This window comes from Sporolactobacillus shoreae (assembly GCF_004684935.1).
Taxonomy (GTDB): Bacteria; Bacillota; Bacilli; order Bacillales; family Sporolactobacillaceae; genus Sporolactobacillus; species Sporolactobacillus shoreae.
Genome location: NZ_SRJD01000001.1, coordinates 57672 through 115342 on the forward strand (window position 1 = coordinate 57672; position 57671 = coordinate 115342).

Annotated in this window: 60 protein-coding genes (2 of these 60 cut by a window edge); 49 read left to right on the forward strand and 11 right to left on the reverse strand. The window is 44.8% G+C overall.

Annotated elements, in window-relative coordinates:
• The 13 genes from E4665_RS00240 to E4665_RS00300 all read left to right on the forward strand — a co-directional run.
• Nucleotides 1–385: the 3' portion of a hypothetical protein gene (locus E4665_RS00240; protein WP_135346788.1), read on the forward strand. It extends 275 nt beyond the left edge of the window; only the last 385 of its 660 coding nucleotides appear in the window; its start codon lies beyond the left edge, outside the window; it ends in the stop codon at nt 383–385.
• A 10-nt stretch (nt 386–395) separates the two neighbouring features.
• A complete protein-coding gene (locus E4665_RS00245; RefSeq protein ID WP_135346789.1) occupies nt 396–1109 on the forward strand; it encodes an ATP-binding cassette domain-containing protein in 714 nt (237 codons plus the stop codon).
• Between the two features lie 350 nt (nt 1110–1459).
• The gene (locus E4665_RS00250; RefSeq protein ID WP_135346790.1) at nt 1460–2554 is read left to right on the forward strand and encodes a sensor histidine kinase; all 1095 of its coding nucleotides are present in this window, start codon (nt 1460–1462) and stop codon (nt 2552–2554) included.
• 16 nt (nt 2555–2570) lie between these two features.
• On the forward strand, nt 2571–3173 hold the full coding sequence (locus tag E4665_RS00255) for a response regulator transcription factor (protein ID WP_135346791.1): 603 nt from the start codon (nt 2571–2573) through the stop codon (nt 3171–3173).
• Nucleotides 3174–3289: 116 nt separating this feature from the next.
• Complete coding sequence (locus tag E4665_RS00260; protein WP_241654599.1) at nt 3290–4291, forward strand: nuclease-related domain-containing protein; 1002 nt, start codon at nt 3290–3292, stop codon at nt 4289–4291.
• Nucleotides 4292–4852: 561 nt separating this feature from the next.
• Nucleotides 4853–4939 carry a YjcZ family sporulation protein gene (locus E4665_RS18765; RefSeq protein WP_422067236.1) on the forward strand — a complete coding sequence of 29 codons (87 nt, stop codon included), beginning with the start codon at nt 4853–4855 and terminating at the stop codon, nt 4937–4939.
• A 274-nt stretch (nt 4940–5213) separates the two neighbouring features.
• Nucleotides 5214–5480 (forward strand): hypothetical protein, encoded by a 267-nt coding sequence (locus E4665_RS00270; RefSeq protein ID WP_135346793.1) that lies wholly within the window; start codon nt 5214–5216, stop codon nt 5478–5480.
• Nucleotides 5481–5602: 122 nt separating this feature from the next.
• Entirely contained in the window at nt 5603–6736 is a 1134-nt protein-coding gene (gene yfkAB, locus E4665_RS00275; protein ID WP_135346794.1) for a radical SAM/CxCxxxxC motif protein YfkAB, read from the forward strand.
• Between the two features lie 124 nt (nt 6737–6860).
• A complete protein-coding gene (locus E4665_RS00280) occupies nt 6861–7796 on the forward strand; it encodes an ABC transporter ATP-binding protein (RefSeq protein ID WP_135346795.1) in 936 nt (311 codons plus the stop codon).
• The gene (locus tag E4665_RS00285) at nt 7793–8965 is read left to right on the forward strand and encodes an ABC transporter permease (protein WP_135346796.1); all 1173 of its coding nucleotides are present in this window, start codon (nt 7793–7795) and stop codon (nt 8963–8965) included. Before E4665_RS00280 ends, E4665_RS00285 begins: the two co-directional genes overlap by 4 nt.
• Nucleotides 8946–10049 (forward strand): ABC transporter permease, encoded by a 1104-nt coding sequence (locus E4665_RS00290; protein WP_135346797.1) that lies wholly within the window; start codon nt 8946–8948, stop codon nt 10047–10049. The genes E4665_RS00285 and E4665_RS00290 overlap by 20 nt, the downstream gene beginning before the upstream one ends.
• 12 nt (nt 10050–10061) lie before the next feature.
• The gene (locus E4665_RS00295) at nt 10062–11168 is read left to right on the forward strand and encodes a sensor histidine kinase (protein ID WP_135346798.1); all 1107 of its coding nucleotides are present in this window, start codon (nt 10062–10064) and stop codon (nt 11166–11168) included.
• Nucleotides 11149–11802, forward strand: coding sequence for a response regulator transcription factor (locus E4665_RS00300; protein ID WP_135346799.1), 654 nt, complete (start codon nt 11149–11151; stop codon nt 11800–11802). The genes E4665_RS00295 and E4665_RS00300 overlap by 20 nt, the downstream gene beginning before the upstream one ends.
• A gap of 21 nt (nt 11803–11823) precedes the next feature.
• Here E4665_RS00300 and E4665_RS00305 read toward each other — a convergent pair whose 3' ends face one another.
• The gene (locus tag E4665_RS00305) at nt 11824–12429 is read right to left on the reverse strand and encodes a TetR family transcriptional regulator (protein ID WP_135346800.1); all 606 of its coding nucleotides are present in this window, start codon (nt 12427–12429) and stop codon (nt 11824–11826) included.
• Nucleotides 12430–12489: 60 nt separating this feature from the next.
• Nucleotides 12490–13743, reverse strand: coding sequence for an MFS transporter (locus tag E4665_RS00310; protein WP_135346801.1), 1254 nt, complete (start codon nt 13741–13743; stop codon nt 12490–12492).
• A gap of 261 nt (nt 13744–14004) precedes the next feature.
• Here E4665_RS00310 and E4665_RS00315 point away from each other — a divergent pair, with 261 nt between their 5' ends.
• Together E4665_RS00315 and E4665_RS00320 are read left to right on the forward strand one after the other, a co-directional pair.
• On the forward strand, nt 14005–14625 hold the full coding sequence (locus tag E4665_RS00315) for a DUF47 domain-containing protein (protein ID WP_135346802.1): 621 nt from the start codon (nt 14005–14007) through the stop codon (nt 14623–14625).
• Nucleotides 14626–14681: 56 nt separating this feature from the next.
• Nucleotides 14682–15689, forward strand: a complete 1008-nt coding sequence (locus E4665_RS00320) for an inorganic phosphate transporter (protein WP_135346803.1) — start codon at nt 14682–14684, stop codon at nt 15687–15689.
• A 101-nt stretch (nt 15690–15790) separates the two neighbouring features.
• On the opposite strand, the gene E4665_RS00325 is transcribed toward E4665_RS00320, so the two are convergent.
• Entirely contained in the window at nt 15791–15940 is a 150-nt protein-coding gene (locus tag E4665_RS00325; protein ID WP_135346804.1) for an aspartyl-phosphate phosphatase Spo0E family protein, read from the reverse strand.
• Between the two features lie 411 nt (nt 15941–16351).
• On the opposite strand from E4665_RS00325, the gene dapD reads away from it, so the two are divergent.
• The 6 genes from dapD to E4665_RS00355 all read left to right on the forward strand — a co-directional run bounded on the left by dapD (nt 16352) and on the right by E4665_RS00355 (nt 24023).
• Nucleotides 16352–17062, forward strand: coding sequence for a 2,3,4,5-tetrahydropyridine-2,6-dicarboxylate N-acetyltransferase (dapD, locus tag E4665_RS00330; RefSeq protein ID WP_135346805.1), 711 nt, complete (start codon nt 16352–16354; stop codon nt 17060–17062).
• 39 nt (nt 17063–17101) lie between these two features.
• Nucleotides 17102–18211, forward strand: a complete 1110-nt coding sequence (locus E4665_RS00335; RefSeq protein ID WP_135346806.1) for an N-acetyldiaminopimelate deacetylase — start codon at nt 17102–17104, stop codon at nt 18209–18211.
• Between the two features lie 368 nt (nt 18212–18579).
• Complete coding sequence (locus E4665_RS00340; protein WP_135346807.1) at nt 18580–19128, forward strand: peroxiredoxin; 549 nt, start codon at nt 18580–18582, stop codon at nt 19126–19128.
• A gap of 243 nt (nt 19129–19371) precedes the next feature.
• On the forward strand, nt 19372–21141 hold the full coding sequence (locus E4665_RS00345; protein WP_135346808.1) for an ABC transporter ATP-binding protein: 1770 nt from the start codon (nt 19372–19374) through the stop codon (nt 21139–21141).
• Complete coding sequence (locus tag E4665_RS00350; RefSeq protein WP_135346809.1) at nt 21141–22952, forward strand: ABC transporter ATP-binding protein; 1812 nt, start codon at nt 21141–21143, stop codon at nt 22950–22952. The genes E4665_RS00345 and E4665_RS00350 overlap by 1 nt, the downstream gene beginning before the upstream one ends.
• A gap of 45 nt (nt 22953–22997) precedes the next feature.
• Nucleotides 22998–24023, forward strand: coding sequence for a cytochrome d ubiquinol oxidase subunit II (locus E4665_RS00355; protein ID WP_135346810.1), 1026 nt, complete (start codon nt 22998–23000; stop codon nt 24021–24023).
• Nucleotides 24024–24141: 118 nt separating this feature from the next.
• On the opposite strand, the gene rnjA is transcribed toward E4665_RS00355, so the two are convergent.
• Both rnjA and E4665_RS00365 read right to left on the reverse strand, forming a co-directional pair.
• On the reverse strand, nt 24142–25848 hold the full coding sequence (gene rnjA, locus E4665_RS00360; protein ID WP_135346811.1) for a ribonuclease J1: 1707 nt from the start codon (nt 25846–25848) through the stop codon (nt 24142–24144).
• A 4-nt stretch (nt 25849–25852) separates the two neighbouring features.
• Nucleotides 25853–26062, reverse strand: a complete 210-nt coding sequence (locus E4665_RS00365; protein WP_135346812.1) for a DNA-dependent RNA polymerase subunit epsilon — start codon at nt 26060–26062, stop codon at nt 25853–25855.
• 225 nt (nt 26063–26287) lie between these two features.
• On the opposite strand from E4665_RS00365, the gene E4665_RS00370 reads away from it, so the two are divergent.
• The 5 genes from E4665_RS00370 to lpdA all read left to right on the forward strand — a co-directional run bounded on the left by E4665_RS00370 (nt 26288) and on the right by lpdA (nt 32167).
• Entirely contained in the window at nt 26288–27076 is a 789-nt protein-coding gene (locus E4665_RS00370; RefSeq protein WP_135346813.1) for a Cof-type HAD-IIB family hydrolase, read from the forward strand.
• A gap of 313 nt (nt 27077–27389) precedes the next feature.
• Nucleotides 27390–28478 carry a pyruvate dehydrogenase (acetyl-transferring) E1 component subunit alpha gene (gene pdhA / locus E4665_RS00375; protein WP_135346814.1) on the forward strand — a complete coding sequence of 363 codons (1089 nt, stop codon included), beginning with the start codon at nt 27390–27392 and terminating at the stop codon, nt 28476–28478.
• Nucleotides 28478–29455 carry an alpha-ketoacid dehydrogenase subunit beta gene (locus tag E4665_RS00380; RefSeq protein WP_135346815.1) on the forward strand — a complete coding sequence of 326 codons (978 nt, stop codon included), beginning with the start codon at nt 28478–28480 and terminating at the stop codon, nt 29453–29455. The genes pdhA and E4665_RS00380 overlap by 1 nt, the downstream gene beginning before the upstream one ends.
• 43 nt (nt 29456–29498) lie before the next feature.
• A complete protein-coding gene (locus E4665_RS00385) occupies nt 29499–30755 on the forward strand; it encodes a dihydrolipoamide acetyltransferase family protein (RefSeq protein ID WP_135346816.1) in 1257 nt (418 codons plus the stop codon).
• Nucleotides 30756–30757: 2 nt separating this feature from the next.
• Entirely contained in the window at nt 30758–32167 is a 1410-nt protein-coding gene (gene lpdA, locus E4665_RS00390; protein WP_135346817.1) for a dihydrolipoyl dehydrogenase, read from the forward strand.
• 237 nt (nt 32168–32404) lie between these two features.
• On the opposite strand, the gene E4665_RS00395 is transcribed toward lpdA, so the two are convergent.
• The gene (locus E4665_RS00395; RefSeq protein ID WP_135346818.1) at nt 32405–33049 is read right to left on the reverse strand and encodes a DUF1054 domain-containing protein; all 645 of its coding nucleotides are present in this window, start codon (nt 33047–33049) and stop codon (nt 32405–32407) included.
• A gap of 225 nt (nt 33050–33274) precedes the next feature.
• Between E4665_RS00395 and E4665_RS00400 the strand changes: the two genes are divergently transcribed.
• Both E4665_RS00400 and E4665_RS00405 read left to right on the forward strand, forming a co-directional pair.
• Nucleotides 33275–33463, forward strand: coding sequence for a hypothetical protein (locus tag E4665_RS00400; RefSeq protein WP_135346819.1), 189 nt, complete (start codon nt 33275–33277; stop codon nt 33461–33463).
• 168 nt (nt 33464–33631) lie between these two features.
• Nucleotides 33632–34462 (forward strand): inositol monophosphatase family protein, encoded by an 831-nt coding sequence (locus tag E4665_RS00405; protein ID WP_135346820.1) that lies wholly within the window; start codon nt 33632–33634, stop codon nt 34460–34462.
• Nucleotides 34463–34488: 26 nt separating this feature from the next.
• On the opposite strand, the gene E4665_RS00410 is transcribed toward E4665_RS00405, so the two are convergent.
• The gene (locus E4665_RS00410; RefSeq protein ID WP_135346821.1) at nt 34489–34668 is read right to left on the reverse strand and encodes a DUF5325 family protein; all 180 of its coding nucleotides are present in this window, start codon (nt 34666–34668) and stop codon (nt 34489–34491) included.
• 195 nt (nt 34669–34863) lie between these two features.
• On the opposite strand from E4665_RS00410, the gene typA reads away from it, so the two are divergent.
• Nucleotides 34864–36717: a translational GTPase TypA gene (gene typA / locus E4665_RS00415; RefSeq protein ID WP_135346822.1), complete on the forward strand. Its 1854-nt coding sequence runs from the start codon at nt 34864–34866 to the stop codon at nt 36715–36717.
• A 140-nt stretch (nt 36718–36857) separates the two neighbouring features.
• Here the strand turns inward: typA and E4665_RS00420 are convergent, their stop codons facing one another.
• On the reverse strand, nt 36858–37064 hold the full coding sequence (locus E4665_RS00420; RefSeq protein ID WP_135346823.1) for a YlaI family protein: 207 nt from the start codon (nt 37062–37064) through the stop codon (nt 36858–36860).
• 228 nt (nt 37065–37292) lie between these two features.
• On the opposite strand from E4665_RS00420, the gene E4665_RS00425 reads away from it, so the two are divergent.
• The 3 genes from E4665_RS00425 (at nt 37293) to pyc (ending at nt 42292) form a co-directional block, all read left to right on the forward strand.
• On the forward strand, nt 37293–37574 hold the full coding sequence (locus E4665_RS00425) for an Fpa/YlaN family protein (protein WP_174845423.1): 282 nt from the start codon (nt 37293–37295) through the stop codon (nt 37572–37574).
• Nucleotides 37575–37704: 130 nt separating this feature from the next.
• Nucleotides 37705–38868 (forward strand): FtsW/RodA/SpoVE family cell cycle protein, encoded by a 1164-nt coding sequence (locus tag E4665_RS00430; RefSeq protein ID WP_135346824.1) that lies wholly within the window; start codon nt 37705–37707, stop codon nt 38866–38868.
• Nucleotides 38849–42292, forward strand: a complete 3444-nt coding sequence (gene pyc / locus E4665_RS00435) for a pyruvate carboxylase (RefSeq protein ID WP_135346825.1) — start codon at nt 38849–38851, stop codon at nt 42290–42292. The genes E4665_RS00430 and pyc overlap by 20 nt, the downstream gene beginning before the upstream one ends.
• Nucleotides 42293–42371: 79 nt before the next feature.
• Here pyc and E4665_RS00440 read toward each other — a convergent pair whose 3' ends face one another.
• Entirely contained in the window at nt 42372–43280 is a 909-nt protein-coding gene (locus tag E4665_RS00440; RefSeq protein WP_135346826.1) for a COX15/CtaA family protein, read from the reverse strand.
• A 417-nt stretch (nt 43281–43697) separates the two neighbouring features.
• Here E4665_RS00440 and cyoE point away from each other — a divergent pair, with 417 nt between their 5' ends.
• From cyoE to coaD, 9 genes are all read left to right on the forward strand, one after another.
• A complete protein-coding gene (cyoE, locus tag E4665_RS00445) occupies nt 43698–44633 on the forward strand; it encodes a heme o synthase (protein ID WP_135346827.1) in 936 nt (311 codons plus the stop codon).
• A gap of 234 nt (nt 44634–44867) precedes the next feature.
• Nucleotides 44868–45404: a hypothetical protein gene (locus tag E4665_RS00450; RefSeq protein ID WP_135346828.1), complete on the forward strand. Its 537-nt coding sequence runs from the start codon at nt 44868–44870 to the stop codon at nt 45402–45404.
• Nucleotides 45405–45527: 123 nt separating this feature from the next.
• Nucleotides 45528–46589 (forward strand): CAP domain-containing protein, encoded by a 1062-nt coding sequence (locus tag E4665_RS00455; protein WP_135346829.1) that lies wholly within the window; start codon nt 45528–45530, stop codon nt 46587–46589.
• A 132-nt stretch (nt 46590–46721) separates the two neighbouring features.
• A complete protein-coding gene (gene ylbD, locus E4665_RS00460) occupies nt 46722–47174 on the forward strand; it encodes a spore coat protein YlbD (protein WP_135346830.1) in 453 nt (150 codons plus the stop codon).
• A gap of 5 nt (nt 47175–47179) precedes the next feature.
• Entirely contained in the window at nt 47180–47440 is a 261-nt protein-coding gene (locus E4665_RS00465) for a YlbE-like family protein (RefSeq protein ID WP_135346831.1), read from the forward strand.
• A gap of 93 nt (nt 47441–47533) precedes the next feature.
• Nucleotides 47534–47974 carry a YlbF/YmcA family competence regulator gene (locus E4665_RS00470; RefSeq protein ID WP_135346832.1) on the forward strand — a complete coding sequence of 147 codons (441 nt, stop codon included), beginning with the start codon at nt 47534–47536 and terminating at the stop codon, nt 47972–47974.
• A 46-nt stretch (nt 47975–48020) separates the two neighbouring features.
• The gene (locus E4665_RS00475) at nt 48021–48293 is read left to right on the forward strand and encodes a YlbG family protein (protein WP_135346833.1); all 273 of its coding nucleotides are present in this window, start codon (nt 48021–48023) and stop codon (nt 48291–48293) included.
• A 349-nt stretch (nt 48294–48642) separates the two neighbouring features.
• A complete protein-coding gene (rsmD, locus tag E4665_RS00480; protein WP_135346834.1) occupies nt 48643–49227 on the forward strand; it encodes a 16S rRNA (guanine(966)-N(2))-methyltransferase RsmD in 585 nt (194 codons plus the stop codon).
• Nucleotides 49224–49724: a pantetheine-phosphate adenylyltransferase gene (coaD, locus tag E4665_RS00485; RefSeq protein WP_135346835.1), complete on the forward strand. Its 501-nt coding sequence runs from the start codon at nt 49224–49226 to the stop codon at nt 49722–49724. The genes rsmD and coaD overlap by 4 nt, the downstream gene beginning before the upstream one ends.
• On the opposite strand, the gene ylbJ is transcribed toward coaD, so the two are convergent.
• On the reverse strand, nt 49719–50921 hold the full coding sequence (ylbJ, locus tag E4665_RS00490; RefSeq protein WP_135346836.1) for a sporulation integral membrane protein YlbJ: 1203 nt from the start codon (nt 50919–50921) through the stop codon (nt 49719–49721). The genes coaD and ylbJ overlap by 6 nt on opposite strands.
• 187 nt (nt 50922–51108) lie before the next feature.
• On the opposite strand from ylbJ, the gene E4665_RS00495 reads away from it, so the two are divergent.
• Nucleotides 51109–52131 carry a SepM family pheromone-processing serine protease gene (locus E4665_RS00495; RefSeq protein ID WP_135346837.1) on the forward strand — a complete coding sequence of 341 codons (1023 nt, stop codon included), beginning with the start codon at nt 51109–51111 and terminating at the stop codon, nt 52129–52131.
• 231 nt (nt 52132–52362) lie between these two features.
• Here E4665_RS00495 and E4665_RS00500 read toward each other — a convergent pair whose 3' ends face one another.
• Complete coding sequence (locus E4665_RS00500) at nt 52363–53613, reverse strand: nucleotidyltransferase (RefSeq protein ID WP_135346838.1); 1251 nt, start codon at nt 53611–53613, stop codon at nt 52363–52365.
• 187 nt (nt 53614–53800) lie between these two features.
• On the opposite strand from E4665_RS00500, the gene E4665_RS00505 reads away from it, so the two are divergent.
• The 7 genes from E4665_RS00505 to E4665_RS00535 form a co-directional block, all read left to right on the forward strand.
• Complete coding sequence (locus E4665_RS00505) at nt 53801–54316, forward strand: YceD family protein (protein WP_135346839.1); 516 nt, start codon at nt 53801–53803, stop codon at nt 54314–54316.
• A gap of 23 nt (nt 54317–54339) precedes the next feature.
• Complete coding sequence (gene rpmF / locus E4665_RS00510) at nt 54340–54513, forward strand: 50S ribosomal protein L32 (protein WP_135346840.1); 174 nt, start codon at nt 54340–54342, stop codon at nt 54511–54513.
• Nucleotides 54514–54686: 173 nt separating this feature from the next.
• Nucleotides 54687–55253, forward strand: coding sequence for a hypothetical protein (locus E4665_RS00515; protein WP_135346841.1), 567 nt, complete (start codon nt 54687–54689; stop codon nt 55251–55253).
• 185 nt (nt 55254–55438) lie between these two features.
• On the forward strand, nt 55439–55870 hold the full coding sequence (gene mraZ, locus E4665_RS00520; RefSeq protein WP_135346842.1) for a division/cell wall cluster transcriptional repressor MraZ: 432 nt from the start codon (nt 55439–55441) through the stop codon (nt 55868–55870).
• A 75-nt stretch (nt 55871–55945) separates the two neighbouring features.
• Nucleotides 55946–56899 carry a 16S rRNA (cytosine(1402)-N(4))-methyltransferase RsmH gene (gene rsmH / locus E4665_RS00525; protein ID WP_135347107.1) on the forward strand — a complete coding sequence of 318 codons (954 nt, stop codon included), beginning with the start codon at nt 55946–55948 and terminating at the stop codon, nt 56897–56899.
• Nucleotides 56896–57258 (forward strand): cell division protein FtsL, encoded by a 363-nt coding sequence (ftsL, locus tag E4665_RS00530; protein WP_135346843.1) that lies wholly within the window; start codon nt 56896–56898, stop codon nt 57256–57258. The genes rsmH and ftsL overlap by 4 nt, the downstream gene beginning before the upstream one ends.
• Nucleotides 57259–57272: 14 nt before the next feature.
• Nucleotides 57273–57671, forward strand: partial view of a penicillin-binding protein gene (locus E4665_RS00535; protein ID WP_135346844.1) — the 5' end (the start) only. The gene runs 1812 nt beyond the window's last position; 399 of the gene's 2211 nt are visible here — the first part of the coding sequence; the start codon lies at nt 57273–57275; its stop codon lies off the right edge, out of view.

Here is a 57671-nt window from a genome sequence, read left to right on the forward strand (position 1 = left end):
TTTTTTCCTGCCTTTTTTGCAACTAACGCTACTGAGTTTTTTTATGATTCTCATTTGTGATTTTCCTATCTATGCACTTTTTTTGTTTTTCTCTATGCTGAATATTCACAAGGAAACGGTTATGCCGGTGACAAACATCATTATTTTCATATTTATTGCTTTGACTTGGAACGATTTTTCGAGTGATCCTGCTGTTAATCAACTCATCACAGTGATTAATCCGATCAAGTATGCAGCAAGTGTCGGATCGCTTCTTCTGTCTCCCGGCAGTCATGGACGGGTGTTTTCAACGATACCTGTCATAGCTGTTGCGACTTTCTCCTATTTACTTATTGGTTTTGTTTCCTTGAAACGAATGAAGATATTGCCGATTTTCAGGAATTGAGGTGTTTCTTTTGAAAATCAGTCATCTGACTTATCATTATCCAAAGAGTCATAAACTTATCTTTGATGATCTGTCCTTAAACATCTTGCCTGGCTGTGTCAACATCCTTCTGGGTATGAACGGGGCGGGAAAATCGACACTTTTTGATATAATATCCGGGCTGATCCATACTGATGCGACGATTCGGGACGCAATCTCAAGGAGCGAGATACTTTATCAGATTCAGGGGGTACCGATTCTGAGCACGATCCGCGGTAAGGAGTTGGCAGAACTAATTCTTTGTTCAAGCGGACAGTACCGATTGAAAGACTTATCATTACAATTATTTCATTCTGAACTGAAGAATGATTCCGATTCAATGAAAAAAGCAGCGTACATTTGGAACACGCAATATGGGAAAATGTCTTCCGGTGAGCGCCGGTGGTTCATGATCCTGCTCTATTGTCTTTTGAACAAAAATTTCTATATTTTTGATGAACCGACAGCAGGAGTGGATCCTTATTCCGGAAGGCAGATCGTTCAGCAGATCAGCCATTTGCAGGAACAGAAGAAAAAAACTATTTTGTACGCGACACACCGCACTGAGGATCTCCGCTATTTTCAACATTTCCGGGTTCACATTCTCCAACACGGAAAGATTGTGTTAAGTGAAGATGAGAAAAACTGGATACAAGCATGTAGAAACCAGAATTCTTCTTTTCTGAAAGCACTAGCTGATGCTTGAAATCAGGAGGATGCAAAAGAGATGGGCCTTTTTAATAAAAAAAAGTGAATGGACTCAGGGTAAAAATCTGCAGGATTATACGTTCTAATTCAGAAGTGAAGGGGCGAGACTCCCCGAAAGAGGGTGCCGAGAGACGAGGTTCACGGATAAGCGTCATCATACAGAGTGCATAACAACAGGCGCCAAAAGTTTCAAAAATGGGCGATTTTTACTTGTTCCTTCTTCATCAAACTGCCGATTGACTTGCTCTATGAGCTTCAGGGATGGTGAAGAGGCTTGTTATTTACGAAAAGAATCTTAACGAGTATGCTAAACGAAAGGGTTGCCTTTGTGCGTAAGGAAGTGAAACATTGAAACTGTTCCCAAAGAGAACCGGACCTTACCCATATATATGGGCGCTGTTGGTTTTTCCGCAATATTTTTATAATGTTCTGCAAACCGGACAGCTGACGGATCGGTTGATCGGTGTAGGAGCAGGCTTGATTCTGCTTTATGTTTTTCGACAGATGTACTGGCTGGAAAACTGGAATCTGGTCTTTCACTTTTTACTTGGGATAGCCGTGCTGTGTATCGTCGCTTTGGTGAGCGATCCTTCAATGCTGTTTTACGGGTTCCTTTTTGTTTTAATGTTCGGCTATGCGGATCAGGTTGCTCAGCTGGTGGTTGGTCTTACCGGGCTAACTATTGCCTTCATGATTGTCTCCTTTTTTACAGAAGGAAGTCCCTTCGTTTTTCTCCGCCAGTTCCAGTTTGTTGTTTTTCTTGTGGAAGTGATCGCGCCGATCGCCATTTTTATTTTTGAGCGGACGAAACGTCTGCATCATCAACTGGATGACGCAAATGAACGGATTGTTGCTCTGACCAAAGAGCAGGAGCGCAACCGTTTTGCCCGTGATTTGCACGATACGCTCGGCCACACACTGACTATGATCATTATGAAAAGCGAACTGGCTGCACGGCTTATTGAGCGAGACGACAAGAAGGCCAAAAAAGAACTATCTGAAATAGAAATTGTTTCGCGTGAAGCGTTGCGACAGGCGCGTGATCTTGTTTCCTCAGTCAGGGACCGATCATTGTCGGAAGAATTTGAAGAGGCCAAACACTTTCTTGAAGAAAAAGGGGTATCTGTGACGATCGACATTCCGGATCGATGGACGATGCTTCGGAAGGCTGACGAGTCAATGGTGGCGCTTGCTTTCCGTGAAGCGGTAACGAATGTTGTCAGGCACAGTGCTGCGGAGCACTGCCACATCAGCGGAATGGAAGCGCATGGGAAAGTGGTCCTTGAAGTAAGGGATGATGGGGTTGGCATGCAAAATAAGGACACAGGCGGAAACGGGCTAAATACCATGCGGGAACGCATGAAACTGATTGGGGGACAGGCAGTTATTTTACCTGAAATAAAAGGGACGGCTGTCCGCTTTTTGCTCCCTCAGAAAAAGTAGAAGGAGGAGAAAGGTTATGAGAATGGTCATCGCAGAAGATCAGGGTATGTTGCGCGGAGCACTGGTTCAGCTTCTTGAATTGGAAGAAGATATTGAAGTGGTAGGCGAAGCGGGGGACGGGCGGCAGGCATTGACGCTTGTCGAACAATTCCATCCGGATCTATTGATTGCCGACATTGAAATGCCCGGAGTGTCCGGACTGGAGCTAGCCGAAATCTTAATGAATAAAAAAAGTTCGTGCAAGACAGTAATTGTTACAACATTTGCCCGACCCGGATATCTGGAAAGAGCCATGAAAGCCGGGGTTTGTGGGTATATTCTGAAAGACGAACCGATTAAAGAATTAATTGACCACCTTCGGCAAATTAATCTAGGAAAACGTGTCATCAGTCCGGAACTCGCACAATCATTCTTTTTCTCTGAATCAAATCCGCTGACCGAACGGGAAATCGATGTACTTCACTGCGCTGCCGGTGGGGAAGACACGAAAAAAATAGCGGAAAAGCTTTATTTATCCCATGGCACAGTGCGCAATTACCTGTCTTCAGCAATGCAGAAAATGGAGAGCCACTCCCGGCAAGAAGCGGTGATCAAAGCAAAAAATAAAGGGTGGATTTGATGCAGAAAGAGAGTTCGTTACTTATTATTGATGGTTGCACTAAAAAAATAAAGGTAAAAAGATGTTCAATCTAGAAAGAGTATCTATTAACGTAAAAAGGATGTTGCCTATTGATTGTGAAAGAACAGTTTATCCCATGGCGATTGCTTGCTGACTCAGCCGTATTACGGCATCTGTCAGCCGATTATCAGAAACGAACGATTATTGAAGAGGATTTTGGAAGACGACATGCCGGATGGTTGGGCGAAAAGAAACTCGGTTATCACCTTGCCGCTTTGCCTCAAAAAGATATCCGCATTTTTTACGATCTTCGACTGTTCCATGAAAATCAGGTTTTTCAAGTTGATGCCATGTTGATTACCCGTTTTTTTATTTTGATCCTTGAGGCAAAAAATTTGAAGGGAACGATTTACTTTGAATCAACATTTAATCAGATGATCCGATTTGTTGATGATCAACAGGAGGGTTTTTCCAATCCTGTTGTCCAAGTTATGCGCCATAAAGATTTGTTAAAACAATGGTTTGCAAAGCAGCCTTTTCCCCAAATTCCGATTGAATGCATTGTTGCTATTTCAAATGCTTCGACGATCATCAAAGCCTCTCCCAATTACCCGCAAATCGGCGAAATCGTGTTCCACGCCGAGCAGATCGAATCCAAAATCCGCCAGCTACAGGCTAAATACGAAGAAGAAATAATTAGTGCCCCACTTTCTCGACAGATTGAGTCCGCTCTTCTCCTTGAACATGAGGATCCTAAGGTTGATATTTTAAAGACTTATTCCATCAGGGAAAGTGATTTGCTGAGAGGAGTCATGTGCTCAAAATGCTTTTCGTTTGAAATGGAGCGATCCTATGGAACGTGGCTCTGTAGACAATGTGGTCACGAAGATCAAGATGCTGCCGCGCAGATGGTTCTTGACTATTTTCTTCTGAAAGGGAAAACGATGACAAATGCGCAGTGTCAAGATTTTCTGAAAATTAATGATAGATACCTCGTGCTGCGCATTTTGAAAAAGATGCGTCTTGAAATTTGTGGGACGGGACATGGAAAGGGATTATATTTTCAGGCTCCCTCTCAAAAATTCTATAACCTTCACTACCATCTTTGGAAAAAATGATTTAAGTCGCCCAGTGGCAATCTCTGCTTCCGAATCTTAGCAATTGCTTGGAACAATGCCACTCGCTCCTAACAGGTCCAAATGTGCTCCTAACAGCGGTAGAGTCACTCCTAATCGGGAGGAACTTGCTCCTAACGAACGAAAAGCTGCTCCAAAGAGTGCCACTCGCTCCTAACAGGGCCCAATGTGCTCCTAACGGCGAAAAAGTCGCTCCTAATCAGGAGGAACTCACTCCTAACGAACGAAAAGCTGCACCAAAGAGTGCCACTCGCTCCCAACAGGTCCAAATGCGCTCCTAACGGCGGTAGAGTCGCTCCTAATCGGGGGGAACTCGCTCCTAACGAACGAAAAGCTGCACCAAAGAGTGCCACTCGCTCCCAACAGGTCCAAATGCGCTCCTAAAAGCGATAGAGTCGCTCCTAATCGGGAGGCACTTGCTCCTAACGAACGAAATGCTGCTCCGAACAATGCTATTCGTCCTAAACAATCTATGAATAAGGCAATTTTTTTTATTGAATGGTGCATGTGTCCCCCTCAGGCGGCTTAGTCCTCGCATAAGATATAGAAAAACAGAGGGAGGATACAAGTATGTTCATTCTCATTGTTGTCATGTTTATTCTCCTTGTGATTGTCGGCCTGTTCTTTTGAAGGTGACATTAATGAGGGGTACGGCAATGCATAGACGCATCGGATGCCAAGTCTGTCGAAGGATGAGATTTGGCTTTTTATTATATTTGTAGCATTGTGAAGGAGCAACTTAAAACATCAGAATGTTCAGCAGATCATCTTAAAAGTCAACATATTTTTTGTGAAATACTTCTGCCAAACTAGTGCTGCATCGACAAAAAAAACCCGTTCAGCATTTGCCCGAAATGTGTGACAATAAAGATACATCAATCACGCGAAAGGAAGTGCGGCAATCATGCGGAACATAATCTCATTTAAATTTAACCCTTCGAAACTGAAATTGAACAAGTTCATTGATTTTTACGGGTACTGCGCGCAGTGGGACCAGAATATCTATATCTATGGACAAACTGAGGCTCATAAAGTTCATCGACTGTCTGAACTTCTTTCGTTCATTTTATTTAATCATGATGAAGAATGCCTGATTGTTATTGAAGGGAGCGGCATTCCAGAAACCAAGGAATACATTTCTAAACATCTCTCTGGAGTAATGTCCGCATGACCGCCGCAATCAAATGTATATGCCGCCTCATAAAAAAACGTTATTCAAATATTGATAACCTGTCATTTCTTCCAATATGATATAGTTATGTAAGTAAGTATCCTATTGAAAGGACAGGGAGCATGTTAACACAAGAGAGTATGAGATCGGACCCGATCAGTCCGCTTAATGATCCGTGGGAGGCTTACCACGATATGGAAGCGTACGGTCATCTTGAACTGACTAATGTCGAATTTACAACGACTACGCTGTGCAATATGCGATGTGAGCATTGTGCCGTCGGTTACACCCTTCAGAAACGCGATCCGGAGGCATTGCCACTGGACTTGATGCTGAAGCGTCTTGATGAAGCAAAGAATCTTCACGCGTTAAGCATTACTGGAGGAGAGCCGATGCTCTCATTAAAATCTGTGAAAGAGTACGTCGTTCCGATATTAAAGTATGCGCACGAACGTGGCCTGAGAACGCAGATCAATTCGAATCTGACGCTTGATCTTGCGCGGTACGAGCTGATCATTCCTTATCTTGATGTACTGCACATATCCTTTAATTACGGCAGCTTTCAGGATTATTCAGATATTGGTTTTGCAGTTATGGAGAAAAAACCGAAGCTGCAGCAGCAGGAACTATTTTTTAATCGAATGATTGAAAATGCGAAAGTACTGTCTTCAAAGGGTGTCTTGGTTTCAGCTGAGACCATGATCAATAAACGGACTCTGCCGCACCTTGAGAAAATTCATCAACAGGTTGTGGCGATGGGTTGCAGGCGTCATGAGATTCACCCAATGTATCCAAGCGATTTTGCAAGCAGCCTTCAAGTGGCGTCGCTTGATGAAATTCGTTCTGGGATCCGTAGGCTTCTTGACGCCCGGGATGAGCGTGTCTGGATGCTGTTCGGCACATTGCCTTTTTATCCATGCAACCCAGATGCGCGAGATCTTGAACTGCTTAAGAGTTTGTATGAAGCAAAAAATGTAACGGTCCGTAATGATCCGGACGGCCGGTCACGGCTGAACATCAATATTTTTAACGGGGACATTATTGTTACGGATTTTGGGGACACACCGGCTCTTGGCAATATTAAAACCACGGGTCTTGAAGAGGCTTATCAAAACTGGATGCGAACGCCGCTTGCCAAGTCATTAAACTGCCATTGCCCAGCAGTAAAATGTCTCGGCCCAAATGTACTTGTGAAAAACACGTATTACAAAGAAACAGATTTTTCCACACGTAAAGCTCGAATTTCAATCGGCTGAACCAAATACGTACAGACTTCTGAAAGTAGTGACTTTTGTCATCTGAACAATGGCAATAGGTCACTATTTTTTTATTTGGCCTCCTGTTATTCTTTGACTATAGGAGTAACAGGAGGCGAAAAAATTGATTATTGAAGTGAAGGATCTCGTCAAACGGTACAAAGACTTTCTTGCAATCGACCACCTCAGCCTGACGATAAAAGAAGGGGAGATATTCGGACTGCTTGGTCCGAACGGGGCCGGGAAAACAACATTGACCAACACGATTCTGGGATTGACAGCCATTGACCAGGGAACAATTACTGTTTTTGGGAAAGAATTAAGAAAACATGAACGGGAAATTAAAGAGGATATTGGCCTTGTTCCACAGGATATTGCTGTGTATGACGAACTGACGGCTTATGAAAACATTCGGCTTTTTGGGAAACTTTTTGGGCTTCGTGGTGAAGCACTAAAAAATGGGATCGATGATGCGCTTGAATTTACGGGACTGACACATTTGAAAAACAAGAAGCCATCCCAATTCTCAGGAGGTATGAAACGCCGATTGAACATCGCCTGCGCGATCGTCCACAAACCGAAGCTGATTATCATGGATGAGCCGACTGTCGGTATTGATCCACAGTCGCGCAACTACATTCTTGAATCTGTTAAAAAGCTGAATCAATTGGATTGCACCGTCATTTACATTTCACATTATATGGAGGAAGTGGCAGCAATCTGTTCACAGATTGCGATCGTCGACAAAGGGCGAATTATTGCGAAGGGGACGAAAGAGGAACTGAGTCGCCTGATTGTTGATGATCAGGTCATTTCAGTTGATGTTGAGGCACCTGATTATACTATTATTGAGCGGTTAAAAAACCTGCACGGAGTTAAAGACGCATCCATTGACGGGCAGACGGTCCGGATTGTCTTAAATGAGTTAAAATTGAATACCGTGCTTTCTACGTTTCTTGAGGAAGGTTCAACCATTACCAAAGTTGCGACAAACACACCGACTCTGGAAGATGTGTTCCTGACTCTGACTGGAAGGGCGCTTCGGGAGGGATCCCGTTGAGAGAGATCGTTGATGTTTTTCTGAATACAGTAAAATTAAATCTGCGCAATCGACGGGCATTGATCTTTATGATTTTGTTTCCCATTTGCCTGACATTGATTCTGGGAACGGCATTGAGCAATGTCGGCGGCAACAATATGAATGAGTCATTGCATATGAAAGCAGCTGTGGTGAATCAGGACCATGGGATCATGGCCGGTCAAATGGAGAAGTTTTTTCAAAGTAAGGAAATTAAAAAGATCGTCGAAATGAAAACCTATCAGACTCTGAGGGCTGCCGAATCTGATTTAAAAAGCCAGAAACTTGATGCGATTATTATTATTAATAGGGGATTTTCTCAGGCAGCGCAGCAAGGCAGCCACCATCAACTGAATTTTATAACGAGCGGTGATCTGGAAAGCTCTGTAATCAAGAGCATTGCCGAGAGCTATTTGAAACGGATTAACGCTGTTCAGGCAGCAGCGTCTGTCGGGGCTCTCCCGGAGCATACCGGTAATCAAGTGCAGTCGGGTTCATTGATATCGGATCATACACTAAGTATTAATGGAAAGGTACCGAAATCCAGCGACTATTATGCGGTGACCATGCTTATTATGATCATTCTGTATGCCTCAAATTATGGCCTGGATGTGGTCAGGGAATCAAAAAAATCTCCGATTGGCTACAGAATACGTTCACTCCCTGTTCGTCAGATGAATTACCTGATCGGCAAAACTCTGGGACAGCTGGCAACCGTGTTCCTACAAATTGTGATATTAGTGACATTTTTCAAATTCATCTATCACGCGAATTTTGGCAATCAGCTCGGATTTATATTTCTGATGTGTTTCCTGCTCGGTTTGATTGTGATTTTATTCAGTATGGCACTGTCTTTGTTCTTTACCTGTGAACTAGCTGACACACTTCTGAACTTTATCGTTCCGATCGCCACTTTTCTGGCGGGGGGCTATATTAAGCTCAGCTTTCTTGAAACAAATTCGATTACGTCGACACTGCGCAACTGGCTGCCCAACTCATTGGCGCAGAACCTGATTTTCCAGAATATCTACGGAGGATCCGGAGTTTCGACTTCCGAGGGAATATTGAAACTGATTTTTATAGCGGGCTGCATGTTATTGCTGACAGCCATTGCAGTGAGGAGGAGCAAAAATGGTGATCTTTCAAAATAATATTAAGCGGTTCCTGATGCATAAACTAAACTTCGTCCTGCTGATGGTCATCCCACTAATCTTTATCGTTCTCTCTTTCTCTGGTTCATGGGCTCAAAAGGCGAAAGTGGGGATTATTGATCATGACCACACACTGCTTTCGCAAAAGCTGGAACAGTCGATAAAAACACAGGCCGACGTGGTTACGGTGACAGACAGGAACAAGCAGGATCAGCTCATTAACAGCAAAGTTGACAGTGTCATTGTCATTCCCCAAAAATTCACCCAGTTCATGCTTGAAGGCAGACCCATTAAACTGCAGAGTTATCATGTTCAGGCAAGCAATGTGTCGAGTGGCATTCAGACGTTCGTCTCCGGTTATCTTCAGGACATGAAGATAATGGCGGTAAGTACCCATGGAGATAAGAACATGTTTTATAAAGCACTGGATCACTATCAGGCTAACCATTTTACACTTCATGTAACGAGCACGGATACTTCCGGCGCACAGAAGGAAAAGACGATGAACGCTCTGGGGTTCGTTATTTTCGGCCTGTTCATGATCGTCAGTGTCTCTTCACGCTTCATTATGGAAGATATAAAACTGAAACTTTATAACCGCTTCTTTACGACACCCTTGTCGATCGGAAGTTACAACGTGCAAAATATATTAAGTTACCTGACGCTTGCGACGGTAACAATTCTCACGCTGATGGCTATTCTGGTTTTGGGATTCCATGCGGCTCTGGGTCCGTCACCGATCAGCGTATTTCTCGTACTGTTCACTTTTTCAATTGTTTCTGTTTCGATTGGCATTTTGATCAGTTCACTGGTCAAGAGCACAGGTCAGGCGACGGCCCTGAGCCAGCTGATCATCACACCTTTTGCGATGCTTGGTGGTTGTTTCTGGCCGATCAGTATCACGCCGGTATTTATGCAAAAAATATCTGATTTCGTACCGACTACGTGGGGCATGCGGGCGTTAACAAAGCTGGTATACGGAAACACGCTAAACGATGTTATAATTGATCTGCTCATTCTGATTGCTTTCGCCGCCGTTTTTTTCCTGCTGGCTTCCTGGAGGAGATCGGAGATTGCATCTTAATCGGAGGCACCCATGTTCTTTATTTATCGGATTCTAATCTTTGGTTTGATCGGATACGAACTGACGACCAGCAAGAGCGCATTGACTTCTTTGGAAGTCATGTGCTTTTTGTCGCTCGTCATCTTTGATGTTTTAAAGACTAAGTATATAAAGACGAGAATTATGGCGCATGCTGAGTGGCTGCTAATAGTGATCTTATGTTTTATCCATACTGCTTTCTTCGCGGCTGGGGGATTTCTTCTTCCCGATATCCTGAAAGAAAAACGTTATAAAATTCCTTACATTGCTATTCTCGTAGCTCCGACACTGTTTTTTCTTAGTTTACGGCAAATCTTCCTTTATCTGCTCTATCTTTCAGTCTGCTTCTATCTGACTGTTTTAATGAACCGGCTTGAGGAGATGGAGGGTCATTTCAAAAAAGTGACGGATGAAGAAAGACGCTCGATCTATGAACTTGAAAAATCAAAACAACTGCTTCAGTTACAGAAAGAGGAAGGCATTCATCTCGCAGAATTTAAGGAAAGAAACCGGATTGCGAGGGAATTGCATGACACGGTTGGTCACAGGATTGCCGGATTGTACATCCAGCTTCAGGCCGCCTATAAGATCAGAATGAAAAATGCAGAAAAGTTTGAGGCTTTGGTTGAAAAAACAATTACAGAGCTTTCCAGCACACTCAGCCTGATTCATGATACAGCCCATGATCTTGTTCCAAAAAGAAAAACAGGTTTGGATACGGTCAGGGATATGGTTGATTCTTTCAATTATTGTGAGACTTCATTTGCTTTTCCGGAAAATGTTGAAGGTATTACAGCCAGCCATTGGAGGGTGCTTGAGGCCAACGTAAGAGAAGCACTGACGAATGTCTTCAAGCATTCCGAAGCAACGAAAGTGACCATTGAGTTAACTGCTAACCAACATTTTATTAGGATGTTTATCCATGATAATGGCAGAGGAGCACCTGTACCGAATCATCATCTGGGTTTATCGGGGATGAGTGAGAGAGTAAATGAAATGGGGGGCAGCCTGACGATCGACGGACGTTCCGGTTTCACCATTGTTTGCCTGCTGCCCAGGACTAAGAAGGAGGGTGGACTATTTGCGGCTTCTAATCGTTGATGACGATGCTTTAATTCGTGACAGTCTGAAAATGATGATTGAGTTGGAAGAGGATATGGAAGTGGCCGGAACTTGCGGTAATGGGCGTGAAGCAGTTCAATTTTGCGAGGTGCATGATCGTCTTGATCTCGTATTGATGGATATCCGGATGCCGGTCATGGATGGCGTCCGATGTTCTGCCGAACTTAAGAAGAGATGGCCAGATTTGAAAATTATTATGCTGACGACTTTCAAAGATGATGCCTATATCAAACAGGCCATGAAAAATGGTGCCGCCGGCTATCTGCTCAAGAGCCAGCCTGCCGATGCAATCATTGCTACACTGCGGACAGCGGAAAAAGGGAGTGTCGTTATGAGTGGCGAGGTTGCGGAGAAACTGTCAACGATGCTTGGGAAGTCAGTTGAAGAAAAAGGTCACCTGTCCGAAATAGACGAAGCATTGACCAAGCGTGAAAAGGATGTTCTTACTCTGATCGCCAAGGGCCGATCGAACAAAGAAATTGCGGAAGTGTTGTTTCTGAGCGAGGGGACGGTAAGAAATAATGTCACCCGCATGCTAGAAAAGCTGGAACTCAGGACACGAACACAGCTGGCAATCTATTATCTGGAATGTTTGCATAATAAAAATGGCTGAACAAAAAACATTCAGCCATTCTCAATCTTTAATGCTGAGAACTTCTTTCAGGTAAAATTTTAACGATTGAATCTGTTCGGCAACGCCGATTTGCTTTCCGTTCAGCAATGTTGCTTCCAGGGCAATGCCGTCATTCACATTGATAAAAAAACGAGTGATTGCTTCGAGAGACTGCCTGGGAACAAATTCTCCGCGTCGTACCCCTTCTTCAAATAATCGGAGAAAAATTTTCTGCCCGTTTCCATAGCGCCAGCTCATATAGTTTTGTCGCTCTTCTGTTCGCCAGCCGGTGACAAAATACTCATAGGCCGCCATCGAAAACGGATCTTCTGCTTCCGACTCAACTTCATGCAGATAGCTTTGAAGTGCATCCCATATTTTTTCATTTGTTTTTATGAGTGACTCGACGTACTCTTCAAATTTCGATGTATTCTCTTCCATAAGTGCGCGCATCATTTCTTCGGTACTGGAAAAATACTGATAGACACCGCCGCGGCTCATGCCGGATTCTTCTACAATATCCTGCATCGTCACAGGCTCATAACCTTTACGGGAAAAGACTTTTTTTGCAGCCTCAAGAATTTGCGCTCTTCTTCGAATGAAATGTTCTTCGGAAACTTTAGGCACAAACTTCACCTCGCTCAATCCCAAGTATAACATTTCAAAGAGAAAAAGGTGTTTCGTACTTTATTCAGAGTGGGAATCCGTATAGACCATGTAGATACCGCTTCCCAGCTTGTCAACTGCAGGCATCTGCCGAAGAATCTTCTGTGACAGCCAATAAATAGAGATGAACAGAAATGATAGACCAACACTGATAAAAATAGGAACGATGCCCCAGAGCTGAGCAATCTGGCCGCCGGCTAATGAGCCAAGAGGCATGCCAAAGCCTCCAAAACTGGTCATTATTGTAAAGAATTGTGCAAGATCTTCTTTTGGAACGGCTTTCTGCAAGCCGGATACAAATAGAATATTTGTGACTCCGATAAAGAGGAGGCTCACGGTATAAAAGAGAACAGACCAATAGTTGTTGACTGAAAAAAAAGATAGCAACCAGCACACGCTGCCGACTATTCCTCCGTAGATTGTGATTTTCCCCAAAGGAAATTTCTGGATGATTGGGGCAAGCGAGGCCCCCATAAGGATACCAAGAGTTTCAGCGGACTGGTAGATGCCAAACCATTGACTGCCCCCCCGCATCATGGCGTATGCCGGCAGAACGGCGCTGAGCATGCCAAAAACACAATTGGCAATGATGGTGGCCGGCAAGAACTTCAAAATAAAGGATCTATGGAAGTTGCGGATACCACCTGTCAATGAATGGACGTATTCAGCTATTAATGGGCGAATAGCCCTGCGGACGGGATCATCAGCTACTTTCCTGTTTTTAGATAGATGCATGAAAAAGAATGGAAGAATGGCTGCGGCATTAAAAACTATAGAAGTGACATATAGAGTCAGAGGATTAACGTAAATAAGCAGCACACCGACAAGACTTGTAAAAATTATGGTCAGCGTCTGGTAAGTCACGTTCATTAGTGAATTGGCTGTTGCGTATTTTCCTTCTTCAACGAATTCGGGAATGAGTGTCATTTCCGCGGGATTGCTGAACATGGACAGGATTGCAACAACGGGGGTGAGAAAAATCAGTGCCCAGACACTGTGCCATACTGTGCTGTAGAGTGTGAATGCGATGACTACGGTGAAGATTTGTCCGGCTTCCGTTGCGATCAGAAGCTTTTTCTTTTCAAATTTTTCAATAAGCGGACCAACCAGGAATTGCAGTATCATCGGCATGAGTACCAGAAATCCGGTGAGACCAGTATAAAATGTATTGCGGGTGATATGGTAAATCAACCAGACCAGTGAAACATTATAGAAACATTGCCCGATATTACTTGCAACGCGGCCCGAAAGCAGTTTCCAAAAATTCAAAGTCATTACGAACATCTCCTAATTTAAAATGACATCAATGTCGTTATTATAATCGACACTCATGTCATTTTCAAGTGGATATTGAAATATTCAATTCGCTTTTTTTCGACAATAATTGTAAAGGGAATGAAAAGAAAATTGAAATAGATTGTAAATCATTTTTGTTCTGTTAAAATGAAAATTGGGTTTTGTTTCACAGATGTTAGTAATTTATCACCGGTTATTTTAGAAATTTATTTTCAAAATTTGATGAAGAGGTGGACCTTTGTGCATTTTTTGTCTAAAAATGACAAATTTTTAAATATGCTTTCGATGATATCGTTAAACCTTGAGGAGGCTTCCAGATATTTTGTGGAGTCGAAAATCAAGAGTGAGGCCGATCTCCACGATTTTTCTGCTAAAATGAAGGGCTATGAACGTAAGGGTGATTCTTATGTCCATGAATTGATTATTGCCCTTAACAAAACCTTCGTCACACCTCTACAGCGCGAAGATATTCTGGAACTTGCGATGAAGATGGATGATGTTCTTGACGGCTTTGAGGAATGGTCGATGAGGCTTGAAATATATGGATTAACGCATGCCGATGAATACATGGTTGAATTTGTCGGCTATCTTTATGAGTCGGCAAAGGAAATTGCTCAGGCGATAACAATGTTGAGCAAGAAGAAACTGACCAGCATCAGAAATAATGTTATTAAAATTAACGACTATGAGACTGAGTGTGACGATCTGCTTGTAAAATGTATTACCACCCTTTTCAAAAATGAGAAGGATGCAATAAAAATTATTAAATATAAAGAACTTTATGAGATGCTGGAAAGTGTGGCAGACAGCTGTGAGGATGTGGCGGATACTTTGGAAACCATAATCATGAGGAATGCCTGATTCCAGCATCTGTATTTTTTTAACAATAGTTTCGATTCAGAAAGGATTTTTTTATAATGGAAAGCCTGTTCGCCTTAACACTGATCATCGTACTTTTCGCATTTATGTTTGATTTTATTAACGGTTTTCACGATACGGCAAACACAATTGCCACTTCGGTCTCGACACGGGCGCTACGTCCGATGGCCGCCATCATACTGGCAGGTTCGATGAATTTTCTTGGAGCGATCACTTTCACCGGAGTGGCCCAGACCATAAGCAAGGGTGTTATTGATCCCTTTACGATTCACGATGAGACAAGGGGACTGATCATTGTAATGGCGGCTCTGATCACAGCCGTGCTCTGGAATTTGGGAACTTGGATTCTCGGGATACCCAGCAGCTCGTCTCATGCGATCATCGGTTCGCTCGCTGGCGCTGGAATTTCTGGATTGGGGTTCTGGGCCCTCAACTATAAGGGGTTTATTGAAATTTTCGAGGCACTGATCTTTTCCCCCATTGCGGCAATAACGCTTGGCTTCATTGTTATGAAGCTGTTTACGGTCATATTCCATAATTTTTCACTGGCCAAAACGAACAGAAGATTTCGCGTTTTTCAGATCTTCACGGCTGCTCTGCAGTCATTCGCGCATGGAACCAACGATGCACAGAAGACAATGGGAATTATTACAATGGCACTTGTTGCGTCGAAATATCTTGATCAAGTGGAAATTCCGATGTGGGTAAGAATTACTTCCGGAATGGCCATGGCCATGGGGACCTCCGTGGGTGGCTGGCGTATTATAAAAACCGTAGGCAGCAAGATCATGAAAATTGAGCCAATTAATGGAGCCGCGGCCGACTTATCATCCGCGACGATAATTTTTGGATTTACATTCATCCACTTCCCAGTCAGTACAACGCATGTCATTACTTCTTCAATTCTGGGTGTTGGAGCGGCAGAAAGGGTGAGAGGAGTTAACTGGGGCGTAGCGATGAATATTGTCCTTACCTGGGTGATTACACTCCCGGCTACAGCTCTTTTATCCTTCATTATTTTCAAGTTTCTAAACCTGATATTGTAATGGGGTCTGCTTTAAATAGATGAAAAAAATAATTATAAACAGCTCAATATAAGCGCTTACACGATGAAAGTAAAAAGAATGTCAAGAAGCAGTAGTGGCAGTCAAGAAAAGGGAAACTCTCGGGACTGGACTTCGACAATCATATGGTCCAATTCCTGGCTGCACCGCAATGTTTCCTCCGCATACATTCCATACATTCTTGCTGTAAAAATCAGTTGCTCTCGCTTTGCTTCAATTTCTTCGATTTTCATGGACATTTTTTCCTGGGCCTTATTTACCGCCGGGCAACGGCACATATGGTTTTTTTAACCTCCAATTATTTTAGTTTATTAAACTTTAGTAAACATTATAGCATGTCCAATCTCTTTGCACTATAACTAAATTCATGGCATACGGAGGGAAATATCTCTTTCAGCATGGGAAGCTTTCCCTGTTTCTTATTTTAAAGATCTTTTCAAATCAATCAAAAAAATCAGGAGCGAACATTTGTGCAATCCATAATGAGAATTTGGTCATGGGTTTTTAGACCTTTTTTTACCTGCTTGTTTCTGCCTCATTGCATATAATTAAACGTATGATATAGGTCATATTTGTCCGTCATAGACTTTTTTCATAAAATTCGATAAGATATTTTTGGTACAATCATTGAGGAGGGTTATTTAATGGAACAAATGGATGCTCAGGAAATAATTTCGTTTCTGCAGAACAGCAATAAGAAGACACCGGTGAAGGTTTACATAAAAGGAGATCTTGACTCCGTCGACTTTGGAGAAAACAGCCATACATTCATCAACAATCATACCGGAGTGGTCTTCGGCGATTGGGAAACCATTCAGAAAGTACTCACTGAGAATAAAAATAAAATAGACGATTACGTTGTTGAAAATGACCGTCGTAATTCCGCTGTGCCGCTTCTGAACCTGAAAAATATACAGGCTCGTATCGAGCCTGGCGCGCTAATCCGTGAGAAGGTTGAAATCGGGGAAAAAGCTGTAATCATGATGGGAGCGGTCATAAACATCGGAGCTGTCGTCGGCGAAGGTACCATGATTGATATGAACGCCGTTCTAGGTGGACGTGCTACGGTCGGTAAAAACTGTCATATCGGCGCAGGCGCGGTCCTGGCAGGTGTTGTGGAGCCCCCTTCCGCGAAACCGGTAGTCGTTGAAGATAACGTGCTCATAGGTGCCAACGCAGTTGTTCTTGAAGGTGTGCATATTGGGCAGGGAGCGGTTGTCGCGGCGGGAGCAATCGTCACAAAAGATGTTCCTGCAGATACTGTCGTTGTCGGCGCACCAGCGAGAGTCATTAAGACCATTGATGCCAAGACACGTTCAAAGACTGAAATTATGCAGGCACTCCGGCAGATTTGATCGTTAATCGGGAAAGCGATGGACAGAGGGGAAAGAAAAATGGATTATATTGCGGTCAGACGTGCGTTGCATAAAATTCCTGAAGTAGGTTTTGAGGAAGTTGAAACACAGGCATTTCTCCTCGAGCAGATAAAAAAAATGCCTCAGGAACATCTTCAGATTAAAAAATGGAGGACGGGGCTGTTCGTTAAAGTGTCCGGCACGGCTCCTTCGAAAACAGTTGGATTCCGGACAGATATTGATGCGCTCCCTGTTCAGGAAAAAACAGGCTATTCGTTTGCTTCCAAACATGATGGAAAGATGCATGCCTGCGGCCATGATTTCCACATGACAGTCGCACTCGGCGTTCTTGAGAAGGTGGCATCCCACCCGATCAAAGATAATGTGGTTTTTATCTTTCAGCCTGCTGAAGAAGGACCCGGTGGCGCGATTCCGATGATGGAGAGTTCAGAATTTAAAGAGTGGAAACCGGATTTTGTTTATGCGTTGCATGTGTCACCGGAATTTCCTGCGGGTACTGTTGCAACAAAGGAAGGCATCCTTTTCGCAAATACATCTGAACTTTTTATTGATTTTACAGGAAAGGGAGGACACGCGGCCTATCCGCATCTGACTTACGATACGATTGTTGCCGCCTGTAGCTTTGTCACCGGCATTCAGAGCATTGTGGCCAGACGTGTGAGCCCATTGAATTCAGCAGTGCTGACGATCGGTAAAATGAGCGGTGGAACAAAGCAAAATATTATTGCGGAACATGCCCGGGTCGAGGGGACGATCCGGACGCTGGATCAAAAAACGATGGCACTGATCAAAGAAGATATCGAAAGGCATGTCCAGGCGACTGAGATTGCCTATCATTGCACGGCAACTATTGATTATGGCGCAAATTATTATCAGGTTTATAACAAAAGGGAATATGTTGATCCGTTCATTGATTTTTGCAAAGCGCAGGCATATCCTTACGTGATTTGCGGCGATGCGATGACGGGTGAGGACTTTGGTTATTTTCTGAAAGATATTCCCGGTTTTATGTTTTGGCTCGGTGTGGGCAACACTTCGGGACTGCATTCTGCTGATTTTAAACCGGATGAATCGGCGCTGGCACAGGGTGTTCGAGTGGTCAGCGGTTACCTGATGAAAGGCTTATAATTTTGTTTGAAGTCATGGAATAACGAATCAAGTAAGCTGATCAACCGGATTGAAACGACTAAAGTTTCAATCCGGTTGATTTTGTTGTGAATAGATCGGATCTTTAGAACTTTCATTATGACCATGCTATGATAAGATTAAAGTAAGAGACAACAGGATCACAGAAATAGTGTTTTACTCGATAAAAGTTTAGGCTAATTGATAATGTTTCTTGAGTGGATAAAAAACATTATCTTTAATTTGCTAGTCTAATTGATTAATTAAATTAATTATTATTTAAGTTTGACTAAAAAAATATGACGTACTATAATAATTTTGTTCTCTCGTAATAATCTGAGGCATATTAAAATTCAGGAGGTTTTTTAATCATGGCAGAACGTCTCGTAAGCGCAAAAGCGCCGCTTTTTAATCTGGATTGTGTCAATGCAGATGGTTCATTTGGAAAAGCAAGCCTTGAAGAGAATATTGAGGCTGGCAAATGGACAATCTTTTTCTTTTATCCGATGGATTTTACATTTGTATGTCCTACTGAAATCACCGCGTTCAGTGACCGCAACGATGAATTTACAGCATTAAATGCGGATATCATCGGGTGCTCCTGTGACACGATCTATACACATCAAGCGTGGATGAAAACTTCAAGACGGGAAGGCGGCATCGGGAAAATCAATTTCCGTCTGGCGGCTGATCACACTCATGAAGTTGCTGAGAAATATGGTGTGCTGATTCCTGAGGAGGGGGTTGCTCTCCGAGGCCTGTTTATCATTAATCCTGAAGGGGAACTACGTTATTCTGTAGTCAATGACAATAATATCGGACGCGACGTAGATGAAACACTTCGTGTTCTTCAGGCGCTCCAGTCAGGCGGACTCTGCCCGGCAAACTGGCATCCTGGCGATGAAACACTGCACGTTTGATCTTTCAGAACGCTATTAAAGTGAAAAATAGAGATGAACCGGTGCCCTATGGGAACACCGGTTTTTTTATTGCAATTCTTCCCGAAAACGCAACCATAAAAGTTAGCTCATATATAGGCAGATCACTTGTTGTGCCTGTTTATTCTGATAGAATGGATAGTATCGGGCTTGAAAAGAAAATGAATACATAAAGGCAGGGAGAAGTAGAATTCAGAAGTATCGAAAAAAGGGAGGCCATATTCATTGGATATATTCAGAAGACTGAAGCAATTTTACTGGCCGGATCGCACATATTTGGTGGGATCTGTTCTTTTTCTGATCTTGGCGAGTGGAATTACTGTTGTTTATCCGGTGGTTTTGCAGCTGACAATCGACAGAGCCATCATTCATCATCAAGCACAACTTATCCCTTATCTTTCACTCGGGTTTATCCTGATCATGGTTTTTAAGGGTATTTCGAGCTATTTCAGCCAGTATTGGGGCGATATGTTCGGTGTTAGTTCCGTCTTCCGGCTGCGCCAGGCATTATATAAAAAACTTCAGTACCTCCCCTACCGCTATTATGATAATGCGAAGACCGGAGACCTAATGTCAAGACTGACCGCGGATGTTGAGGGATTCCGTTTTTTTCTTTCTGCCGGCATTACTCAGCTGATCAATTTTGTTATCTTGGTTGGATTCAGTCTCGTTCTTATGTTTTATTATTCATGGGAACTGGCTCTTGTGACCTTAGCGATGACCCCTTTTTTGTGTGTGAGTGTATTCCGTTTTGATAAACAGGTTCATCCAGCTTTCAGAAAGATCCGTTTATCGCTCGCGGGAATGAATACTCGAGTTCAGGAAAATATCAGCGGCATGAGCACAATAAAATCTCTGGCCAGAGAAAAATTCGAAATAGGCCGGTTTGCAGAAAGCAACGATTCATATCAGGACCGTAACCTCATAACAGCTGATATATGGGCTAGATATTTTCCATTGATGGAATTGATCGGAGACATCAGCGTCGTCATCCTGCTTGCTCTCGGCGGTTTGTTTGTCATGAGTGGCAGAATCGCTCCGGGCGAACTGGTCGCTTTTTTCAGTCTGGTTTGGTACATCATGGATCCGCTGATGAACCTGGGTTTCATTATTAATACCTTTTCACAGTCCAAAGCTTCAGGGGAACGTCTCCTGCAGGTGCTGGACGAAAAGGAAGATATCCAGTCTCCGTCTCATCCTATTCAGCCTGACCGGTTCACCGGAGATGTCATCTTTAAAGATGTTTCACTCATCTATCCGAATGAGAAGAACCCGTCCCTCCAGCGTATTTCTTTTGAAGCGAAACCGGGCAGTGTTATTGGCCTAATGGGGGCTACTGGATCAGGAAAATCAAGTATTACTCAGCTGATCGGACGCTTTTACGATGCCACATCCGGACAAGTGCTTGTGGATGGACACTCTGTAAAAGAGTACGATTTACAGTGCCTGAGAAAGAATATCGGATTCGTTCTTCAGGAGAATTTTCTTTTTTCATCAACGATACGCGACAACATTGCGTATGGAAATCCCGATGCTTCGATGGAGGAAATTATTCTTGCCGCAAAAAGGGCGGAAGCGGATGAATTTATCAGGGAACTGCCTGATGGGTACGATACAGTCCTTGGAGAGCGGGGAATGGGTCTTTCAGGAGGACAGAAACAAAGAATATCGATCGCCCGGGCATTACTCATCAATCCAAGCATTCTTATACTTGATGATGCTACAAGTGCGGTAGATATGCGTACTGAAGGGCTGATTCAGCGGGCTTTTCATGAATTAATGAAGGGCAGGACCACATTTATTATCGCCCACCGTATCTCCTCGCTTCAGCTTGCCGATGAAGTGCTTGTCCTGCAAAACGGTTTCATAAAAGAACGGGGATCGCATGATGAGCTGATTCGCACGGATGGAATCTATCGAAAAATCTATGACATACAGTATAAAGACCGGGCGGCCATTCAGAAACAAAAAGCAGAGGAAAAGGAGCGGGCGTAATGACAAAATCATCTTTAAAAGAACGTTTTTATTACCCCGAAGACCGGGTGATCGAGAAACCTTTTAATTGGGCCCAGCTTATCCGGCTGCTGACTTATCTGAAACCTTATTTAAAAACTTTGATCCCGAAAGCCGCTGCTGCAATGCTTGCTTCAACTGCGGTTCGACTGATTGTCCCGATCATTATAGGCGTTTACGCATTCGACAATGCGATTGCCAAAGAAAACTATTCACTACTTTATTGGCTGGTCGGCGTTACGGCTTTTCTGTATGCATTATCTTTTGTCAGCAATTGGTACAGGATCAAAACAACGAATCAGCTCGGCCAATACGTCATCCATGACCTTCGCGAGAGCCTGTTTAACCATGTGCAATTTCTCTCCCACAGGTTTTTTGATTCACGTTCCGCCGGGTCTATTCTGGTTCGGATTATCAACGATGTCAATTCAATGCAGGATCTGTTTACAAACGGTGTGATCAACACTTTAATGGATATGGTCACATTAGTCGGCATTTTTGTCATTCTTTTTGTGCTCAGTCCTCCTTTGGCTATTGCAGTTTTGTTGATTATCCCGCTGATGTTTTTTATATCTACCAAACTGAGACGGAAGATTCGCAGAGCATGGCAGAATGTCCGGATGAAGATGTCAAAACTGAATTCCCACTTGAATGAAAGTATACAGGGAATAAGGGTTACTCAGTCATTTACTCAGGAAAAGGGAAATATGGAATACTTTAAAGGAGTGAATGTAGAAAATTTTCTCGCCTGGAAAGAGGCTTCTCGAAAAAATGCGATGTTCCGTCCCTTTGTCGATCTTTCAAATGCAGCGGGTTCAGCCATACTGATCTGGTTTGGCGCATACTTGATCAACAGCGGTTCGATTGAGATCGGTACCTTTATTTCATTCTCCTTTTATCTTGGCATGTTCTGGGGACCGATTTCCCGACTCGGCCAGGTATATAATCAACTTCTCGTTGCTATGGCCTCCTCTGAACGGATCTTTGAATTCCTGGATGAGAAACCTTCAGTTCCTGATAAAAAGAACGCCGTCAGTATGGAAAAGATACGTGGGACAATTGATTTTGATCATGTTGAATTCAGTTATGATGAGTCCCGAAAAGCCCTGAAGGGAATTAACCTTCACGTTCCGGCGGGTGAAACGCTCGCACTGGTTGGCCATACGGGATCTGGCAAAACGACCATTGCCAGTCTCGTCAGCCGCTTTTATGATGTGACATCCGGAGCGGTGTCGTTTGATGGTGTGGATGTACGGGATATTAACCTTAGGGAACTTCGATCGAGCGTCGGGACTGTCATTCAGGAAACCTACATTTTTTCAGGAACAATTATGGAAAATATCCGATTCGGGAAACCTGATGCTACGGATCAGGAAGTAGTGAAGGCAGCTGAGGCCATTGGGGCTAACTCCTTTATTGAGGCCCTGCCTCATGGCTATCAGACAGAAGTCGAAGAAAGGGGCAATGTTCTGTCCGTTGGGGAGAGACAACTGCTTTCATTCGCCCGGGCGCTGCTTTCAGATCCTAGGACACTTATCCTTGATGAAGCGACAGCAAGCATTGATACTGAAACGGAGCTGGTTATACAGGCGGCTCTGAAAAAACTTCTCAAAGGCAGAACGTCAATAATCATTGCTCACAGGCTTTCAACCATACGTGATGCCGATCATATCGTCGTCTTGAACGAAGGGGAGATTGTGGAACAGGGAAGCCATGATCAGCTCATGAAAATGCGTGGTAAATACTTTGATCTCGTTTTGAGTCAGTATAACATGCTGGATAGCGCGTCCTGATCGAACAGTGTGAAAGAATGAAAAATCCCGGGGAGGATTTCCGCAATGCCTGAATCGCTGATCATGATTTTACTATGGATATTACTGTATAGTTATTTAATTCTGTCTTCAATTGATTTCGGGACAAGCTTTCATTACTTTTACGGTCGGACAGTATACAGGCAGGATTCAACATTTACACTGATTCACGATTATCTGTCGCCTGTTTCAGAGGTGATTAATATCTGCTTTGTCCTTCTCTTTGCGGCCGTGATCAGTTTCTCACCCGATATTTTTCTTGGGCTTCAGACACAACTCGCTTTTTCGGGAATTCTTGCCGTTCTCTTGATTCTTCTTAAAGGAACTTTCTTTGCTCTTTCGGAATTACTTCCAAAAGAGTCCAAAGTGAATAGCATCTGCATTGCTGGAAACGGGATTACGGGGCTCTTTGTTCCTGCCGCACTGAGTATCTCAATGGTTGTCAGCGAAGGAGGATTTGACAGTTCCGGAACAGACGGCATCATGGTCTTTGTCGGGAAGTTACTCTCCAGCACCTATTTTTGGTCGGTAATGATTGTCACTGTTGTCAGCATCTTTTATATCAGTTCCATGTACCTGACTTATTTTGCACATGCATCACGTAATGAAACTTTAAGTGAAAGAATGAGGGGCCAGGCTCTTTTCTGGAGTATGCCGACCGTACTCGCCAGTGGATTTGTATTTGTGGGTCTCGAAATACAGAATCCGGACCATTTTATGAACACATTAAATGAATCATGGATGTTTCTGCTCTCATTAATTTGTTTGCTTTTTTCGGTCATGCTGGTCTTTATTAAACGATGGTACCGCCTTTCATTTTATCTTGTAATGGGTCAGTATTTCTTTGCTTTAATGGGCTACGGTGTTTCGCATTTACCCTATATTATTTACCCGGACCTTCGCGTTTCTGCGTCAGCGGCCAGGTTCACTAGCGGGCCCTTGTTTTTTTTCGCAGCCCTTATTTTATCCTTTTTGGCAGTCATCCTCGTTCTGATGATTAAAAGCTCGATGGTTCGCCATAACTCAGATCTCAGACGCTCCAATGGAGAATAGGCAACAATTATAGAAATCAAAAAGCGACGGAAATGCAGCTTTGGTTCTGCATTTCCGTCGCTTAACATCGTTAAGCCGGAAGTGGGCTCTCATTAATCAAGTTCTGTCTGACACATATTTAATTGCTGCTTCCAACCCGTTTATTTGATTTTTCGTCGACTTGCATAATAATCGGGAGAATCATCGGCTTGCGCCGTGTCTTTTCATACAGGTAAGGTGCCAGTTTGTCATTAATCTCGTTTTTCATTTCCGACCACTGGAGTGACTCGCGCTGCACGACTTCCTGAAGATGCCTAGATAGCAGTTCCTGTGCCTCATTAATCAGATCGCCGGACTCGCGCATGTACACGAATCCACGTGAAATAATGTCAGGACCCGCCATGATCTTGTGTGCGTCTATATCAACGCTGACAACGACAATGACCAATCCTTCTTCAGACAGGATTCTGCGGTCCCGCAAAACGATATTTCCAATATCGCCAATTCCGCTTCCGTCAATATAAACAGATCCGGAAGGGATTTTTCCGGTGACGGCTGCGTGGTTCTGATCCAGAGCGAGGACATCTCCAATATTCATAATGAAGGAATGGTCATAAGGTATGCCACAGGCATTAGCCGTTTCAACATGCTTTTTCAGCATCCGGTATTCTCCGTGTATCGGCATAAAAAACTTTGGCTTCAAAAGACGAAGCATCAGTTTTTCTTCTTCCTGACCTCCATGGCCTGACGTGTGGATGTTGCTTAGTTTCCCGTGGATCACTTCCGCTCCGGCACGGTAAAGCTGGTTGATGGTACGGTTAATACTGACTTTATTGCCCGGGATCGGTGAAGATGAGAAAATAACGGTATCGCCAGGCTGAACCTGAATCTGCCGGTGTGTCCCATTTGCGATGCGGGATAACGCCGCCATAGGTTCTCCCTGGCTGCCCGTGCATAAAATGACTACCTTATTATCCGGGAGATGGTTGATCAACTGATGGTCGACAAATGTATCATCGGGCGCGTCGACATAACCCAAATCTTCTCCGATGGTTATGGATGCCTCCATACTCCGGCCGAAAACGGCAATTTTCCTTCCTGTGTCAACTGCAGCGTCAACAACTTGCTGAAGTCTGTGAATGTTGGAAGCAAATGTAGCAAAAATAATCCGGCCGTCCACTTTACGGAATATGTCCTTTATATTTTCACCGACTTCGCGTTCCGTCATCGTGAATCCCGGGATCTCAGCATTTGTGCTGTCCGACATCAGACAAAGCACGCCATCCTTCCCAATGTCGGCCATCTTCGTCAGATTGGCAATCTGGCCCCCCACGGGTGTGAAGTCAAATTTAAAGTCACCGGTTTCAACAATGTTACCTTGCGGAGTTTTGACAACAATCCCATAAGAATCAGGAATGCTGTGTGTCGTCCGGAAGAAACTGACGGAAGTTTTCTGAAATTTGATCACGTCATCCTCAGTGATTTCATGGATAACGGTCCGGCGGAGAAGGTTATGTTCCTCCAATTTATTTCGGATCAGTCCGGCGGCAAGCTTCCCGGCGTAAATCGGGATGTTCAGTTGTCGGAGCAGGTAAGGGACCCCGCCAATATGATCCTCATGGCCGTGAGTGATAAAAAGGCCCTTTACTTTGTCGGCATTCTTGACCAGATAACTGTAGTCGGGGATGACGTAATCAATGCCCAGTAAATCGTCTTCAGGAAATTTAATCCCGGCATCGATTACAATGATCTCATCCTGAAACTGTACAGCATAGGTATTCTTGCCGATTTCACCCAGACCACCGAGTGAAAATACAGCAGTTTGATGGTTTTTAACAAATTTCATATGATTATATCTTCTCCAATTTGAATTCTGCGGACTTCTTTTCGTAATCAAGGAACTTTCCGGTTAGTGGTTGAATAAATTCAACATTATAAGGCTTGTCAGTCAGCTTTTTCCGGACATTGCGAATATCGTCTGCTTCAAGGAATAGGGTTTCTGTATTCTCTCTGACCGGAACCTCATCCCTAGATTGTTGATAAAGTACTTTGAATATCATAACGTTTGCTCCCCTCAAAAAAGATTCTATAGACCATTATATATGAAACGGAAAGGTTTTTCATTGTTTGGGTTGGCGGCGATGGAAAAAAGGAAATTAACGATGCCGTTCCCCACTTTATTTTTTGATAAATGCAGTAAAAAAATGCAATTGACTCACTCATGGGCGGCATGCGCTGTTATAATGAAAAAGTGTGTTTGTACATGACTTGAGGGGGATAAAACGGTGTCAAACATTAAAATCGTCTTTTTTGATATTGACAGCACATTATATGATCAGAAAAAGTCCGTACCGGAATCCACAGTTGAAGCGGTAAAAACTTTACAAAGAAAGGGTATCATCACAGCAATCGCGACGGGTCGCGCGCCGTTTATGTTCAGCAAGCTGCGTGCAGATCTGGATATAAACACATTCGCCAGTTTTAATGGTTCATATGTCGTTTATCAGAATGAGGCTATCTATAAAAAACCAATTCCTGAAGCGCTGCTGGACAACCTTGAACATCAGTCGTCCGAAGCAGGAAATCGGCTTATTTTCCTCAATGAAGAGACCATGAAGATAGACGGTAAAATGGGAAGCGACATAGCCGAGGGAATGAGCAGCCTGAAGCTTGACCTCCCTTTTCCAGAAGAAGATCCGGAATTTTACCATAATCACGATATTTATCAGGCACTACTCTTTTATACCGCGCAGGATGATTCAAGCTACCTGGAAAATGAGCCGTTGAACAAACTGAGATATGTCCGTTGGCACAAAAATGCGGTGGATGTAATTCCACAGGCCGGCTCAAAAGCTTCAGGGATCAGAAAAATACTCGAAGAGCTGAACTTTTCTGCGGATGAGGCATGTGCATTCGGAGATGGAAATAACGACGTTGAAATGTTGTCCTATGTCGGGACGGGCGTAGCAATGGGCAATGCTGTGGAGAGTGCCAGACGAGCTGCAGATTTTGTAACACGGTCTGTTGATCAGGACGGTATTTATTATGGATTGAAAGATCTTGGATTAATCTGATTTAGGGTTTTGGTTTCATCGGTCCTAGCCGAAACCAGAACCATTTTTATAAAAAATAATAATGAAAACGCATTCATACATTGAAGCCTCAAGTTTGACTTCATTGAAGGTGGTATTATAAACTAAATTTGAGCATGAAGCAGTTTTTAGACAATTGGCGTCGGTAGATGGGAGATAAGCACTGATTCCTGAAGGGCAGGGGAGCTGCGGACTTAATTAGCGGTTTCTTTTCAGGACTTGAAAGCGTTTTTGTGACATTTAGTACGGTACTTTTAGAGATGAGAAAAGGATTCTGAAGGAAGAGGTGAAAAACATGCCTGCAAAGCACTTGGAACAGATAGAAGATCACTTTACAACTTTGCGCGTTTTGAATGAGCAAGGCCTTATAGTCAATGAACAGGCAATGCCCAACATTTCAGATGATCAAATGCGTGAATTGATGCATCGCATGGTTTATACAAGAATTTGGGACCAGCGTGCCCTTTCTTTAAACAGACAGGGTAGGCTGGGATTCTACGCACCGGTCGCCGGGCAGGAGGCATCCATGCTGGCGAGTGAATTTGCAATGGAAAAAGAGGATTGGCTGCTGCCTTCTTACCGTGACATTCCTCAGCTCGTCTGGCACGGGCTTCCTCTTTATAAAGCTTTCCTCTACTCAAGGGGACACTTTCAGGGAGGACAAATTCCCGAAGAGGTACACGCGGTCATGCCCCAGATTATTATTGGTGCGCAGTGCACGCAGGCCGCCGGTATTGCACTTGGGCTTAAAAAGAGAGGCAAGAAAAATGTGTCATTTACTTATTTTGGTGACGGTGCGACCTCTCAGGGGGATTTCTATGAAGCATTGAACTTTGCGGGGGTGTTTAAAGCTCCGGCAGTTTTCATCAGCCAGAATAACCGGTTTGCGATCTCCGTTCCTGTTGAAAAACAGACCGCGGCGAAAACACTGGCCCAAAAAGCTGTCGCGGCGGGGATCAGAGGCATTCAGGTGGACGGAATGGATCCGCTTGCAGTTTTTGCTGCGGCAAAAGACGCACGTGATTATGCCGTTTCAGGCAATGGACCGACCCTGATTGAGACACTGACTTACAGGTATGGACCTCATACCATGGCGGGAGATGACCCGACCAGGTATCGCACAAAGGAACTGACCGACGAATGGGAGAAGAAAGATCCTCTTGTCCGTTTCAGAAATTTTCTGGATAATCAGGGACTCTGGTCGTCAGAAGATGAAGAAAAAACAGTTGAAGAAGCGAAAAGTGATGTGGCTGCCGCACTGAAAGAGGCAGATCAAGTGCCAAAACAAAAGGTCACAGACTTGTTAAAAAATATGTATGAGAAACCAACTTCGAATATAGAGGAGCAGCTGGCGGAATACGGTGAGAAGGAGGGGAAGAAGTAATGGCGCAGATGACGATGATTCAAGCGATTACAGATGCGATGCGAACAGAACTGAAACATGATGAGAATGTGCTCGTTTTTGGGGAAGATGTAGCTAAAAACGGGGGCGTGTTCCGGGCGACGGAAGGTCTGTACGATGAATTTGGCGAAGAACGTGTTTTTGATACACCGCTCGCTGAGTCAGGCATTGGAGGACTTGCGCTTGGTCTTGCTCTCCAGAAGTTCAGACCGGTGATGGAAATTCAGTTTTTCGGTTTTGTTTTCGAGGCAATGGACAGCGTGGTTTCACAGATGGCGCGGCTTCGTTATCGTTCAGGCGGTCATTACCAGGCCCCGGTAACCATCCGTTCCCCTTTCGGCGGCGGTGTCAAAACGCCGGAACTCCATGCGGATAATCTGGAGGGACTTTTTTATGAATGTCCTGGCCTTAAAGTAGTTATTCCTTCCAACCCTTATGATGCGAAGGGACTGCTTATTTCCGCTATCAGGGATAATGATCCCGTACTGTTCCTGGAACATATGAAACTTTATCGCTCATTCAGAGATGAAGTACCGGAAGAGGAATATACTGTGGAGATTGGTAAGGCGAAGGTCGTCAGAGAAGGGAATTCAATCACCTTAATCACTTATGGCGCAATGGTCAGGACGGCGCTTAAAGCGGCTGATCAGTTGAAGAATGAAGGCATAGACGCCGAAGTCATCGATCTCAGAACAATCAGTCCGCTGGATACGGAAACAATCACAAAATCAGTGAAAAAAACAGGACGCGCTGTTGTGATTCAGGAAGCTCAGAAACAGGCGGGCATCGCAGCTCATGTCATCGCGGAAATTAATGACCGGGCGCTGCTCTATCTAGATGCTCCGGTCGGCCGGGTCACTGCTCCGGATACTGTATTTCCGTTTGCTGCGGCGGAGGATATCTGGCTTCCTAGTGAAAAAGACATCATCAAAAAATCGAAGGAAATCATTGCTTTTTAAGTAGCAAAGAGAAGAAGTTTCCGACTGAAGGAGGTAAGCGCCATTGGCCTATTTATTCAAATTGCCGGATATCGGCGAAGGAATTCATGAAGGTGAAATCTTAAAGTGGTTTGTCAAACCCGGAGATGAAGTGAAGGAAGACGATGCGCTTGCTGAAGTTCAAAACGATAAGGCAGTCGTGGAAATCCCGTCACCGGTGAACGGAAAAGTTCTGGAACTGAATGCTGAAGAAGGACAGACTGTTGAAGTCGGGACGGTTGTCGTGACACTTGAATCAGATACAGAAAATGAGCCTCATGATCAGCCAGAAGACACTGATGAGAAGGATGAAAGTTCTGCTGTCAGTCCACAGGAGATTAAGGCGATTGCCGGTCAGCCGGATGCATCAGTGCGGACAGTAATTGCCATGCCTTCTGTCCGGAAATATGCGCGTGACAAGGGCATAGACATTAATACAGTTAAGGGATCGGGAAAAAACGGACGCATCCTGAAAGATGATATAGATCAAAGTCTGTCCGGCACTTCTGAACAAAAAGATGAAAGCCCATCACTTCAGAATGTAGATGTCGCTTCTGCTGAAGAAACGGTTTCCGAGGCTTTTCCCGAGACACGGGAGAAGTTCATTGGAATCCGCAGAGCGATCGCCCGGGCAACGACTCACTCGGTACAGACTGCTCCGCATGTCACTTTGATGGACGATGTCGATGTGACCAAACTTGTGGCTCACAGGAAGCTGTTTAAGCAGGAAGCGTCTGATCAGGGGATCAAGCTGACCTACCTCCCTTATATCATTAAGGCTTTGGTCGCTGCTCTTAAAGCTTTCCCAATCATTAATGCGACGCTCGATGAAGAACATCAGGAAATTATATATAAACACTATTTTAATATAGGGATCGCGACAGATACGGATGCCGGCCTTGTTGTTCCCGTACTGAAACACGCGGAGTCCAGATCAATGTACGAGCTGGCCGGAGAAATAACCAAGCTTGCTGAAAAAGCACGGCTTGGAAAGCTGGCACCCGATGATATGAAAGGCGGAACTTGTACGATCTCGAATATCGGTTCTGAGGGCGGACAGTGGTTTACGCCTGTAATTAACCAACCGGAATCGGCAATATTAGGGATCGGCCGGATTGCTGAAAAAGCCATCATCCGCGATGGGGAAATCGTTGCTGCACCTATGCTTGCTCTGTCTATGAGCTTTGATCACCGGCTGATTGACGGTGCAACGGCCCAGAGGGCAATGAACAAAATAAAAAGGCTGTTAAACGATCCACAACGCCTTATTTTGGAGGGGTAAAGATGGTTGTTGGGGAATTTACTACAGAAGTTGACACAATTATACTTGGTGCTGGACCGGGGGGATATGTGGCAGCAATACGTGCCGCTCAGCTTGGCCAGAAGGTGACGGTCATTGAACGTGAACATGTTGGCGGCGTCTGCCTTAATGTCGGATGTATTCCGTCGAAGGCTCTGATCTCAGCGAGTCACCGTTTCGAGCAAGCTAAAAATTCCGAAGAATACGGGATAAGAGCCGAGAATGTCTCTCTTGATTTCCTGAAAGTGCAGGAATGGAAGGGACAGGTGGTTAGCCGTCTGACAGGCGGTGTAAAGGGGCTTTTTAAAGCTCACGATATTGAACTTGTGGAAGGTGAGGCACTGTTTGTCGAACCGGATGTTGTTCGAGTTAATCATGGCTATGAATCGTCGCGCTTTAAATTCAATCATTGCATTATCGCCACGGGATCAACGCCTATTGAAATTCCCGGGTTTAAATGGAGCGACCGTGTCATTTCTTCTACCGGCGCCCTCGCACTGAAGGAAGTGCCTAAGAAGCTGGTCGTGATTGGCGGAGGATACATCGGCATTGAACTGAGCTCGGCTTTCGCCGGGTTTGGCACCGAAGTAGTCATCCTGGAAGGAACCCCTTCAATTCTTCCGGCGTTTGAAAAGCGCCTGATCGCTCCTGTTAAGAAAAAACTGAAAGCGAAAGGCGTTACCGTGTTTACCGAAGCCTTGGCGAAAAGCGTTGAAGAAACTGTATCGGGAGTCAAAGTAACGGCGGAGGTCAAAGGCGTTCCTCAGGTTTTTGAGGCGGATTATGTCATGGTTACCGTCGGTCGAAAGCCGAATACAAAGGATATAGGCCTTGATCTTGCGGAGGTTGAAACAACGGATCGCGGACTGATCAAAGTTGACCAGCAGGGGAAAACGTCCAACGATAAAGTCTTTGCAATCGGGGATATCGTTCCCGGCCTGGCCCTTGCGCACAAAGCTTCCTATGAGGGCAAGGTTGCCGCTGAAGCGATCAGCGGTGAGCCTTCTGAAGTAGATTACCGTGCGATGCCGGCTGTTGTTTTCTCCGATCCTGAAATTGCCTCTGTCGGCTTGTCGGAGGAAGAGGCAACAAAAGAAGGATATGAAGTGAAAACCGGTCAATTTCCGTTTGCAGCGAATGGACGCGCACTTTCGCTTGGTGAATCCGACGGCTTTCTTAAGCTGGTTACCCGTGCATCGGATGGACTGATTCTTGGCGCACAAATCGTCGGAACTAATGCGAGCGACATGATTGCTGAGTTCGGACTCGCCATTGAATCCGGAATGACTGCTGAAGATGTTGCGCTGACAATACATGCTCATCCAACACTTGGAGAAATGGCGATGGAAGCAGCAGAAGTCGTTCTTGGAAAGCCCATTCACATCGCTAAATAATAGGCTTTGTTTATACTTGTCTGTTGTTTTTCACTCCATGTGCTCGCTTTCCGAGGGCGATCCGAGCCTCCTCGCCCGGTGCCCTCGCTGTGAGGCCAGAAGGCTCGCCGATCTCGCAGGAGTCTCGCGCCTTCCGCTCCAATCAACGGAGGGGCAAAATCAATGTTGAATTTAAACGAAACATAGCCAAATAGTAAAAAAAACAGGCGGAAGAGTTGATGCTCTTCCGCCTGTTTTTTAGAGGCCTTTTTCCATTGACTGAATACCCTTCCAGTAAAGTGGAAGCAGAATTTCAGTTTTTTGCTTTAAGTATTCAGCCAGCACTTCGCCATTCCCTGCAAGCGGGTCATCTTCAGGTACAGTAATACCGCAGAGCAGCTCAGATTTCTTGAATTGTCCAAGCCTTATAAACATTTGCCTCAGATCTTCGATGTCCATTTCACTTTGCGACATGAACGTCGGTGACATGTGATCACCGGACCATGCAAAATCCTCCGGTATCTGTTTAAATATTTCCCTGGTATGTGCCTGAAGCTCTGACGATAACTGCTTTTTGGCTGGGTACTCCTCGATGAACGCAAGCCAGAAAAAAAGATGGGTACGCCAGATACCAAACTGGAAATGCGGATACTTTTTATAACTTCTCCTGTCACAGGAGAAGGCGATCCAGGTACTGTCCGGTGGATTGACAGTCCTTCTCAAATGTCTGGCTATATGCGGATAGAAATCCTGCCCAATGATTTCAGAAAGGAAGGGTACGAAAATATCCGCAAGCGAAGAAAATTCAGGTTGAATCAACGACTGGATCGCAGACATTCTGCTGCTCAGTCCACCTTTTTCCATCGCCTCAAAGTCTGTTTTGTTAAAGCCATTAAAATGCATGAACGACACTCCTGATTCTTTTCAACTGTTTACTCAATACAGTCTACCACATGTATGCCTTAAAAATGGGTTCACGTCTAATTAAAAAACAGGTATTTTATAAGCAATAAGAGTGCCCGGACGGCATAAAATAAAGAAACAATAAAATTTATGAAACGGTCTTTGAAAATGATCTTCCATTGAGCGCCCTTTAACAGAAAATCCGGAAAGGGAGTGGCGGCAACTATGAATCAAATTAATCAGACACTTAGCAGAAGAGACGCGGAAAAAAGAATTCCGGTTGTGCGAGTGGAAATTGACGCCCAGCTTGCTTCTTTGCACGAGGCACTACTTAAGAAGGATATGAAAACGATTGAGTTATGCAAGGAAAGGCTGGAAGAGTTGAGGCGGGAAATGATTTTGCTTGAGATCTGAAGAGTGGACACTGCAGCTGCGCATTAAATGACACCGATAATCATCGCTCAGTCAGGCGGTGATTTTTCTTTTTTGGCCAAAATGCGTTACTATTTACTTGTCAGTTTTGCACAGGACAGAATTTCCGGAGTTCAAATGGTGATGAGTCCGGTCAGGAGAGTGTTATAAATGGATCAAAAAGATTGGCAAAACCTCCATGATAAAGTCATTGAGTGGATTTTTCAGGCGGGGGATCAGCTGAGACAATCACTTTCGGTGCAGCTTGAGGTAAGCGTCAAGACGGCACACAATGACTTAGTGACCAACATGGATAAAGCAATCGAAAAATTTCTGGTCGGAAAAATCAAAGAAACATATCCTGATCACAGAGTGGTTTCTGAAGAAGGATTTGGAGACGCTCCTACAGATCTCAGTGGTGTTGTGTGGTTTGTCGACCCAATAGACGGGACTTTAAATTACGTCTTGCAGAAACGTTTTTTTGCTATTTCGATCGGAATTTATGAAAATGGGAAGGGAAAAGCCGCCTTCGTTTACGATGTCATGGGCAGTGAGTTGTTCCATTGCATTAGCGGGTTTGGCGCATATAGAAATGAACACAGGCTTCCGTCTTTAAAGATGGTTAAGCTTGAGGACGCGCTGGTCGACCTCAGCATGACCTGGATCAAACCAAACAGACGGATTGATCAGGATATCATGACTGATATCATCAGAAAGTGCAGCGGGACCAGGGCCTATGGCGCAGCTTCAATTGAGCTCGCCTATGTTGCTTCGGGCTTGATCGACGCTTATTTCACCATGCGCCTTTCCCCCTGGGACTACGCGGCGGGTCTGATTCTGATCCGGGAAGTCGGAGGCACGGCGACGAAAGCCAATGGCAGTTCGATCGACCTGCTGTCCAGGACTTCAGTCCTGACGGCTGGTCCGTCTCTCCATAATGAGATTGCGGAACATATCCGTAAGCAGGTCGATGAAGGGAAGTTTCTTAAGGAGCCAAATTAAGCCCTGTTTTTGAAGCGGCTGACGATTCACTTATTTAATCGGGCTTTCTGCTGCCGGCTTTTGACAAAAAAGCCGAGCCACATAAAGAGTATGACGGCGAACACGCTAGTTAATGTGATCACCGGATTCCCATAAGCGATTCCTCCGCCAATACCAATAAGGCTCGCAATAACAAGGAGAGCGAGAAATAGAAGTAAAAGACGCATTTTGATGGACACCTCCTGCCTTTATCATAAAATGAATCTGCAAAATGTACAACGAAAGAAGATCATATTTAAAAAAGAAAAAAGTTTTCGGGCCCTGTGCGACAATTGACAAAGTGGCTTTCATTGTGAGAGAATAATTTGCATGTGTACGTTTCGGATATGGAAAGTTATTGGAAATGAGGAGAGTTAGAAGAAATGACAAATCGTAGGGAAGAAATAAGAAATATCGCAATTATTGCTCATGTCGACCACGGCAAAACAACACTGGTAGACAAGCTTTTGATGCAATCAGGAACATTTCGTGAAAATCAGCACATTCAGACCCGTGCCATGGATTCGAACGCGATTGAACGGGAACGCGGCATTACCATTTTGGCCAAGAATACCAGCCTGACATACAAGGATCACACAATCAATATTGTGGATACCCCTGGACACGCTGATTTCGGCGGTGAAGTTGAACGTATCATGAAAATGGTGGATGGCGTGCTGCTGCTTGTGGACGCTTATGAAGGCTGTATGCCTCAGACACGGTTCGTTCTGAAAAAAGCGTTGGAAGAACATCTGAAACCAATCGTTGTTGTTAATAAAATTGATAAACCAATGGCCCGACCTGCGGAAGTTGTGGATGAAGTCATTGATCTTTTTATTGATCTTGGTGCCGATGAAAGCCAGCTTGAATTTCCGGTTGTTTACACTTCCGCTGTAAACGGCGTGGCAGGTACTGATCCTGATCATGTTGATCAGGACATGAGCGTTGTTCTGGACATGATCCTGAAAGAGGTGCCGGCGCCGGTCGACAATCGCGATGAAGGCCTTCAGTTCCAGGTTACAATGCTTGATTACAATGATTATGTAGGCCGTATTGGAATCGGGCGTATTTACCGCGGTAAAATCAAAGTTGGCGAGGAAGCCGCTTTGGTGAAAAACGGTGGTAAAAGTGTTGAGAATTTCAGAATCACGAAGTTGTTCGGATATAAAGCGTTGAAGCGATATGAAATTCAGGAAGCCACCTCAGGGGATATCATTGCAATTACCGGAATTTCAGATATTGATATTGGTGATACGATTAATGATGTGGATCAAATTGATCCTTTGGCCCCTCTACGGATTGATGAACCGACCATGAAAATGACCTTTCTGCCGAATACAAGCCCATTTGCGGGACAGGAAGGGGATTTTGTCACAAGCCGGAAGATCGAAGACCGGCTGAATGCGGAAGTGGAACGCGATGTCAGCTTGGAGGTCGAGTCAGCTTCGGATTCTCACGATTCCTGGATTGTTTCCGGGCGTGGTGAGCTGCATCTTTCAATCCTGATTGAGACATTGCGCCGTGAGGGTTATGAACTGTCCGTTTCCAAACCGACCGTTATTACTAAAGAAATTGATGGAAAACTTTGCGAGCCCTTTGAATCTGTCCAGATTGACGTTCCGGAAGAGTATGTGGGATCAGTAATTGAGTCGTTTGGCCAGCGCAAAGCCGAGTTGAAAGACATGAGGCAGGAACAGCCGGGTCAGACACGTCTGGTATTTATGATCCCTTCCCGCGGACTGATCGGTTATAATCGCCAGTTCATGGCTGATACACGTGGTTATGGTATTATGAATCATACGTTTGATCACTTTGCTCCATTTATCAGGGAAGAGATCGGCGGACGCAGGTCCGGTGTGCTGATTTCAATGGATCAGGGACAGACGACAGCTTATTCGCTTGGCGCTCTCGAAGACCGTGGCGAAATGTTTGTCGGAGCCGGTGTCAACGTCTATGAAGGAATGATTGTCGGCGAACACAACCGTGAAAATGATCTGACAGTAAACGTTACCCGTGCCAAACACGCGACTAACGTCCGCTCATCAAATAAGGATTTCACCGTCACTTTGAAAGAACCAAGAAAAATGTCCTTGGAAGATTCGCTTTCTTATCTGAATGATGATGAATACTGCGAAATCACTCCGAAAAGTGTCAGAATGCGTAAGAAAATTCTGAACAAAGGTGAGCGCGAGCGATTTGAAAGACGGGGAAGTAAGATTCCTAAATATAACGGCTGATTTTTCAAAACACGAATCAAATCATAAAACATAATAAACGCCCGCGGGGTTTCTCGCGGGCGTTTATTATGTTTTATCAGAAAATTAATTTCTAAAATAGAAAGTACAAGGGGCTGACCAACGGGAATCTGGATATTTATTCACTGATTCATTTTGCGCTTGCCATCAGTCGGAAGATGAAGTGTAAATTTTCCTGTCGCCCAGCGGGCACGAGTTCGTTCGCTGATCCGGTCATAACAGGTAGTGCACATAAAAGTATGAATCGGACGGTTTTTCAGACGTTTTGCAATTAATGACTGGTCATCAAGATGACAGATCTTTCCACATAAGATACATTTAGCCTTCATGGGATACCCCCCTTAACGCAATTTAGTATAACAGGTTTCGAAGATTTAGGCGAAATTCACTGTTTTCTGATCGAACAATGAAGTTGCCTCCGATCATCTGATTGCAAGTATCATCCGTAGATTTGCTGGTAGGCGCTTGTTCTGCCAATTCGTTTATTCTTGCTTTTTGAGTTTGCAGAAGGTAAGATTAACACTAGGTAAATTGAAACTAAAAGGGGGGAAATCAAATTGTCCGTTGAAATGATAATAGGCCGACGTGAAAAGGCCTATGAACTGCTGCAGGCCGACGCACAGAAAATTCTGAAGCTGATAGGGGTGCAGATGGAGAATTTGACGATGCCCAAATGCCCTCTATATGAAGAAGTACTCGACACGCAGATGTTCGGGCTTTCACGTGAAATTGACTTTGCGGTTCGTTTAGGTCTCGTGCGTGCCGATGAGGGTAAAGAATTGCTCAGTTCTCTCGAGAGGCAAGTTTCTGCACTTCATGAGGCATCGACACGAAAATAAATCATCGCCCAGACTCCCCGTCTGCAAGGGATTAGTTTGGGCTTTTTTTCAGTAATTATTTTGCAGAGAAGGAACTTTTGATTTTGCTATTTAATGATTCTCCGTGAAATGATTGATTTGGGTGAGTGGCATGCTTAAAAAACTTTTTTTTCATTATGATTATTCTTTACTTGTAGTAATGACGATCCTGATCAGTTTTGGGTTGATTATGATATACAGTGCGGGATCAGTGTGGGCGACCCTGATTTATAAAAACGCGTCACCAGATTATTTTTTTGTCCGCCAGCTGATTTGGTTTGCCGCAGCAGCTGTATTTGGATTGATTGGCCTGTTGGTTCCTTATCAGGCTTATCGGTTCGCAGTCAAACCAATGCTGGTTTGCTCTCTTGGCTTACTGGTCGTACTCTTTGTGGCTGGCAGTACATCAAATAATGCGCAGTCGTGGCTCGATATCGGTTTTTTTAATATTCAGCCGTCTGAAATTGTCAAAATTACCATTATATTTTATCTGGCTTCCGTTTTTTCAAATAAACAAAAATCAATTTCCAACTTCATGACATCGGTTGCGCCCCCTCTGACAGTTGTTCTCGTGTTTTTTATTATTATTGCGAAACAGCCGGATCTTGGAACAGCTATGATCATTGTTACTATTGCCGCGGTAATGATCCTGTGTTCCGGATTAAGAATTAAGCATGTTATGCTGCTGATAGGGGGGACAGGAATATTTGTCTATCTATTTTTTACAAAATTTCTATCGGGTGTTCAATCAGGAAGGTTTACAGCGGCTTATGACCCTTTTGCCGTGGCGAATACAACCGGGCGCCAGCTGATTAATTCTTATATAGCCATTGCTTCCGGCGGGCTATTTGGGAAGGGACTGGGAAGGAGCATAGAAAAGACAGGTTTCCTTCCGGAACCTCAGACGGACTTTATCATAGCGATTATCGGAGAAGAACTGGGACTTATCGGAATCCTCTTTGTAGTGCTCTGTATTGCGTATCTTGTATTTCGAGGTTTTGTGATAGCAATCCGATGCAAGGATGTCTTTGGCAGCCTGCTGGCGATCGGCATCTCCAGCATGGTGGCCATTCAGACGATGGTTAACTTAGGTGCGGCTACAGGACTTTTGCCGGTCACCGGTGTTACACTTCCCTTTGTCAGTTACGGGGGATCCTCTTTGATCGTTATGGTATTTTCCATATGTGTCTTAATGAACATATCTGCATTCGTGAATATGAGAAGACCGGACAGCAAAATGGAAGGGGAGAGAGAGAATGTTGAAGCGTACTATTAAGAAACTGCTTGTGGCAAATCGAGGAGAAATCGCGATCCGGGTGTGCCGGGCGTGTAATGAACTGGGAATCCGCACGGTAGCTATTTATTCCAAAGAAGATATCGGTTCCTATCACCGCTATAAAGCGGATGAATCATACTTAGTGGGCAAAGGGAAAAAGCCAATTGATGCCTATCTTGATATTGAAAGCATTATTGAAATCGCCAAAGCGCATCAGGTAGATGCAATCCATCCCGGCTATGGATTCTTATCCGAAAATACTGAATTTGCGAGACGGTGCGGGGAAGAGGGACTTATTTTTGTAGGACCCAAGCCTGAGCATTTGTTGATTTTTGGTGACAAATCGACGGCAAGGGAAGCTGCAGTACATGCCGGAATTCCCGTCATTCCAGGATCCGGAGGACCGGTTCATTCGGTTGAAGAAGTTAAGGCATTCGGCAAGGAACATGGCTTCCCAATTATTATCAAAGCAGTTCTTGGCGGCGGCGGCCGCGGTATGCGCATTGTCCGCAGTGAGAAAAGTGTTGATGAAGCCTTTGCCCGCGCTACTTCGGAAGCAAAGCAGGCTTTTGGCAAGGAAGATGTCTATGTTGAAAAGTATCTGGACAATCCCCGGCATATCGAAGTTCAGGTTATTGCCGATGAGTCTGGTGAAATCGTTCATCTTTACGAGCGCGACTGCTCAGTACAGCGTCGCCACCAGAAGGTTGTCGAAGTAGCTCCAAGCAGAGGACTGGGCGAAAAACTGCGTCATGAAATCTGTGAGGCAGCAGTTCGGCTGATGAAGAGTGTCAATTATCTGAATGCCGGAACCGTTGAGTTTCTGGTCGGTCCCAGAGGAAACTTCTATTTTATTGAAGTCAACCCGCGTGTCCAGGTCGAGCATACAATCACTGAAATGATTACAGGCATTGATATTGTTCAGTCTCAGATTTTCATTGCCGAAGGTTACGGGCTGCATGATGATCCCATCCTGATTCCGGAGCAGAAAGAGATACACACGAATGGATACGCCATTCAGTGCCGCGTGACCACGGAAGATCCGGCCAATAATTTTATGCCGGACACAGGCAAAATTGTGGCTTATAGAAGCGGTGGCGGTTTTGGTGTTCGTTTGGATGCAGGCAATGCTTTCACAGGATCGGTAATCACACCTTATTATGATTCATTGCTGGTCAAACTCTCGACAAAAGCGATGACATTCAAGGGTGCAGCGGCAAAAATGCTCCGTAATCTTAAGGAATTCCGTATCAGAGGGATTAAAACGAATATTCCGTTTCTGATCAATGTGGTGCAGCATCCGGTCTTTTTGTCGGGAAAAGTTTCAACGACGTTTATTGATGCTACTCCGGAACTTTTCTCGTTTGAGAAAAGCCTTGACCGTGGAACAAAAATGCTGACCTATATCGGTAATATCACGATCAACGGCTATCCCGGAATTCAGAAAAACAAAAAACCCGTATTTGATGTTCCGCCTGTACCGGAGATTAAGCTTTCAGAGCCATGCCCGTCAGGAACGAAACAGATCCTGGAACAATATGGGGCGCGTGGTGTCTCAGATTGGATCAGAGAACAGTCTCATGTCCTTCTGACGGATACAACTTTCAGGGACGCACACCAGAGTCTCCTGGCCACCCGCATGCGCAGCAAGGATATAGTAAAGGTCGCGGCGCAGACTGCTCATCTGCTTCCTAACCTTTTTTCAGAAGAGGCGTGGGGCGGTGCGACGTTTGATACGGCTTATCGGTTCCTTCGTGAGGATCCGTGGGCGCGTCTCCGTGCAATCCGTGAAAAAATGCCCAATATCCTCCTTCAGATGCTGCTTCGCGGATCAAACGCCGTCGGTTATAAGAACTATCCTGACAATCTGATAAAATCTTTTGTCAGCGAAGCGGCAAAAAAAGGCGTAGATGTATTCCGTGTGTTTGATAGTCTCAACTGGCTGGACGGCATGCGTGTCTCACTGGATGCAGTAATTGAAAGCGGAAAAATTGCTGAGGGCACGATGTGCTATACAGGGGATATCCTTGACGGGGCACGGACAAAATATAATCTTGATTATTATAAGAAGCTTGCTAAAGATTTGGAGGCGGCGGGTTCCCATATTCTTGGCATTAAAGACATGGCCGGGCTACTGAAACCGGAAGCTGCATACCGGCTCGTTTCTGAGCTGAAAGATACCGTATCGATCCCGATCCATCTCCATACACATGATACAAGTGGAAATGGGGTCTACACCTATGTCCGGGCAATTGAAGCAGGCGTGGATATCGTTGACGTTGCAGTCGAGGCACTGGCTGGGACAACGTCCCAGCCGAGTGCCAACTCACTTTATTATGCTCTTGAGGGCCATGAACAGCGGCCTGACGTGGACATATCCGCTTTGGAGTCTCTGAGTCATTACTGGGAAAAGGTGCGTCAATATTACTTTCCGTTTGAAAGCGGCATGAACTCATCGAATGCTGAAATTTATAAACTGGAAATGCCTGGCGGTCAGTACAGCAATTTGCGCCAGCAGGCCATCGCTGTCGGTCTGGGTGAACGTTTTGAAGAAGTCAAGGATATGTATCGGCGCGTCAATCTGCTTTTCGGCGACATTGTCAAAGTCACACCTTCTTCCAAAGTAGTCGGAGATATGACGCTTTACATGGTTCAGAACAATCTGACTGAAGATGATATCTTCGAAAAGGGAGAAAAGCTTGATTTCCCCGATTCAGTCATTAACTTTTTCATGGGAGAACTGGGCCAACCATATCAAGGATTTCCGAGAGAATTGCAAAGTATTGTTCTGAAGGGGAAAAAACCGCTGACAGATCGGCCGGGGAAATTTATGGATCCTGTTGACTTCAATGAGATCAGAGGGACACTGGAAGAAAAATTCGACCGGAAGTTTTCAGAGTACGAGGTTCTTTCTTATGCACTTTATCCGAAAGTTTACACGGATTATCTCCACTTTTGTGAAACCTATGGCAAAATTGGTGTTCTTGGGACACCCACCTTCTTTTACGGACTGCGTCTTGGTGAAGAGGTCTCGGTCAATATTGAGGAAGGAAAGACATTGATTGTCAAGCTGATTTCTATTGGTCATGCTCAAAAGGATGGCATGCGGACGTGCTACTTTGAACTGAACGGGCAGCCACGCGAAGTGTCCATCAAAGACATGAATGTTCAGTCAACTGACGCGGCACATGCAAAAGCGGATAAGAGCAATCCGAATCAGATCGGGGCTTCCATGCCGGGAACAGTCATCAAAGTTCTTGTTTCTTCGGGTGAACGTGTTAAAAAGGGCGATCACCTTCTTGTCACTGAGGCAATGAAAATGGAGACAACTGTCCAGGCACCGAATGACGGCACGATCAAGAAAGTATATGTCGGAGAAAATGACGTGATCGAAACTGGAGATTTGATGATTGAACTGAATTAATTCGGCAGTTAACCATAATCTGTTTATAGAATTAAAAAAAGGAGGAGCAATCGCTCCTCCTTTTAATTCTGTAAAAAATTCAGTTCTCGGAACGACGCAGGCCAAGCATGGCCAGAATCATCAGAAGCCCATAGAATCCGGTGATAAATAGTGCATGGAGCAGCAAGAAGACGAGCGCCATTTTTGTCTCAATGATCAAGATTCCTGAGACAGCTTGCAAGAAAACTAGAATCAGTGACACAAAGAGGATGATAGAGAGACTGGGTGTACTCTGATAGTGTCTCATGCAATGAATCAGTGTCAGAATAACCCAAATGACCAATATCAATGCCAGGGCGCGATGCAGATACTGTACGCCTGCCTTACTGATCAGCGGTTCGGGAAAGATGCGGCCGTTGCACAATGGAAAATCGGTACATCCGAGACTCGACTGGGTATGGCGGACAAATGCCCCGGAATAGATCACGATATAGGTGTAGATGCTGAGCAGGATGAAATTCCATGTCATTCCTTTGCGTATAGGGGGCACGATGCGCCGCGAGTGAGGTAGTGTTTCCTCCCACACAATGAATGCGATAAGAAGGTTGCTGGAGAACGAAAGCAGTGAAACACCGAAATGCAGTGCCAGCACGACGGAAGACTGACCCCATACAACGGCACCCATGCCGAGAAATGCTTGGAGAAAAATAAAAAATACGGAACTTACTGCCAGAAAGCGTGCCTCTCTGACTTGTTTTAAGCGGATCCAGATCCATACCGCAATGATCACAACCAAGATTGAAGCGATGCCTGAGACAGCCCGATGGCTGAATTCAATCCAAGTCTGATGTGCCTGCGCAGTAGGAATGACCTGCCCGTTGCAAAGCGGCCAGTTATTGCCGCAGCCATAAGCCGAACCCGTATTTGTTACGAGCGTGCCCATAAGAACAACGATAAAAACGGCGGCTGCCCCGATAAGGCTTAATACTCTTAAATAACGGTCTTTCATGCCTATCACCTGTTTTCTCTTCAATTCAGGTTCATTGTATCAGTATAATAATCATCGTTTCTCTGATAAACCCCGACAAACCCATTTTTCATTGTAACAGATTGATCTGAAATTAGAGAACGAATCGAGTTATTCAAATTGATTTTCCAGCAAAAAAATACAATTGTCGAATTTTGTCCGTAATGAATGGTGTTCTAAAGTCAAAAGTGTGATCCATGTCATTGTTTCAAATTAAAGACAAATAATTCCGTTTCATATATAATGGAAATGGACGATTAAATCGATACGAATTGCAATAGGGTAATGTTAAGACAGGCGGTATTTTATTTTCATGATTAGGCAAGAGCCGTCGGACTATGGAAAATATCGGGCGGATACAGCATCGCGTATCCATTTTAGAGAAGGAAGGTTAGTCTTGTGAGCAAATCTCTTGTTTCCGAACAATCCTATGAAAAAGCTGAAACCGAACTTGATTCACAGGAAACGCAGAGCCTTTTTAAAGACGTGCTGACAACTATAAAAATTGGAATTGTCAATTCAAATTTGATTACAACTTTCACAGGTCTGTGGTTGGCTTTATTTTTTACCGGGCAATCCATTCTGGCATTTGCTGCTCCTGTGGTGTTTGTACTTGCGGGTACCGCTCTGGTAATCGCCGGAGGTTGTTCGATGAATAATTATATTGATCGTGATATTGATCCTTTGATGACCCGCACTCAGGAAAGGCCTTCTGCGACAGGAAAATTTGAGGCGAAAAATGTACTGATCCTGGGAATGGTTCTTTCCGTCGCCGGAATCACCTTACTTTTTGCCGCTTCTCCGACAGCTGCGGCTGTTGGATTCTTCGGATTAATTATTTATGTATTGGTTTATACGATGTGGCTGAAGCGGACGTATTCAATCAATACAGTGGTCGGAAGCTTGGCTGGTGCGGTTCCACCCCTGATCGGCTGGGCTGCCATTGATCCTTCTTTAAGTTCTCCGATCCCGTGGATTCTCTTTTTGATCATGTTTCTCTGGCAGCCGCCCCATTTCCTCGCACTTGCCATTAAGCGCGTCGAGGAATACCGCCGCGCCGGCATCCCAATGCTTCCGGTTGTTGCCGGGTTTCCAATTACCCAGCGCCAAATGATCGTTTACGTTGCGGTGCTCGTTCCCGCTTCTCTGCTCTTGAATTCACTGGGCACGTTCTATACCGCTTCTGCACTGATTTTAGGAACGGTGTGGCTCGCATATGCGGTTTTCGGGCTTTTCACAAAAGACATTGTCAAGTGGTCGAGAATTATGTTTGTTATCTCTCTGAATTACCTGACCTTGCTTTTTATGTTTATGATTCTTGCCACTTTTATCTGAGAAATTGAAAAAATAGATTTGATGAATGGCCGGGAAGGTTTCCTCCCGGCTTTTTGCATGTTCTGCCTTTTACGGGAATAGAATGAACAGTAAAAGTTTGTCCGCCTCGGGGAAGACTATTTTTATATCCGTCATTTGTCGAATCGAGTGGCTCCCTTATTTGTGTCCGAACACCGTTTAAGTGGGGTACGTTTTGGTGACAATGTGGACAGGAACAAGGAAGGAGGAACATTGATGAAACAATTAATCTTCCATCAGCAAATTCGTTATTTGTTTGCCCTCTTTATCCTGGCGGTTTTATTTGCGATGGCCATCCATGCAGACCTAGCAAAAAATGCGGCTGCTGCAGAATCTGTAGGCCACTTGTCCGGAGAATCCAATCACTTTTCCCCGGTAATAGAGTCAGAAAAAATGCTTGCTGAACAAATCAATCGAAAAAGAGAGGCAAATCATGCCGTTCCTCTTGATATGGACTGGGATCTTTTCAGGTTTTCCCGTTTTGAAGCCAAAGATTTATCCTCCGGGAAAATTCGTAGTATTGACGAATCAAAACTTGCGCGGGTGATTGCCGAATCCGGCCGACAGGCGCTGAATATCCGCTCGCTAACCGTGCGCGTTCCGCCAGGTGGTCAGTTTCCTGATCCATCGTGGTGGCAGAATAGGAATGTTCAAGCACTTCTGAATCTGGATTCAATCCATCTTCTGGGAACCGGTCATGCCAAGGGAACTGCAGGAGAATATTGGGTTATTTTGTATGCTTCTGATCAATGATCCCTGACCCATTCAGGGTTGCCTGTTTCCGAGTCCTAAAGAAAAGATGAAATTCCCGTACGGATCAATTCGTGAAAATGATTGATATAATAGAGAAATAAGTCGGGACCGGAGGAGCAAAGAATGCTGCGTAAAACAAACTTATTTATTTTTTTCATTGCTGTCATTGTTTTTTCAGGAACCTTGCTCTTGAGTCTAATCAGTTCTCCCGGGGTTGAAGGCGGGATTGTACCTATCGCCCAACGCGCAGTACAGGGAACTTCCAATAAAGAGAGTCCATTCGACATCCCCAAGGACGGGATTTACACATATATGGGTAAAAGTGAAAGCCAGATTTTGAAGATTTTTGGAAAACCGGAACGCATCGACGACACAAAATACGGCTATCAATGGTTCATTTACGGAAGAAACACAGACAAATATCTGCAGATCGGGATTGATTCAAAAACGCGTCAAGTGACAACCATTTATGCACTTGGAAACAAGCTCAGAACGGCACCCCTTGTAATAGGGGAGCAGTCCAAGAAGATCTTCAAAAGCGTGAAGTTTTCAAATAAAGTCTCAATGAATGATCAGAATGCTCATATAGAATTCGATTTGAATGCAGAAGATATGATGGAAAGACCCCTTGTCAAATTCGGGTCGTGTTGGGTTCAGCTGAGTCTTGACCATGTGTCCGGAAGGCTGATGGGAGTGCGATATATGTCGTCGGAAGTTCTTGCCCTTCAGCACCCGTATTCCATGATTTATACAGGTTCATTGCCTCCGGCGCCTGTTCTGTCAGGCCAACAGTGGCAGAAGGTGAACAGTTCGGAAGATCTGGAGATTTTCGATATGAGCAATATTCTTCGCACCCGGTTTAAAAAGAGCCCGTTGATCTGGAGCCCCCAGGCCCATCAGGCAGCTTATCTTCACAGCAGGGAAATGAAGGTTAAAAATTATTTTTCTCATGATTCCCCATGGTCTGGGGACTTGAAAACGCGATTGGATAAAGAAAAAATTCTTTTTTTGTCTGCCGGAGAAAACATAGCCGCGAGGTATCCGGACGCGGCATCAGTAACAATAGGTTGGCTGAACAGCATTGATCACAGAGAAAATCTGCTGAATGGAAATTTCACTGAGTTGGGTGTCGGCTCCTACCAGAATGATTATACTCAGGATTTCGTGCAGCCAATGAATAAATAAAAAATTGGGCGCACAGCTCTTCTTTCGGTGACTATGATGATTATAGGCAGGATTCGCCCGGATTGCTTTTTTACATGAAACGGAATGGAAAATTGTCCGGGGAAGATCCGATGGAAAGGAGCGCACCGACAATTGACAGAAGAAAAGACAAACGACGCAGTCAGGCATTTTAAGGCTTTTTTGCGGAAAAATCCGGAAATTGTGGCCTACGTGAGAGAACACGATCTGAAGTGGGGAAAAGTGTTTGATGACTGGGTCATTTTCGGTGAGTCAAATGACATCTGGAAAACGTATGGCGTTACTCCTGAAAAAAAGGAAGAGAAAAATAACGAACCCCCGTTTTCTTGGAAAAAGATTCTTAAGACCGTAGACAATATTGATGCAAAGCAGTGGCAGGACAGACTAAATACTCTGAGCGGCGCGCTCTCAGGCATACAGAGCTTAATTGGACAGTTCCGGCAAACCGGAGGACAGAACGGGCAGAATGAAGGCGGGAGAGAGCAGAATCCGGGCGGCAACCATGAAACGCAGCAATCACCTGGAAATACAGGTGATCAGCCGCCATTTTTCTTTCGAAGGGATTGAAGTCGATGAGGGCTGAATTGCAGTCATATCTCGATGGAAAAGCAGATGAAAAGCTTTTTGTGCGCCTTCACCCGGAGTGGTATCGCAGGCTTGGCAGAGCGCCATGGGAACTGAACAGGCTTAAACCTGAAGCAGATCTTTTCTATGGACGAACTTTCGGTCAAAGAATGGATCGCATGAATCAGAGAGCGGGCGTGCTTTCCATGCTGATGAGCATGGCTCAGGCGATGACGTCCACCGGAAATGAAAATAAGACCGAAAACTGAAAAAAATTATTCATTTAGCGAGCGGGTCGCCGAGCGATCAATGGAACTTTCCGCTCGTTTGTTGTATATTTTATTTAAGCCGGAGGTGGTAGAATGATTGCAACAATGGAACGGGTGTCACTCCTTGATGAGACCGATCAACTGGCGTCAATGGTACTGCACTCAGAGCTTTATGAAAAATATAAGTCCTGTCAGGCTGCGGTGTCGCGTGATAAGGAAGCACAGTCGCTGATTCGGCAGTTTAAGGTGATCCGGGAAAAATATGATGAGGTGCAGCGGTTTGGCCGCTATCACCCTGATTATAAATCAGTAATTCGCCAGGTGATGGACGCGAATCGGAACGTCGAGATGAACCCGCTTATTGCTGATTATAAAAACGCAGAGAAAGAATTGAATGAAATGCTTGGGCAGGTAAGCCTGCAGCTGGCGCACGCGGTTTCAGCATCGATCAAGGTCCCGACCGGGGATCCATTCTTTGACCGCGCGTGCAGTACTGGTTGCGGTGGTGGCGGAAAATGCAAATGTCATGTCTGAAAAAATACAGAAAAAGCTGGATTAAATAAAGGTGGTTAAAACTGCAATGCCGATACAAAAGAGAGACGGGCTGGTTATTTGGCTGTATAACACCAAATATCTGCGTGTGCTCAGACGCTATGGCTATGTGCACTATGTTTCAAAAAGGATGAAATACGCTGTCATGTACTGTGATCATGCATCGACAGATTCCGTTCTCAGCCAGCTGGCCAAATTGAGATTTGTAAAGCGGGTTGACCCGTCGCATCTTCAGGAAGTCCGGACCACTTATGATAAAGGGAAATCTGAGAGAGAAGTAAAGGATGAGATATTTAACTGATCTTCGAATCAAAGAAAAACGAGATCGGTCCAGTCTCTCATGCGGGCGGATCGCCTGCGGAAAGCGAGCCCATGGAGCCAAAAGCAACAGACAAGATTAAAAGAGGCCAATCCTTTAAATTTTATATTTTACGAAGCGTAAAAAAACCCGCAGAACTGACTGCGGGCCGTCTTTACGCATCAGATGATGCAAGACAATGGGAGAGGAGAAACCGGCGGAAAACTTATGGGGAAACGTAAGTATCCGCGGTTGGGCCAGCATCTTGAAGGATGCTGCCAGATGCTATTATTCACTCACTAACCGAATTCTATACAATCGGTACGGATTTTTTTGAGAGGATGGACAGTTTGTGAGAGTGATTGCCGGTGAAAACAAGGGAAGACAGCTGAAGACGGTTGCCAGCCGCATGACACGTCCTACAACAGATAAGGTCAAAGAAACTATTTTCAATATGATTGGCCCTTACTTCCGGGGCGGGGCGGTGCTCGATTTGTACGGTGGAAGCGGCGGACTCGGACTTGAGGCGCTGAGCCGAGGTGCTGATAACGCCGTATTTGTTGACAAGGCGGGACCTGCCTGCCGGGTGATTGAAGAAAATGCGGATCATTGCGGATACAGTGACCGCTGTGATATTCTCCGTCTTGAAGCGGGAAATGCACTTGACCTGCTCGCCGGACGCCATATTATTTTTGATTATGTATTTCTCGATCCCCCCTATGCGAAGCAGCATCTGGTCAGGGATATTCAAACATTGCTTGAGAAAAAAATGCTTTCGGAAAAGGCAATTATTGTGGTTGAACATGAGAAGAAGCTCGAACTTCCCGATACCTTCGAACCTGATATGATCCGCTGGAAATATCGGACGTATCAGGGGGAAACAGCCGTCTCAATCTATTGCTTTCAATCCGGAGATCAGGGAAGTGAATCCTCATGAGTGAAAAAACAGCCATCTATCCGGGCAGTTTTGACCCGGTGACTTATGGACATCTTGATATTATCCGGAGAGGGTTGTCCGTTTTTGATCACATCATAGTGGCCGTCTTAAATAATTCAAGAAAGGATCCGCTTTTCTCTGTGGACGAGCGTGTGTCGCTCCTGAAATCAGCGACGAAGGATCTTGGCGCCGTCAGTGTTGACTCGTTTGACGGGCTGCTCATGGATTATGTACATAAAAGGAACGTTAAAGTTGTTCTGCGCGGGCTGAGAGCGATTTCTGATTTTGAATATGAGCTTCAGATTGCGTCAATTAATAAGAGCCTCAATCCGGAGATTGAGACATGTTTTATGATGACCAGCAACCGGTTCTCTTTTTTAAGTTCAAGCATGGTCAAAGAAGTTGCAAGATATGGCGGCTCCGTTCAAGGATTGGTGCCTGAAGCAGTTGAAAGATCGATCAGGGAAAAATATTCAGAAGGATTCAGCGATTCATGATCCATGTTTTGCCAGTATTCTGCGGATCAGGATCCAGGCAAAAGTGAACAGAACCAGGGCGGTGATCATCGGCCCAGCCTGCATTGTTTTATCTGATACGTTTCTGATGGCGGACTCGCTGGCCAAAAATGCAGGGTCTGCATTGAGATGATCCGAGATATGAAACAAGTGGTATAAGATCCAGGCCGCGCATCCTGAAAAAAAAGCATGAAAAATTCTCCCTAGAAGAAAAGGGCGGGCACTGAGCCCAGCCTGAGAGAGAATGCCGATTGCCTGTGCCTGTATGGAAAACCCGCAAAATCCGAGCAATCCGCTAACGAAGATGATGCGTTCAATTAGAGGTACAGGGGCCGCGCCAATTTCATGAGCGCCGATCGTCAGTTCAAAAATTCCCGGAATGGACGCAGGTCCGAGATCGGAAGAAAAACCGCACATTTTGATCAGAAATGCAAGGCCCAGGCTGAGAATTTTGATCACACCGATTTGAGCCAGCAGGTGATAGGCCATAGAAAACAAAGCAATGAACCCACCGATGGCCAGCAGTGTCTGAACGGAAGAAACGACAGCATCGCCAAGCATTTTCCCGAAGGGCTTAAAATGGTTTACCCGCTCTTCATGCATGCTGCGCAAAGCTTTAGTAAATACTACGGCTGAGTATGTGGTCTTCGCTTCGTCTTTTTTGCCCCGGTTGTAAAAGCGCATCACAAGGCCGACGCCGATATTTCCTAAATAATGCGCAAGAGCGATAACAATGCCAAGCGCGGCTTGATGAAAAAACTGGACTGCGATGACATTAAAAAGAAAGAGCGGGTTGCTGAAATTTGTAAAGCTGGAAAGCCGTTCCGCTTCATATTTTGACAACTTATTTTCCTGATAGAGTCTTGCCGTCATTCTGGCTCCGGCGGGAAAACCTGAAAAAAGCCCCATTACAAACACAAATCCCCCGATGCCCGGTACTTTGAATACAGGCCTCATCAAGGGTTCCATAAGAACTCCTGCGAAAGTGACGACGCCGAAACCGATCATCAGTTCCGACATCACAAAAAAGGGAAAAAGTGCGGGGAAAACTTTTTCCCACCATAACTGCAGCCCCTGATAAGAAGCGCTGACGGCAGCCACCGGGTAACGGACCATCAGAAAAACGATTCCTGCCGAACATGCGGCAAACAAATATGTTGTTATCTTTGAGCGGATCATAGGCTTCTCCTCTTAATCTGACTATCCCGGTGAGCGACTTGTCCCTGTCACAATATACGGGACAGTAAGCAGAGATAGACCACCCGTCCGCCTAATTTCAGATTTTATTTCATAATGATGCATACACTCATTGAACGTAGTAATCTGATTTTAGCAATGTAATTTTCACGTTCAGGGGGGAAAATAGTTGCAGCGTAAAAAAAGACTTTTTCTTCAGGCTTTTGTCATTATCGCGGTAGTGATCTTAGCCGCCTGTTATATGATCAGACTTCCTTATTTTGTCCAGAGTCCGGGAAAGGCCCAGTCAATGACCCGACTTGTGACAGTCAAAGGCGGGCATCCGGTTAATGGTGATTACAGTCTGGTTTATATATATCTTGGACAGGCAAATATATATGAGTATCTTTGGGCAAAATTCGACGGAAATAAATACACAACGCTGATTAATGAGAATGAGATAAAGATGCCGAACGAGAATGACCAGGCTTACAATCTGCGCCAGGAAAATTACATGGATGAAGCGCAGCAAAGCGCCGCCTACACTGCGTACAAGGAAGCGGGTAAGAAACCAAAGCTGATTCAGCAGGGGGCTCTGGTACTGGGTGTGATACCTGGCATGCCGGGAGCCAGAACTTTGAAAACCGGTGATCTGATTATCGGTATGGATCATCATAAAATAAAATCCTCAGCAAACCTGGTTGCACTGCTTAAAAACATGAGGCCGGGTGACAAAGTCAATCTAACCATCATACGAGGTAAGCAGACCATACAAGCTGAGATTCCGATTTCACGCTTTCCGAAAAATATGGCCGGGAGTGGCGAGAAGCAGGGACTCGGCATTTATCCAAGCGACCAGTTTAAGGTGCAGGTTGCGCCGCCTGTCCGGTTTAATATAAAGAACATTGGCGGGCCTTCCGCAGGGCTGATGATGACCCTTGATATTTATGATCAGCTTACCGGACAGGATTTGGCGAAAGGCCGTAACATTGCAGGGACGGGCACAATCGAACTAGATGGCTCTGTCGGTCCTATCGGCGGAATTGAGGAAAAAATAGTGGGTGCAGACAAGTCCGGAGTGAAAATTTTCTTTGCCCCAGTTGCCGATCACGAGTATGAGGCGGCCGAAAAAACAGCCAAAGCAATCGGGTCACACATGAAAATTGTTCCGGTCCGCACTTTTAGCGATGCAAAAAACTATTTATTGAAATAAGGTTTTTAACAATAGGCTATGTTTTAATCCAACGTTGTTTTCACCGATGTATCAGCTGAAGAACGCGTGGTGCGAGACTCCCGCGAGAAGAGAGGCAAAGAGAGATCACGCAGGCGACTCGATTGTTTGTGGTCCCGGACCGGTCGCGGAAAGTGTTCACAAGCTGAAAGGCCCTATAAATCGATATCAAAGTTTGACAGAGTCTAATATAAAAAGGCTGTTTCAGGTGCGTTAAGGTTCCGCATTTAGAAACAGCCCTTTATTTTCGTCATAACGGACAGGAGGATGGCTGGATTCAGTCCTGTGAGAAGGTGATCTTCCAGATAGGAAGTCGTAAACACCGGCCACTTTCAAATCAAGATCAAGAACCGGCAGACGGTGCTGCCTTATTTTAGAGATCAGTGGGATTTGCAGTTCTTTTCTTTTCATATTCAGATAGTGCTGCCCCTTCAGATTCATTCCAAGGAGCCTAAGATAAGCTGCCTCACCGGAAGCGGCCTGATCCTTGGCTTCGATTTTTCTCGTATGTGTCAGAATGTGTACGCATAGCCGCTGCAGCCTTGACCATGTGTAGCGCTTCGTTTTAACGGCAGAGATAAAATCGCGAAAATGATCGGACCCGCCGATACATGAGAGAAGACGGTTTTCAATGCCCTCCTCAGCTTCATAAATTTCCGCAAGCTGCTCCGAGGTTGAGGAAATCAGCCTGTATTTCAGAAACGGGAAAAATGTTTCCCAATCCACCAGAGTATTTTGGGCACTGTTTGATTTTAGTATGGAATAAGTGAAAGGTGGTATTTTATCAGCCGTAGTATCCCAGCTTTTTTCATTAAGAAGATGCGTGCGGATACTGGTTGCACTGGCAATCCGTCCACCTTCTGAAAAATCCGGATCGCTGTGTCCTGCTTCTTTCCTGCGAATGGTCACAGGAACCATTCGGCTTCCGCAATGACGGATGGCACTGATGTACTGATAGCCGAGACTGTTGTTCGGCTGAGTCAGATCGACCAGACTGGTCGACGGCGACCGTTCTGCAAGGCGGCGGTAAGCCGCGGCGTGAGCATTAGGATAACTGATTCCCTGTTTGAGCGCGTTCATTAGTTCCGTGCGATAAGAATCCCGATTTTGTTCGATAAGCTGAATGGTTTCCATGAACGGCTCCATCCGGCCGGCTTCACTTCCGAATACAAGATGGGTCGCACCAATTTGATTGAGCACAGAAACAGCCCCGCGAGCGAAAATGTCCGCTCTGCCGACTGCGAAAATATAAGGAAGTTCAAGGACAAGGTCCACCCCCGCGCAAAGCGCCATTTGGGTTCTGTCCCATTTCGAGACGATTGAAGGCTCCCCTCGTTGCATGAAGTCTCCGCTCATCACAGCGATAAGTATGTCAGGTGAAAGTGTGCGACGAATTTGATCCAGCTGGTATAAATGACCGTTATGCAGTGGATTATATTCAGTAATAACTCCGGCAACAAGCATCCCTTATGTTCCTTTCTGTAGCATGATTCTATATGATCGGATGCGCACATTTTATCATATTTCGCTGAAAATAAGAAATTGCTTTAAAGTAATTGGCTATGTTAATCTTAGTATAGGAGAACAGCTCCGATTGACATTCCCCAGGGCAGAGATTATAATAACATTTGTTGTCTAGAGGTGGTTAATTATGTCTTTATCATGGTCAGTTCCCGAACTGCTTCAATACAGGCAGGAGGGATTTGGTTTTCACGAAGAAGTCGTATTGCCTCTGGAATTGTTTCGAACGGATCCTGAAGTGAGAAAAGTGTCGCCTGTTGACGTAAAGGGCGTTGTTGAATTTTCAAAACGGTCACTGACTTTCCATTTGCAAATCAGTGGAGCAATGGTGCTACCCTGTGCAGTAACATTGGAAGATGTCGACTATCCCTTTGATATCAGTACTTCAGAAACTTTTCTACTGGCCGGAGCTGAAGATTCGGATCTTGAAAACGGTGAATTTGTTCACGAGATTGAGAATGAACAGATTGACCTTATCCCTTATCTGGTTGAGGCTATTCTGGTTGAAAAACCAATGCGTGTTGTCAGCGATAAGGTCAAGAATGAAAAGCTTTCCGGCAACGGTTGGGAACTGGTGACGGATAAAGCGGCGGCCTGGCGGATAGATCCAAGGTTGGAAAAACTGAAGAAGTTTTTTAACGATTAATAAGATTTGAGGAGGTGTGAACCGTGGCAGTACCTAAAAGAAGAACATCGACTACTCGCAAGAACAAACGGCGTACACATTTCAAACTAGCCGTTCCGGGCATGGTGAAATGTGAAAACTGTGGTGAATATAAATTGGCTCATCGTGTATGTCCGAATTGCGGCTCATACAAGGGTGAAACAATCGTAGAAAAATGATTATTCCGATCTGGAAGGAGAAGCTGAGGCTTCTCTTTTTTTTTTACCTTCCATTATGAAATGATTTATTCTTTTTAAGCGGATTGGGATTAGTCTATTGATCCTATCATCTGCATATTGATGGGAAGAAGCTTAAATTAACTATTCATTTTAAAAGAGAAAGGGGAAAAACGATGTCATCGATACGACAGGATGCCTGGACACACACTGAGGATAGCAAGCTTGCCGCAACAATCCTGGGTCACATCAGCGCGGGGAGCACACAGTTGGCTGGATTCGCGGAAGCTGCCAACCTGCTATCCCGTACTCCCGCGGCCTGCGGATTCCGCTGGAATTCAAGTATTCGTAAACAATATGCGGAAGAATTGGGCGAAGCGAAAGCTCAACGAAAAGTATTGAAAATGACGCGCAAAAAAGGGATTCAGATTGATCCCGGAGAAAAAAAGATATCAGACTCAGAGATACAGCCGATTTCAGAGGCGGTGCTTGAACAAATGATTGATTTTCTGGGACATTTAAAAAACGAATGGCCGGATCCATCTTTCCTGCAATCTTCCGAACAGATCCGCAGTCTACAACTTGAGAATGGCGCGCTGCATGAGTCTTTTAAAAAGCTAGAGCAGGAGAACAAGGTTTTAAGGAAAAACTATGCAGCTCTTCTCCGTATTGTGAAAATGGTTGACCAAGCGAGAAAAAATATTGCCGATGAAACAGTCCAGCAATCTGTCACCAGTGAGTGACACAAAAACCCTCAATACGAGAGACATAAGCTAGAAAAAAGCTCCGAATATCCTCCGGGGCTTATTTTTTTTACCCTGAGATGCCAATTAAGGGGGACATAATCCACAAAATCGTTAATATTTAAAATTAAGTGGTGAAAAGTGGAGGATTGTGGTAAAGTAAGACCAAGAGGAGGCGCTCATTCATGTTTATGGGAGAGTTCAATCACAGCATAGACATGAAGGGACGTCTCATTATTCCGGCCAAGTTTCGGGATGAACTCGGCGAATCATTCATTGTGACACGTGGCCTTGAACAATGCCTCTTTGTTTATCCAATGTCTGAGTGGCGGCGCATTGAGGAAAAACTAAAAGCACTCCCGTTCACAAGGAAAGATGCGAGAGCGTTTACCCGGTTATTCTTCTCAGGTGCCAGTGTCTGTGAACTGGACAAGCAAGGCAGAGTCTCCATTGGAAATGGTCTGAGGGAATATGCGGGCATTGAAAAAGACTGCGTTGTAATCGGTGTTTCCACACGTCTGGAAATCTGGGACAGCAGTGCTTGGCAACACTACTTTGAAGAATCCGAAGCGTCCTTCGGCGATATTTCTGAGAGCCTTCTTGATGCGGATTCATAAGTACGGCTTTGGTCGGAGATGTATCCACCTGACTGACACGAACACGAAGCCGGACGCAAGGAGTATGATGATGTGATGTTTGAACACACGACTGTCTTAAAGGAAGAGGCTGTGCACGGGCTGAACATTAAACCGGACGGGCTTTACGTCGATTGCACTTTAGGCGGTGGAGGACATAGCGAAGAAATTGTCAAAAAATTGAAAAACGGGCATCTGTACGCATTTGATCAGGATCAGGAAGCACTGGACGCGGCGGAGAAACGTCTTGAACCCTATTCAGGAAAAATCACTTTTATCAAAGCCAATTTTCGCACAATCAGGGACAGCCTCGCTGAAAGAGAGGTTTTTCACGCAGACGGGATTCTGTTCGATCTTGGCGTATCATCGCCACAGTTCGATCATGCGGACAGAGGATTCAGTTATCAAAATAATGGCCCGCTGGATATGCGGATGGACAGAGAACAGTCGCTTACAGCCGAGGAGATCGTGAATGAGTGGCCTTATGAAAAACTGGCACATATCTTTTTCATGTACGGTGAGGAACGTTTTTCAAAACAGATAGCTAGAACGATTGAACGGCGACGATCTCTGAACCATATTTCGACAACGGAAGAACTCGTTGATTTGATCAAAGAGTCGATTCCCGCTCCAGCCAGGAGAAAGGGCGGTCATCCTGCCAAACGGGTTTTTCAGGCACTCAGAATCGCGGTAAATGATGAACTTGGCAGTTTGGACGATGCCCTTCATCAGTCTCTCGAAGTGCTGAAGGTCGGGGGAAGGATTTCTGTTATTACCTTTCAATCTCTGGAAGACAGATTATGCAAACAATTTTTTAAAAAATACAGTGAATTGCCAGAATTACCTCAGGGGCTTCCACAGCTTCCTGACGAAGATCAGCCGGTCCTTAAGAAAATTTCCAGGAAACCGATTATTCCGTCGGAATCCGAGGTAGAGAGGAATCACCGCGCCAGATCTGCAAAACTTAGAATTGCGGAAAAAGTAAGGACACTCAAGGAGGAGAAACTATGAGTCAGACCCAGCGCGCATTTAATCTAAATGAATCACAATATGCTGAACCGAGACGTCAGTATGTGCAGGGACCGTCGGTTAATACTCGCCGTATTACTAAGGGAGAAAAGTTGCTCTGGGTGCTGGCGGGGACGGCTGTATTCCTCTTTGCAGCGTTAATGGTAACCAATCAGGCGAGATTGTATATGACGTCAAGGGATATTCAGGTATTGCAGGACAAGTTAAGCAACCAGTCGAAAGTGACGCAGCAGCTGAAGGCGGACTCTGACAGCCTGAGTTCGCCTGACAGGATTGTCAAGTTCGCGGAAACCAAGCTGGGTCTGAAGTTGGATATTAACAACGTCAAGGTTCTTCCATAAGGTGGCTTGTGCCTATGTTTCAGAGAAAAAGAAGAGCGATTAGTTATTGGTCAGGGATAGTCGGCGGAATTTTTATGCTGACTTTTTTTATCATTATCGGGAGATTTGTATTTATCGCCCAGGGCAAAGAGATTGATGGCCACAGCCTGATTCAGCTCGGGACCAGACAATGGACCGAAGTCAAAATTGTTGATGAAAAAAGAGGAACGATCTATTCCAGTAATGGCAGTATTCTTGCTGAGGACGTACCCGCCTATACTCTATATGCTGTGATCAGCCCAAAGGCTGCAATACATGTTATTGATAAGGAAAAGACCGCCAGTGAATTGGCTCCGATCCTCAAAATGAAAGAGTCGGATCTCCTTTCCGCACTTAATCGAAAGGCCTATCAGGTTGAATTCGGATCAAAGGGG

Excerpts from the sequence above, each read along its gene's own strand:
- E4665_RS00355 (WP_135346810.1), top strand. The coding sequence starts at position 22,998 with ATGCCTGAATCGCTGATCATGATTTTACTATGGATATTACTGTATAGT.
- ftsL (WP_135346843.1), top strand. The coding sequence starts at position 56,896 with ATGAGTCAGACCCAGCGCGCATTTAATCTAAATGAATCACAATATGCT.
- E4665_RS00440 (WP_135346826.1), bottom strand. The coding sequence starts at position 43,280 with ATGAAAGACCGTTATTTAAGAGTATTAAGCCTTATCGGGGCAGCCGCC.
- E4665_RS00500 (WP_135346838.1), bottom strand. The coding sequence starts at position 53,613 with ATGCTTGTTGCCGGAGTTATTACTGAATATAATCCACTGCATAACGGT.
- E4665_RS00470 (WP_135346832.1), top strand. The coding sequence starts at position 47,534 with ATGATTGCAACAATGGAACGGGTGTCACTCCTTGATGAGACCGATCAA.
- E4665_RS00290 (WP_135346797.1), top strand. The coding sequence starts at position 8,946 with ATGGTGATCTTTCAAAATAATATTAAGCGGTTCCTGATGCATAAACTA.
- E4665_RS00310 (WP_135346801.1), bottom strand. The coding sequence starts at position 13,743 with ATGACTTTGAATTTTTGGAAACTGCTTTCGGGCCGCGTTGCAAGTAAT.
- typA (WP_135346822.1), top strand. The coding sequence starts at position 34,864 with ATGACAAATCGTAGGGAAGAAATAAGAAATATCGCAATTATTGCTCAT.
- E4665_RS00365 (WP_135346812.1), bottom strand. The coding sequence starts at position 26,062 with ATGATATTCAAAGTACTTTATCAACAATCTAGGGATGAGGTTCCGGTC.
- E4665_RS00465 (WP_135346831.1), top strand. The coding sequence starts at position 47,180 with ATGAGGGCTGAATTGCAGTCATATCTCGATGGAAAAGCAGATGAAAAG.
- E4665_RS00410 (WP_135346821.1), bottom strand. The coding sequence starts at position 34,668 with ATGCGTCTTTTACTTCTATTTCTCGCTCTCCTTGTTATTGCGAGCCTT.
- E4665_RS00405 (WP_135346820.1), top strand. The coding sequence starts at position 33,632 with ATGGATCAAAAAGATTGGCAAAACCTCCATGATAAAGTCATTGAGTGG.
- E4665_RS00400 (WP_135346819.1), top strand. The coding sequence starts at position 33,275 with ATGAATCAAATTAATCAGACACTTAGCAGAAGAGACGCGGAAAAAAGA.
- mraZ (WP_135346842.1), top strand. The coding sequence starts at position 55,439 with ATGTTTATGGGAGAGTTCAATCACAGCATAGACATGAAGGGACGTCTC.
- E4665_RS00395 (WP_135346818.1), bottom strand. The coding sequence starts at position 33,049 with ATGCATTTTAATGGCTTTAACAAAACAGACTTTGAGGCGATGGAAAAA.
- E4665_RS00475 (WP_135346833.1), top strand. The coding sequence starts at position 48,021 with ATGCCGATACAAAAGAGAGACGGGCTGGTTATTTGGCTGTATAACACC.
- E4665_RS00340 (WP_135346807.1), top strand. The coding sequence starts at position 18,580 with ATGGCAGAACGTCTCGTAAGCGCAAAAGCGCCGCTTTTTAATCTGGAT.
- E4665_RS00295 (WP_135346798.1), top strand. The coding sequence starts at position 10,062 with ATGTTCTTTATTTATCGGATTCTAATCTTTGGTTTGATCGGATACGAA.
- pdhA (WP_135346814.1), top strand. The coding sequence starts at position 27,390 with ATGCCTGCAAAGCACTTGGAACAGATAGAAGATCACTTTACAACTTTG.
- E4665_RS00430 (WP_135346824.1), top strand. The coding sequence starts at position 37,705 with ATGCTTAAAAAACTTTTTTTTCATTATGATTATTCTTTACTTGTAGTA.
- lpdA (WP_135346817.1), top strand. The coding sequence starts at position 30,758 with ATGGTTGTTGGGGAATTTACTACAGAAGTTGACACAATTATACTTGGT.
- E4665_RS00455 (WP_135346829.1), top strand. The coding sequence starts at position 45,528 with ATGCTGCGTAAAACAAACTTATTTATTTTTTTCATTGCTGTCATTGTT.
- E4665_RS00350 (WP_135346809.1), top strand. The coding sequence starts at position 21,141 with ATGACAAAATCATCTTTAAAAGAACGTTTTTATTACCCCGAAGACCGG.
- E4665_RS00270 (WP_135346793.1), top strand. The coding sequence starts at position 5,214 with ATGCGGAACATAATCTCATTTAAATTTAACCCTTCGAAACTGAAATTG.
- E4665_RS00255 (WP_135346791.1), top strand. The coding sequence starts at position 2,571 with ATGAGAATGGTCATCGCAGAAGATCAGGGTATGTTGCGCGGAGCACTG.
- E4665_RS00420 (WP_135346823.1), bottom strand. The coding sequence starts at position 37,064 with ATGAAGGCTAAATGTATCTTATGTGGAAAGATCTGTCATCTTGATGAC.
- E4665_RS00450 (WP_135346828.1), top strand. The coding sequence starts at position 44,868 with ATGAAACAATTAATCTTCCATCAGCAAATTCGTTATTTGTTTGCCCTC.
- dapD (WP_135346805.1), top strand. The coding sequence starts at position 16,352 with ATGGAACAAATGGATGCTCAGGAAATAATTTCGTTTCTGCAGAACAGC.
- coaD (WP_135346835.1), top strand. The coding sequence starts at position 49,224 with ATGAGTGAAAAAACAGCCATCTATCCGGGCAGTTTTGACCCGGTGACT.
- E4665_RS00505 (WP_135346839.1), top strand. The coding sequence starts at position 53,801 with ATGTCTTTATCATGGTCAGTTCCCGAACTGCTTCAATACAGGCAGGAG.
- E4665_RS00380 (WP_135346815.1), top strand. The coding sequence starts at position 28,478 with ATGGCGCAGATGACGATGATTCAAGCGATTACAGATGCGATGCGAACA.
- E4665_RS00320 (WP_135346803.1), top strand. The coding sequence starts at position 14,682 with ATGGAAAGCCTGTTCGCCTTAACACTGATCATCGTACTTTTCGCATTT.
- rnjA (WP_135346811.1), bottom strand. The coding sequence starts at position 25,848 with ATGAAATTTGTTAAAAACCATCAAACTGCTGTATTTTCACTCGGTGGT.
- E4665_RS00335 (WP_135346806.1), top strand. The coding sequence starts at position 17,102 with ATGGATTATATTGCGGTCAGACGTGCGTTGCATAAAATTCCTGAAGTA.
- E4665_RS00515 (WP_135346841.1), top strand. The coding sequence starts at position 54,687 with ATGTCATCGATACGACAGGATGCCTGGACACACACTGAGGATAGCAAG.
- yfkAB (WP_135346794.1), top strand. The coding sequence starts at position 5,603 with ATGTTAACACAAGAGAGTATGAGATCGGACCCGATCAGTCCGCTTAAT.
- ylbJ (WP_135346836.1), bottom strand. The coding sequence starts at position 50,921 with ATGATCCGCTCAAAGATAACAACATATTTGTTTGCCGCATGTTCGGCA.
- E4665_RS00325 (WP_135346804.1), bottom strand. The coding sequence starts at position 15,940 with ATGAAAATCGAAGAAATTGAAGCAAAGCGAGAGCAACTGATTTTTACA.
- rsmH (WP_135347107.1), top strand. The coding sequence starts at position 55,946 with ATGTTTGAACACACGACTGTCTTAAAGGAAGAGGCTGTGCACGGGCTG.
- pyc (WP_135346825.1), top strand. The coding sequence starts at position 38,849 with ATGTTGAAGCGTACTATTAAGAAACTGCTTGTGGCAAATCGAGGAGAA.